Annotated in this window: 47 protein-coding genes and 1 pseudogene; 24 read left to right on the forward strand and 24 right to left on the reverse strand. The window is 56.4% G+C overall.

Annotation, left to right across the window (positions count from 1 at the left end; translation table 11 throughout):
• Nucleotides 1-248 precede the first annotated feature (248 nt).
• The gene (locus tag G9Q73_RS17410) at nt 249-1,010 is read left to right on the forward strand and encodes a nucleotide-binding protein (RefSeq protein ID WP_369408919.1); all 762 of its coding nucleotides are present in this window, start codon (nt 249-251) and stop codon (nt 1,008-1,010) included.
• A gap of 178 nt (nt 1,011-1,188) precedes the next feature.
• Here G9Q73_RS17410 and G9Q73_RS17415 read toward each other — a convergent pair whose 3' ends face one another.
• Complete coding sequence (locus G9Q73_RS17415; protein ID WP_177420906.1) at nt 1,189-1,800, reverse strand: peptidoglycan-binding domain-containing protein; 612 nt, start codon at nt 1,798-1,800, stop codon at nt 1,189-1,191.
• A 497-nt stretch (nt 1,801-2,297) separates the two neighbouring features.
• Complete coding sequence (locus G9Q73_RS17420) at nt 2,298-3,164, reverse strand: SDR family oxidoreductase (protein WP_177420907.1); 867 nt, start codon at nt 3,162-3,164, stop codon at nt 2,298-2,300.
• 114 nt (nt 3,165-3,278) lie between these two features.
• On the opposite strand from G9Q73_RS17420, the gene G9Q73_RS17425 reads away from it, so the two are divergent.
• Nucleotides 3,279-4,307 carry a CDP-6-deoxy-delta-3,4-glucoseen reductase gene (locus G9Q73_RS17425; protein WP_177420908.1) on the forward strand — a complete coding sequence of 343 codons (1,029 nt, stop codon included), beginning with the start codon at nt 3,279-3,281 and terminating at the stop codon, nt 4,305-4,307.
• A 29-nt stretch (nt 4,308-4,336) separates the two neighbouring features.
• On the opposite strand, the gene G9Q73_RS19250 is transcribed toward G9Q73_RS17425, so the two are convergent.
• Nucleotides 4,337-4,501 (reverse strand): hypothetical protein, encoded by a 165-nt coding sequence (locus G9Q73_RS19250; protein ID WP_177420909.1) that lies wholly within the window; start codon nt 4,499-4,501, stop codon nt 4,337-4,339.
• Between the two features lie 97 nt (nt 4,502-4,598).
• Between G9Q73_RS19250 and G9Q73_RS17430 the strand changes: the two genes are divergently transcribed.
• On the forward strand, nt 4,599-4,874 hold the full coding sequence (locus G9Q73_RS17430; protein WP_177420910.1) for a hypothetical protein: 276 nt from the start codon (nt 4,599-4,601) through the stop codon (nt 4,872-4,874).
• A 35-nt stretch (nt 4,875-4,909) separates the two neighbouring features.
• Here the strand turns inward: G9Q73_RS17430 and dbpA are convergent, their stop codons facing one another.
• From dbpA to G9Q73_RS17475, 9 genes are all read right to left on the reverse strand, one after another.
• Entirely contained in the window at nt 4,910-6,298 is a 1,389-nt protein-coding gene (gene dbpA / locus G9Q73_RS17435; protein ID WP_177420911.1) for an ATP-dependent RNA helicase DbpA, read from the reverse strand.
• Between the two features lie 58 nt (nt 6,299-6,356).
• Nucleotides 6,357-6,872 carry a YehS family protein gene (locus tag G9Q73_RS17440; RefSeq protein WP_177420912.1) on the reverse strand — a complete coding sequence of 172 codons (516 nt, stop codon included), beginning with the start codon at nt 6,870-6,872 and terminating at the stop codon, nt 6,357-6,359.
• A 111-nt stretch (nt 6,873-6,983) separates the two neighbouring features.
• A complete protein-coding gene (locus tag G9Q73_RS17445) occupies nt 6,984-8,261 on the reverse strand; it encodes a heme biosynthesis HemY N-terminal domain-containing protein (protein WP_177420913.1) in 1,278 nt (425 codons plus the stop codon).
• Complete coding sequence (locus G9Q73_RS17450; protein WP_177420914.1) at nt 8,258-9,448, reverse strand: uroporphyrinogen-III C-methyltransferase; 1,191 nt, start codon at nt 9,446-9,448, stop codon at nt 8,258-8,260. Before G9Q73_RS17450 ends, G9Q73_RS17445 begins: the two co-directional genes overlap by 4 nt.
• Before the next feature lie 115 nt (nt 9,449-9,563).
• Nucleotides 9,564-10,331 (reverse strand): uroporphyrinogen-III synthase, encoded by a 768-nt coding sequence (locus tag G9Q73_RS17455; RefSeq protein ID WP_369408920.1) that lies wholly within the window; start codon nt 10,329-10,331, stop codon nt 9,564-9,566.
• Between the two features lie 6 nt (nt 10,332-10,337).
• Nucleotides 10,338-11,270, reverse strand: coding sequence for a hydroxymethylbilane synthase (hemC, locus tag G9Q73_RS17460; RefSeq protein WP_177420915.1), 933 nt, complete (start codon nt 11,268-11,270; stop codon nt 10,338-10,340).
• 354 nt (nt 11,271-11,624) lie between these two features.
• Nucleotides 11,625-12,278 (reverse strand): c-type cytochrome, encoded by a 654-nt coding sequence (locus G9Q73_RS17465; protein WP_177420916.1) that lies wholly within the window; start codon nt 12,276-12,278, stop codon nt 11,625-11,627.
• Nucleotides 12,275-13,015, reverse strand: a complete 741-nt coding sequence (locus G9Q73_RS17470) for a LytR/AlgR family response regulator transcription factor (protein ID WP_177420917.1) — start codon at nt 13,013-13,015, stop codon at nt 12,275-12,277. The genes G9Q73_RS17465 and G9Q73_RS17470 overlap by 4 nt, the downstream gene beginning before the upstream one ends.
• Nucleotides 13,012-14,079, reverse strand: coding sequence for a sensor histidine kinase (locus G9Q73_RS17475; RefSeq protein ID WP_177420918.1), 1,068 nt, complete (start codon nt 14,077-14,079; stop codon nt 13,012-13,014). Before G9Q73_RS17475 ends, G9Q73_RS17470 begins: the two co-directional genes overlap by 4 nt.
• Nucleotides 14,080-14,137: 58 nt before the next feature.
• On the opposite strand from G9Q73_RS17475, the gene argH reads away from it, so the two are divergent.
• The 15 genes from argH (at nt 14,138) to G9Q73_RS17550 (ending at nt 28,996) form a co-directional block, all read left to right on the forward strand.
• Nucleotides 14,138-15,532: an argininosuccinate lyase gene (gene argH / locus G9Q73_RS17480; RefSeq protein WP_177420919.1), complete on the forward strand. Its 1,395-nt coding sequence runs from the start codon at nt 14,138-14,140 to the stop codon at nt 15,530-15,532.
• A 108-nt stretch (nt 15,533-15,640) separates the two neighbouring features.
• Nucleotides 15,641-16,003, forward strand: coding sequence for a nucleotide pyrophosphohydrolase (locus G9Q73_RS17485; protein WP_177420920.1), 363 nt, complete (start codon nt 15,641-15,643; stop codon nt 16,001-16,003).
• A gap of 132 nt (nt 16,004-16,135) precedes the next feature.
• The gene (locus G9Q73_RS17490) at nt 16,136-16,957 is read left to right on the forward strand and encodes a GGDEF domain-containing protein (protein WP_177420921.1); all 822 of its coding nucleotides are present in this window, start codon (nt 16,136-16,138) and stop codon (nt 16,955-16,957) included.
• On the forward strand, nt 16,957-19,782 hold the full coding sequence (locus tag G9Q73_RS17495; RefSeq protein WP_177420922.1) for a class I adenylate cyclase domain-containing protein: 2,826 nt from the start codon (nt 16,957-16,959) through the stop codon (nt 19,780-19,782). Before G9Q73_RS17490 ends, G9Q73_RS17495 begins: the two co-directional genes overlap by 1 nt.
• A gap of 148 nt (nt 19,783-19,930) precedes the next feature.
• Nucleotides 19,931-20,080 carry an LPS translocon maturation chaperone LptM gene (lptM, locus tag G9Q73_RS17500; RefSeq protein ID WP_177420923.1) on the forward strand — a complete coding sequence of 50 codons (150 nt, stop codon included), beginning with the start codon at nt 19,931-19,933 and terminating at the stop codon, nt 20,078-20,080.
• 10 nt (nt 20,081-20,090) lie between these two features.
• Nucleotides 20,091-20,921 carry a diaminopimelate epimerase gene (dapF, locus tag G9Q73_RS17505; RefSeq protein ID WP_177420924.1) on the forward strand — a complete coding sequence of 277 codons (831 nt, stop codon included), beginning with the start codon at nt 20,091-20,093 and terminating at the stop codon, nt 20,919-20,921.
• Entirely contained in the window at nt 20,918-21,616 is a 699-nt protein-coding gene (locus G9Q73_RS17510; protein WP_177420925.1) for a DUF484 family protein, read from the forward strand. Before dapF ends, G9Q73_RS17510 begins: the two co-directional genes overlap by 4 nt.
• Before the next feature lie 111 nt (nt 21,617-21,727).
• A complete protein-coding gene (gene xerC / locus G9Q73_RS17515; protein WP_246345365.1) occupies nt 21,728-22,633 on the forward strand; it encodes a tyrosine recombinase XerC in 906 nt (301 codons plus the stop codon).
• 136 nt (nt 22,634-22,769) lie between these two features.
• Nucleotides 22,770-23,309, forward strand: a complete 540-nt coding sequence (hslV, locus tag G9Q73_RS17520) for an ATP-dependent protease subunit HslV (protein WP_177420927.1) — start codon at nt 22,770-22,772, stop codon at nt 23,307-23,309.
• An 8-nt stretch (nt 23,310-23,317) separates the two neighbouring features.
• Nucleotides 23,318-24,658, forward strand: coding sequence for an ATP-dependent protease ATPase subunit HslU (hslU, locus tag G9Q73_RS17525; RefSeq protein ID WP_177420928.1), 1,341 nt, complete (start codon nt 23,318-23,320; stop codon nt 24,656-24,658).
• Nucleotides 24,659-24,885: 227 nt separating this feature from the next.
• On the forward strand, nt 24,886-25,254 hold the full coding sequence (locus tag G9Q73_RS17530; RefSeq protein ID WP_177420929.1) for a gamma-butyrobetaine hydroxylase family protein: 369 nt from the start codon (nt 24,886-24,888) through the stop codon (nt 25,252-25,254).
• Between the two features lie 64 nt (nt 25,255-25,318).
• Nucleotides 25,319-26,068, forward strand: a complete 750-nt coding sequence (ubiE, locus tag G9Q73_RS17535) for a bifunctional demethylmenaquinone methyltransferase/2-methoxy-6-polyprenyl-1,4-benzoquinol methylase UbiE (protein WP_177420930.1) — start codon at nt 25,319-25,321, stop codon at nt 26,066-26,068.
• Nucleotides 26,069-26,074: 6 nt separating this feature from the next.
• Nucleotides 26,075-26,689 (forward strand): ubiquinone biosynthesis accessory factor UbiJ, encoded by a 615-nt coding sequence (locus G9Q73_RS17540; RefSeq protein WP_177420931.1) that lies wholly within the window; start codon nt 26,075-26,077, stop codon nt 26,687-26,689.
• Entirely contained in the window at nt 26,686-28,344 is a 1,659-nt protein-coding gene (ubiB, locus tag G9Q73_RS17545; RefSeq protein ID WP_177420932.1) for a ubiquinone biosynthesis regulatory protein kinase UbiB, read from the forward strand. The genes G9Q73_RS17540 and ubiB overlap by 4 nt, the downstream gene beginning before the upstream one ends.
• Before the next feature lie 154 nt (nt 28,345-28,498).
• Complete coding sequence (locus tag G9Q73_RS17550) at nt 28,499-28,996, forward strand: hypothetical protein (RefSeq protein ID WP_177420933.1); 498 nt, start codon at nt 28,499-28,501, stop codon at nt 28,994-28,996.
• 91 nt (nt 28,997-29,087) lie between these two features.
• Here G9Q73_RS17550 and G9Q73_RS17555 read toward each other — a convergent pair.
• A pseudogene (locus G9Q73_RS17555) lies at nt 29,088-31,498 on the reverse strand (glycogen/starch/alpha-glucan phosphorylase).
• A 294-nt stretch (nt 31,499-31,792) separates the two neighbouring features.
• On the reverse strand, nt 31,793-32,902 hold the full coding sequence (locus tag G9Q73_RS17560) for a PilT/PilU family type 4a pilus ATPase (RefSeq protein WP_177420934.1): 1,110 nt from the start codon (nt 32,900-32,902) through the stop codon (nt 31,793-31,795).
• A 137-nt stretch (nt 32,903-33,039) separates the two neighbouring features.
• Here G9Q73_RS17560 and G9Q73_RS17565 point away from each other — a divergent pair, with 137 nt between their 5' ends.
• Entirely contained in the window at nt 33,040-33,738 is a 699-nt protein-coding gene (locus G9Q73_RS17565) for an MOSC domain-containing protein (protein WP_246345808.1), read from the forward strand.
• A 117-nt stretch (nt 33,739-33,855) separates the two neighbouring features.
• Entirely contained in the window at nt 33,856-34,410 is a 555-nt protein-coding gene (locus G9Q73_RS17570) for a DUF1415 domain-containing protein (protein WP_177420935.1), read from the forward strand.
• A 280-nt stretch (nt 34,411-34,690) separates the two neighbouring features.
• Here the strand turns inward: G9Q73_RS17570 and G9Q73_RS19855 are convergent, their stop codons facing one another.
• The 9 genes from G9Q73_RS19855 to G9Q73_RS17615 form a co-directional block, all read right to left on the reverse strand.
• Nucleotides 34,691-34,978: a hypothetical protein gene (locus G9Q73_RS19855; RefSeq protein ID WP_246345371.1), complete on the reverse strand. Its 288-nt coding sequence runs from the start codon at nt 34,976-34,978 to the stop codon at nt 34,691-34,693.
• A complete protein-coding gene (locus G9Q73_RS17580) occupies nt 34,941-35,591 on the reverse strand; it encodes a type I restriction-modification system subunit M N-terminal domain-containing protein (protein WP_304956621.1) in 651 nt (216 codons plus the stop codon). Before G9Q73_RS17580 ends, G9Q73_RS19855 begins: the two co-directional genes overlap by 38 nt.
• A gap of 238 nt (nt 35,592-35,829) precedes the next feature.
• Nucleotides 35,830-36,300, reverse strand: coding sequence for a DUF2939 domain-containing protein (locus tag G9Q73_RS17585; RefSeq protein WP_177420936.1), 471 nt, complete (start codon nt 36,298-36,300; stop codon nt 35,830-35,832).
• 78 nt (nt 36,301-36,378) lie between these two features.
• On the reverse strand, nt 36,379-38,286 hold the full coding sequence (locus G9Q73_RS17590) for an ATP-binding cassette domain-containing protein (protein ID WP_177420937.1): 1,908 nt from the start codon (nt 38,284-38,286) through the stop codon (nt 36,379-36,381).
• A gap of 136 nt (nt 38,287-38,422) precedes the next feature.
• Nucleotides 38,423-39,949, reverse strand: coding sequence for a YifB family Mg chelatase-like AAA ATPase (locus tag G9Q73_RS17595; protein WP_177420938.1), 1,527 nt, complete (start codon nt 39,947-39,949; stop codon nt 38,423-38,425).
• 321 nt (nt 39,950-40,270) lie between these two features.
• Nucleotides 40,271-40,516 carry a ubiquinone biosynthesis accessory factor UbiK gene (gene ubiK / locus G9Q73_RS17600; RefSeq protein ID WP_177420939.1) on the reverse strand — a complete coding sequence of 82 codons (246 nt, stop codon included), beginning with the start codon at nt 40,514-40,516 and terminating at the stop codon, nt 40,271-40,273.
• An 86-nt stretch (nt 40,517-40,602) separates the two neighbouring features.
• Entirely contained in the window at nt 40,603-43,443 is a 2,841-nt protein-coding gene (locus tag G9Q73_RS17605; protein ID WP_177420940.1) for a response regulator, read from the reverse strand.
• Between the two features lie 15 nt (nt 43,444-43,458).
• Nucleotides 43,459-44,364: an ABC transporter substrate-binding protein gene (locus tag G9Q73_RS17610; protein ID WP_177420941.1), complete on the reverse strand. Its 906-nt coding sequence runs from the start codon at nt 44,362-44,364 to the stop codon at nt 43,459-43,461.
• A gap of 33 nt (nt 44,365-44,397) precedes the next feature.
• The gene (locus G9Q73_RS17615; protein ID WP_177420942.1) at nt 44,398-46,419 is read right to left on the reverse strand and encodes a TonB-dependent receptor plug domain-containing protein; all 2,022 of its coding nucleotides are present in this window, start codon (nt 46,417-46,419) and stop codon (nt 44,398-44,400) included.
• Between the two features lie 449 nt (nt 46,420-46,868).
• Between G9Q73_RS17615 and G9Q73_RS17620 the strand changes: the two genes are divergently transcribed.
• The 4 genes from G9Q73_RS17620 to G9Q73_RS17635 all read left to right on the forward strand — a co-directional run bounded on the left by G9Q73_RS17620 (nt 46,869) and on the right by G9Q73_RS17635 (nt 49,875).
• Nucleotides 46,869-47,573: a TorF family putative porin gene (locus G9Q73_RS17620; protein ID WP_177420943.1), complete on the forward strand. Its 705-nt coding sequence runs from the start codon at nt 46,869-46,871 to the stop codon at nt 47,571-47,573.
• A gap of 67 nt (nt 47,574-47,640) precedes the next feature.
• A complete protein-coding gene (gene glnK / locus G9Q73_RS17625; protein WP_177420944.1) occupies nt 47,641-47,979 on the forward strand; it encodes a P-II family nitrogen regulator in 339 nt (112 codons plus the stop codon).
• Between the two features lie 21 nt (nt 47,980-48,000).
• Complete coding sequence (locus G9Q73_RS17630; RefSeq protein WP_177420945.1) at nt 48,001-49,299, forward strand: ammonium transporter; 1,299 nt, start codon at nt 48,001-48,003, stop codon at nt 49,297-49,299.
• A gap of 114 nt (nt 49,300-49,413) precedes the next feature.
• Nucleotides 49,414-49,875, forward strand: coding sequence for a DUF4124 domain-containing protein (locus tag G9Q73_RS17635; RefSeq protein ID WP_177420946.1), 462 nt, complete (start codon nt 49,414-49,416; stop codon nt 49,873-49,875).
• Between the two features lie 30 nt (nt 49,876-49,905).
• On the opposite strand, the gene G9Q73_RS17640 is transcribed toward G9Q73_RS17635, so the two are convergent.
• On the reverse strand, nt 49,906-50,610 hold a 705-nt coding region (locus G9Q73_RS17640; RefSeq protein WP_177420947.1), incomplete at its 5' end, for a GGDEF domain-containing protein.

The raw sequence follows: 50,610 nt of genomic DNA on the forward strand, positions 1-50,610 counted from the left end.
ACGGTAGCCGCCTGTTCGGTTACGTATTGCTCTTCAGAGCCGGAAGACTTCGGCACTCAGGCGCGTCCTTTTGATGCGCCAATGCACTATATCGAAGAGCGAAAAATCATTTGAAACGACGTTGCTGGACCTGTCGTTAAAAGGCGGCTCTGGTCGTCTGCCCGCCGACTGGAGCAATAGCCAGATCAAGTCCGTTGGTTGGATATCAAGCTTGGTGATTCGGAGACACGAGATCAAGATGCAGGCCAGTGTTGCTCACATTGGGATGGCGCGATCGGTTTCGCTGCAACACCATCAATATGGAGAGCATCACCCATCTTCGACGCGCCTGGTCGGAACTCAACATAATCCGTCCAACGACCAGCAGGAAACTAATCATGCGCTCCGTCATGTTGATGAATGCCAAAGGTGGATGCGGCAAAACCACACTGGCCACCAATCTTGCAACCTGGTATGCAGACGAAGGTCTCAAGGTGGCACTCGCCGATTTCGATCCCCAGAAATCCTCACTGGACTGGCTAGAGGCGCGTCAGGACTACGCCGGCATCCCCGACATCCAGGCGATCGATGCCACCGGCGAACCCATCAAGACAAAGAAGGGAACCGACCTGCTGATCATGGACGCCCCGGCCGGCACCCATGGCAAGGCGATCAACAAGATGTTGAAGCGGGTCGATACCCTGGTCCTCCCGGTACTGCCTTCGCCCATCGACATCCGGGCCTGCAGCCGCTTTCTCGAAGAGTTACTGAGTAGCAACCGGATCTCCCGGCATCAGACCCGCATCGGCATCGTCGCCAACCGGGTACATGAAAAGACCATCATCTACCACGAGTTGGAAAAATTTCTCGGCCACCTCAAGGTGCCGGTGATCACCCATCTGAGAGAGAGCAAAAATTACATCCAGTCGGCAGAGCGGGGTTTGGGCATTTTCGAACTGGCGCCCTCACAGGTCTATCAGGATGTCATACTCTGGGATGCGTTGTTCGACTGGCTCGATATCAAGATCTGAAGCAGAACCGCCCCGGAGATGTAGGATGTGCTGAACGTAGCGATGCGCATCAGTCTTGTTTGATGCGGTTCGCTTTACTCGGTAATTGCTCCTGCATTACTCTACCTCCTGCATCCCTGCAGTCGTCACCGCATCCTACAGGTTTCCTCTGCGTTTTCAGGAGCATTTCCGAACGAGCCTATTTGGCCTTTTCGGCCTGGCTCTGCAGTAAGGCTCTGTGCAACAGCAGTTGATCTGGCACGCCGGTCTCTTCCATCCCCACAGTCTTCTGAAACTTCATGATTGCGTCCCGCATCTTGTTTCCGTAGGCGCCATCAATGGCTCCATCGTAGTATTTGTTCTCTTTCAGCCAGGTCTGCAACCGCTCCAAAACCTCTTTATAAAGATAAGCCTTGTGCTCACCATTCTTGGCCTCCACCACCGGTGACAGGGAGACGATGCGATTACTCTTCATGGCTCTGGCCAGACTGGCTACCGCCACATAGAAACGCTGCTCCGGATTAGCTTTGCAATGCACCGCCAGCATCGTGCCAAGATAGACCGCGTTGCCCCAGGGAACGACATCGTAGGTATCTTTGGCATATTGACTGGTCGCCGTCAGGTATCCCTCCATCCAACCCAAAAACGCAGCGTATTTACCCTCGGCTTTGGCCTTCTCCTCTACATATTGACTGCAGGTGGCCAAACCCATGCTTCTGACAGAAAACTTCCCCTCACTATCAGCCGCCCATGCCTGGGACTGGATCATCCCCATTAGCAACACGCCGGTGGCGATCCACTTGTTTAACATCGCGCTTCTACTCCTAACGATTAATCGGACAAAAAAAAAGCTATACGGTTACCCGTATAGCTGGAGTTTACTACGTAGATCCCGTCCTCCGACGGATTATTATTTTTTCAAGCACAATTCCAATTCAAATTATCTGAAACGGCGAGTCGGCGGCCTAATGCTTCCCGTCACTTCAATTGGCTAATGATTCAGATTGTGTTTCTAGCCTCGGCTATAAGCCTTGTCATAACTAGTAGCAAGCACCGTGCCACTAAATAATTTTCTTTATTATTCAAACTGTTATGAATTTCACCATTTGACTGGCAAGCAAACCTGTAAAAGAATCCGACAGTATATTGGGGGGGGTCAAAAGGGAAGGTTTGAGAACTTTTTACGCTACAAACCTCAAGTCATTGTTTTTTAATGCGTTAGAGCAATGGCATGTAAACTCAAGAGATTTAAACGACTGTAAAATATCCTGACAATGTTTTTTAGCCCTGATTATTGCCACCCTGCGCTTAATCCAGCGAGGCAGGCAACCCCTCTGCCAGAGTGGGGTAGCGCAGAACGACATCCAGCTCATCGACCATTTTGCGGTTACTCAGCCGCCGGGACTCTCCCAGATAGGAGAGCATGCCAGGGGACAACCGCCGCTTCGCCTCTGCCAGAGAGATAACAGGGGGGCGGGCAAGTCCAAGAAAATCCGCCACTTGGTTAAAGTAGGCCGTCATGGTGCCGGGGTGTCCATCACTTACGTTGTAGACCTCATCTGAACACCCCCGCGCCATCGCCGCCAGGCAGATAGCCACCAGATCTTGGGAATGAATGTGGTTGGTTATGGGCGAGTCAGTTTCCGCCACCATCGGTGTCCCCGACTGCAACCGCTTTACCGGTAGTTTGCCCGGACCGTAGATCCCGGCCACACGGAGAATCACCAGCTCACCGCCACCCGACAGACTCCAATCACGCCAGCGCCGTTCAGCATCCAGTCGACGCCAGGCCCGATCAGCCCTGGGAGAGGGTGGACGCTGTTCATCCACCCACTCCCCATTACAGTCACCATATACACCTGTGGTGCTCAGGTAGACCACCCGGTGCGGATGCCCGGTTTCAGCCATCGCTCGAATCAGTGCCGCCACCCGTTTATCTTCAGTACCTTTACCCGGCGGAGGGGCAAAATAGAAGAGTGAATGGCCCTCAACGACAGGAAGGGAAATTGCAGAATCATCCAGATCAACCGCCACGGAATCCAACCCCAACCCTTGAAGATTTCGGGCGCTGGCACGGCTCCGCACCCAGCAGGAGACACTGAATTCCTCCACCGGCAGACGAAGCGCAACCCGGTGACCAATGTCTCCGCAACCAACAATAGTGACTTTCTGCATTACCCAATCAACTCCCCGGTTTAATTCCTGACTAAAATAGGCGAGAATTATTCGTTTACTGTTTTCTTGCCTGAATTCGTAGATTCAGGCTCTTACTCAATACCAAGGAATCCCATGAGTTTCAAAGTTCACGTCGAACCCAGCGGTCACGAATTCAGCGTGGATGCTAACGAAAGCATCCTGGACGCAGCCGTAAGACAGGGGGTCAACCTCGCATACGGCTGCCGCAATGGTTTTTGCGGAGAGTGCAAAAGTACGCTGCTCGAAGGTGACGTGAGCTATACAGACGGCACCCCGCCAGCACTGGAGGAACTGCCGGAAAACAGCTGCCTGACCTGTAAGGCGATACCTTCCACCGATATCCGTCTAGAGTCAAAAGAGATCGTCGAGGCGGCGGATATCGAGATTCGCGAGTTTCCCTGTCGGGTGGATAAGATCGAGCACCTTAACGATGACGTGATCCGCCTCTACCTTAAACTTCCGGAGGGCGAGCGACTGCAGTTTCTGGCCGGACAATATCTCAATTTCATTCTTGAAGATGGTAGCAAACGGGCGTTCTCCATCGCCAATGCACCGCACAACGACGACTTTATCGAACTGCACATCCGCCATGTTGCCGGTGGCTCTTTCACCGATTTCCTCTTCGACGGCATGGAGGAGAAGACCATTCTGCGACTGGAGGCCCCCCTGGGCAGTTACTTTCTGCGCGAAGAGTCATCCCGACCCATCATCTTCATGGGAGGCGGTACCGGCTTTGCGCCGTTGAAAGGCATTATCGAACACGCCTTCGAGATCGGCATCGATCGGCCCATGCACCTCTACTGGGGAGTTCGCGCCAAACAGGATCTCTATCTGCCTGAGATGCCTGAAGCCTGGGCGCGGGAGCATGCCAACTTCAGCTACACACCGGTCCTCTCTGAACCCGATACAGATTGGGAAGGGAAAAACGGCTGGGTACACGACCAGGTAATCAGCGACACCCCGGATCTGAGCGGCCACGAAGTCTACATGAGCGGTCCACCCCCCATGATCCAGGCGGGAAAGGAGACCTTCCTCGCACACGGACTGAGTGAAGAACACCTCTTTTCAGACTCTTTCGAGTATGGCGCCGCAGCAAAACAACGGCGGGCGGAAAACGGATAAGAGGCGTGGTCTTAGGAGGCTGTCGGGTTTCATAGGACCTGATAGCCTGCCTGCTGTAGCGCCTTGCCATGATCACCGATCAACGCCTTCAGTCGATCCAATTGATTGTCCTGCTGCACATCTTCATGCATGCATTCGATAAAAATCGAATTCTTGTCTCGCAAATAATCGAAATAGCGTCCAATACCTGGCAAGTAGATAGTCCATAGCCTCTCACTCTGTTACTCCAGCGCTTCAGAGCGGATAATAGTGGACGGATCCCGGCCTTGCCGGCTATGAAGGAGAAACACCATGCAATCCGATCCGGAAAAACTGCTCAAACAGCACGCAAAGCTCGTTCACTCCGACATGCTCAAGGTGGTCTCTCATGTGCAGCGGGATGAGGGGGAGTGGGTCGTCAACACGCTGATGCTGGAGGGACAAGAGGTTCCCTTCAGCTATAAACGCAAACGAAGATACAAGAACATCGCCGGTCAACGGGTCAACCTGACCTACTATCCGGGAATCAAGATAGTTGCCGGCATAGAGCTTGAAGTGATGAATGTGGTAAGGATCAAGATCGCCTGAGGAGAAGTTTGGTCACTCCGCCAATATCCTGCCTCCTAGCCATGAATCAGTCTGACCCGAAACGAACGTCCCTTCAATTTTCCTTCACCTAATTTTTTCAGTGCCGGTTGAACAACGTCCTGACTGACGGCCACATAAGCCCAGTTATCAAAAATTTGAATCTTTCCGACCTGTTTTCCGGCAATGCCGTTTTTTCCGGTCAAAGCGCCCAGAATATCCCCAGGGCGAACTTTTTGTTTTTTTCCGCCGTCAATTTGCAGCGTTGCCATTGAGGGTTTCATTGTCGGCTTTTCCAACAAGCTGAGCGGCGGCAAAGGCTCGCTATCTAAGATCGGGTCTACATTTGCGTCCAGGGAAGCGACCTTATAACTCTCTTTTTCGCTATACAATGAGTACGCGGTTCCTTTGCTTCCAGCTCGACCTGTGCGACCAATACGGTGAACATGACCTTCAGACTCATGTGCTATGTGGTAATTGATTACAGCATCCAGCGCATCAATATCCAGACCACGGGCAGCGACATCGGTAGCAACAAGAATCGAGACGCTTTTGTTGGCAAACCGCACCAATGTTTGATCACGATCTCTCTGTTCAAGATCGCCATGCAAGGCGAGCGCACTAAAACCAAGATGAAGTAACTCATCTGCCACTTCCTGGGTTTCCCGTTTGGTATTGCAAAATACCAAGGTGGATTCAGGGCGATGTTGCAAAAGCAGCAGACGCAGAGCTGTCAAACGGTGCTCATTATTCTCCACCTTGAAAAAATGCTGCTGGATACTGGCATTATCGTGCGTGGAAGCCACTTGCACCATGACGGGTTTAACCATGATGCGCTTGGCGACAGACTGGATTTGATCTGGAAAGGTTGCACTAAATAACAGGGTTTGGCGCTGATCGGGGGTCTGATCGATGATGGCATCCAGCGCTGCCTGAAATCCCATATCAAGCATGCGATCGGCTTCATCGAGGATGAGCATATTCACATTATTCAGCTTAAGCGTGCCTTTATTCAAATGATCCTCTATGCGACCGGGGGTTCCAACAATAATATGGGCGCCATGTTCCAGTGAGCCAATCTGGGGACCGATCGACACACCGCCGCATAAGGTCAATACCTTGATATTGTGGATAGCCCGGGCCAATCTCCGAATCTCTTTTGCAACCTGATCGGCAAGTTCACGGGTCGGACAAAGCACCAGTGATTGCACGCGAAAACGCTTTACATCAAGCTTTTCCAGCAGGCCAAGACCGAACGCAGCGGTTTTCCCCGAGCCGGTTTTTCCCTGGGCGATAACATCTTTTCCCGCCAGAATATGCGGCAGGCTCTGTGCTTGTATGGGCGTCATCTCCTCATAACCAAGAGAGGATAAGTTTTTAAGCAGAGCGGCATGCAGATTAAGCGTTGAGAATGCTGATTGGCTCAATGTGTTTTTCCTGTGTTGGTGCTGGGGCGACTATGTTGATTGTTAAGTTTTAAACCGCTTAAACCTGTCTCGGCGTTTTGAGTGGTTTCCATACAGACGCGATTTCCTGTTCAACGCCAGGACGGTATTTAAGCTGTAGCCCTTTGAGAAAATTACGCAAGACCTGGTCTTTGCAATCACGGTAGTGTTTATGACCTGGTTTACGAAAAAACGCGCTTAATTCATGTTTACTGATACGCAACCCAGTCAGCCCTAAAATTTCCAATACATCTTCGTTTTTCAGGTTTAAGGCGATTTTTAATTTTCTGAAAATGCCGTTGTTGGTTAAACGCTGCTCCGGTTCAGGTTGTACCCCCTCTTTTTTTCCTCGTTTGTCATTGATCAAACCATTCAGAAAAATTGCCAGTTGAGTGTCGCTACATTGTTGATACGCGGGATCATCCTCTTTTTTTAACCAATCGCTAATCTGCCCCCGGGTGACCTGATAGTCGGCCAAGCCAAATAGAACAATCATTTTCGAATCGTTAAAGTCGAAGGTATAGCGGATACGGCGCAAGATATCGTTATTGGTCACAAGTATGCTCTGATCAAGAAATAATAGAGGGGTAATTGGATCTGGGTAGTCACGGAGTCTGCGTGAGCGGCCCCTCATCAAAAATCGGGGCAGGCAAAGCATCCATCTCGCCTAAGAACTCTCCACTCCCAGCAGTAATTCTGACGACTGTTTGCTGTTTGTCTCTACGGAGGCAGGCAACTGTTTCACCATATCCTGTAACGTCGCCGGACCTGTCGATAAAGATAATCCCGAGCGATAGCAGTCCATCGCGGCCTCTGATTCGTCCATCTGCTCCAGCAACGCCCCGAGTTCCCGGTAGGCCTCAGGTGACGGCGCAAGTCCGATCCTGGCTTCGAGATAACTCCTCGCCTTACCCCAGAGTTTGCAGCGAAGACAGAGGCGGGCGAGGGTCAACAACAGCACAGGATCATCCGCATGCTCCGGCAACCAGCTTTCGGCCAAAGCAAGACGCTGAGCGGGGTCACCCCCCCCGATCGCAGCGAACAGCGTCACAAGCCGGTCACTCCAGGTGTGTCGCAGATAGTCGATGATGATCCTTTCGGCCTGATCGCCCGTACCCCGCTCTGTCTGCAGTTCACAGTAGACCTCCACCAACGCCTGGTTGCCGCGCAGTGAACGGGGCAGTTGATTCCATAACCTCAGCAGCACGAGTTGATCACTCTCCCCGGCGGCCTTGCGCAGCCGCTCCAGATAGACCCGGCTCTCCAACTCAAGCTGCTCATCCTGCGTAATGACCTTGCGGCGGCGCAACTCTGGTAGCAGGCCCTCCAGTTTGTCCCACTCACCCAGGTCTTCGTAGAGCTTCTTCAACAACTTCAGGACATAGGCGTGTTTCGGCGCCAGGGTGCGCACATGCATGAGGGTCGCCAACGCCTGCTCATATTGCTGGTGGGCAAGCTGCAACTCCGCCTGGGTGAGACCGACCGCCACATCTGCCGCCGGCATGCTTTCGTGGGCCAGGTTCAGGTAGTGGTCCCGGCGCTCATGGGCGCCCTGCAACTGCGCCGCCCGGGCTGCGGCCAGGTAGTTGAGCAACGGCGTCTCAGACTGGCTCGCGTAACGCAGCAGGTGCTTCTCTGCCGGTTCCCAGCGTCCTTCTGCTAGCTCCACCAGCCCCTGGGTCAGAGCCTGCTGAGCCTTGCGTGTCCGGCGGTGTCCCCGCCAATCGTGCACCTGCCCCGGAAAGGCCCAGAGACGGGAGAGAGATCTCAGCAACAGGTAGAAGAGCACAAACAACAGCGCTCCCGCCAGGACGAAGAGCGCCAGACTGCCCTCTATCGTCCAGTGTCCATAGCCGATGAGCACATAGCCGTTGTCCTCTTTCACCCACAGGGTCAAAGTGGCGGCGAACAGCAGGGCAACAAAACCGGCGATGAGGGACTTCACTGCCTCTCCCCCTGTTTCTCAAGCACCTTGCGGCGCGCATGCAGGGTGCGCAGGGAACCGGAGATATCCGGCAGATCGGGCAGCAGCACCTCCCGGCCCAAACCTTGCAATTGCGCCATAAATGCCTGCACCTCTCCCGCCTGCATCTCAAAATTGCCCTCGATCCATTCGGCGGCAGTCGTCAGACTGTCGCGGTAGAGTCCCGCATCTCGCGCCAGCAGGGCCACCTTCGCCCCTTCAAGTTTCAACTGCAGATTCTGGAAGAGAAAATAGCGCTGTTCGGGCGGCAGCATGGCAGCAATAGGTCGATCGTGATGCCGCACCACCATCATCGATTTAAACCCCTCCCAGAGGTCGTCGAGAATCTTCCGCAGATTGAAGCCTTCGGCTGTCAGCGGCTCCATGCTCTCTGATGCCTGCGCCGGGCGTGGCGTTATACCGCCCTGATCCCGCAGGGGCAGCTGATCCACCTGCTTGATCAACCCACCAATACGGGCACTCAGGCCAGCCATATCCACAATGGGCGCTATCTTCAATGCAGCTATCTCGCGGGCCACCTGTTCCCGCACGCTGTTCCATGCTGGATCGAGCGTGTCGCGCAAGCGTGAATCGGCTGCCTCCAGCGCGGTGATACTGGTAGCCACATCACCCTCCAGGGTGAGACGGTGGTTCGCCACCCGCATCAGGTATTCCGCCTCTGATATACGCCACTGCCCCTGATCGCTGCCAAGCCTGCGTTGCATATCCGACAGGGAGTCGTCCATCTGGATCCGTTGCGCCTGCATGGCATCTTGAGCCTGCTGCCATTGCTGGTGTTGATCCGCCAGTGCCTGGCGCTGGGATTCGATCTGCTGCTGTTGCAGCTCAAAGACACGGCGGGTCTCTTCCAGACCGGCGGCAAAAGTCGACTGCTCTTGCGCCCTGCGGGTCAGGTCTGTATCGATCCGCTGCAACGACTGCTGCAGCGACTGTTGCATCTCCTGCCAGTAGCCGTGGCCGATGAACAGTCCGATACCGACCGCCAGCAGCGCAATCACTGCCAGCACCACCGCCAGTTTCGAGAGGTTGCCAGACGATGGGCGCGATCCCAAGTCTGTTGGCTGTGCTTCACTATCGGCCCCGACAACCGGCTCGATGGACTCATCGACCCGCTCCCGCTCAGTTGCCGTTTTCCCCTGTTCTGTCATGACTCAGTGATACCGTTTGTTATGCGGCCATAGGCCACTTATCGATGCTGTTTCTCTATCTTTTGCCTGATCCGCTGCGCTTGATCAGGCCTGCGAATCTTACTCTGGATACAGACTAGTTGGTCTCCATCCGCCACTCACAGAGCCGCCGAACGATAGACTCGTCATCGGCGCCATCGGCCAGCACTATCTGTTCAAATCCCATCCGCTGTGCCTCTGCCACCATACGCGGACTGATCACCAGCAGCGGGGTTGCACGTAACCTCTGCCGACCGGCCTCTCCCAGCAGTGCGGCCAGACTGGCGAGAATATCGTTGCTCGTGGCCGTCACCACCTGAACCGTCCGGGACCAGCCGGCCAGCAAGGGAGCTACATCCACCACCCGCCGCTGCCGCCGATAGACCTCGGCATAGCTCACCTCGGCCCCCCGTTGTTTCAGGGTCTCACCCAGCAGCGCCCGGCCACCCACGCCCCGCACAATGACAATCCGCTTGCCAACGACCTGTTGCAGCTCTGGGGTTGCCAGCAGCCCTTCGCTGTCGAAGCGCACCGACGGAACCACATCCGGCGGATAACCTGCCTGCAGCAACACTCGTGCAGTTCCCTTGCCGACCGATGCCAATCGGATGCCATCGGGCAACCGCTCTCCATGCAGCAGCTGCAGCCCGAAGGTGACCGCATTGGGACTAACGAAGATCAGGGTGTCCCCTGTCTCCATACCCAGCAATAACCGGGCGGCGTCCGCATCTTCTGTCGAGTCTATCCTGATCGCCGGGAAAGGAAGCGCCTTTCCGCCACTCGCCTCGATCCGCTCGCACAGCCCCCCCGCCTGATGCTCAGGCCGGGTGACAAGCACCCCGATGCCCCGCAGGTCGCAACTCACATTCAGTCAGTCTGCTTCGTAGAGGGTCGCCAGAATCTCATCGGCGCCCCAATCGAGCAGTTTCTCCGCCAACCCGAATCCCATCTGTTCCGCTTCGGCGGTGGTGCCCTCCACCTCGCCGCGAAGAATACGGCTGCCATCCGGCTCTCCCACCAGACCGCGCAACCAGAGAACCCCATTCTCCAGCATCGCGTACCCCGCAATGGGCACCTGGCAGCCGCCCATCAAGCGATGGTTCATCGCCCTTTCTGCGGTAACACAATAGGCGGTCTCCTGATGGTGCAGGGGCGCAAGCAGCGTGTTGATCCGCTCATCGTCGCTACGGCACTCGATCCCAACCGCCCCTTGACCGATCGCGGGAAGACTCTGCTCCGGGCCGATGGTGGCGGTGATGCGATCCTCGAAACCGAGACGAATCAACCCGGCCGTGGCGAGGATGATGGCATCGTATTCCCCATCGTCGAGTTTTCGCAGGCGGGTGTTGACGTTGCCCCGCAACGGTTTGATCACCAGATCCGGTCGCAGCTCGGCGAGCTGGCACTGACGGCGCAGGCTGGAGGTGCCGATGCAACTGCCTTCCTGCAGTTCATCGAAGCCCTTGAAGTTATTGGAGACGAAGGCATCCCGGGGATCCTCGCGCTGCATGATGACCGGCAGATGCAGCCCTTCCGGCAGCTCCACCGGTACATCTTTCATGGAGTGGACCGCGATATCGGCCCGGCCTTCCAGCATGCCCTGTTCCAACTCCTTGACGAACAGCCCCTTGCCGCCGATCTTGGCCAGGGGGGTGTCCAGTATCTTGTCGCCCTGGGTCTTCATACCCACCAGTTCAATCTTGATGCCGGGGTGCGCTTTTCCAAGTTCAGCGGCCACATGTTCAGCCTGCCACATGGCAAGGGGGGAGACTCGGGTGGCGATACGGATGGTCTTCTGGGGCATGTTAAAGGGGCCTCGATATTAATAATGCCGGTATTATTGTTTTCTGAAGATCTGATCCCGGAAGGGCTTACAGCCAAATCCAGCCCAGACAGGCCTATGCTAAAGCCTGCCTTGCCTGCAAGCAATTTATTATCTGATCAGTTCGCATCATAGCCTCGTAGGTTGGGTTAGGCGCACATCACCGCAATGATCAGTCATTTCCACTAATGCCAAGCGTGCGCCGTAACCCAACAGTTTCCGCGATATTCTTGCTCAGGCGTTGGGTTACGATGCGCTCAGGCAACGCCGACAAGCAGAAAAAGAGGCATTGTTGCGCATCTAACCCAACCTACGCTTTCTTTGTAACGATAGGGTTCAGCGTTGTCTCGCGTAGTAATTGACCAGTGCTTCCAGACTCTCGACACCCTGTATTTGCATCATCGAGGTGAATCTCCGCGACATACCCCGCTCCGCCCGATTGACACCGACCAGGTAGTCTTTCAAGGTCCAGCGCAGGTAGGGTTTCCATTGACCGGCAAGCCGCCCGGCATCGTCTTGCGGATCGCTGCCTGCCTCTCCGTGACACTTTTCACAATAGCGGCGATGCAACTTCTCGCCTCTCTCCACCAAGCGCCAATCAGTTCCCTGTTTTATCGGGCGGTATTCCCGGGAGGAGAAATAGCCGGCCATCCGGCGGACCTCCTCCGGCGTGTATCCGGGCAGGATTCTGCCCATTACCGTGCTGAAACGATCTCCCCGACGATAAGCCTCCATCACTTCGGTGAAATAGTTTTCGGAGAGCCCCGCAATCGACGGAGTGGCCGGACCAAAACTGCGTCCCTCGAAGCCATGGCAGCCAAAGCAGCCTCCGGCGAGGGTTTCGCCATCGGCCCCGTCCATCAGTTCGGGGGCGGTCTCGGTGTGCACTTGCGGTACAGCAGCCACCGGCTTTTGCGCCTCTTTGGGGGGCACACTGCAGGCAGTCAACAGCAACAGTACGACGCCAACGGCCCGCAGACGAAATATCATCCGTCTGGCGCCCCTTTCAACCAGCGCCGCACCTCCGGCAGATGACGGCGACTCACCTCCAGACGCTCCTCACACCCGCTCAAGACCACCTGCATCTTCCCATCCGCCCCCCTCTCCAGCCCTTTCAGATGCCGTCTCACAACCAATGCATTCCGATGGATGCGCAGCAGCCAATCGGCGTAACGCTCCTCCAGAGACTTCAGGGTATCCTCCAACAACGCCTCTCCCGCACCATGCCGCACGGCAATATATTTACTGTCGGCCCGCAGGTAGATCACTTCATCGAGGGAGAGACTCAACACGCCGCCACGATAGCTTACATTTAGCAGTGGTGTCTTCTCCCGCGCCACCTGTCCCAGCGTTTCGCGTTGTGGCCGGGTGATCCGGCGGCATCGCGCCAGCGCCTGGCGTAGACGCTCCCGGCGCACCGGTTTCAGCAGATAGTCCTGCGCCTCCCTTTCGAAGGCCTCCAGCGCATGTTCGTCGTAGGCGGTGGTGAAGATCACTACAGGGGGCGTTTCAAATCCGGCAAGCTGGCCCGCAGCTTCCAGCCCATCCATACCCGGCATGCGAATGTCCATCAATACCAGATCGACACCCTGTTGGGCGCAAAACTTCAGGGAATCCTCTCCATTGACGGCCTCTCCCACCACTTGGTAGGGCGCGCCCAACTCGGCTATGAGCCCAGCCAGTCGTTCCCTGGCCAGCGCCTCGTCATCCACCAGCAGAATCCTCACTCCAGCCTCCAGGGATGGGGAAAAAACAGCCGTACCTGGTGCTCCCCCTCCACCTTGGACTCGCTCAGACCCGCCTCTGTATCGAAAAGCCCGGCCAGTCGTTGGCGGACATTTTCCAACGCCAGGCTATTGCCCTTGCGCGGGGAAGTGGCCGTCGACTGCGGCAGGGTATTGCGGATACTGAGATTGACCCGTCGCCGCCGGTAACGACCGACGATGCGCACCACCCCCCCCTCGGCAGCAGGTTCGATCCCATGGTAGACCGCATTCTCCAGCAGGGGCTGCAGAATCAACGACGGCAGCATTGCACGCTCCGGCAGCGCTTCCAGATCCCACTCCACGCGCAGGCGTTCTCCAAGCCGCTGACGCTCCACGTTCAGGTATTGGCGGGCCAGCTCCAGCTCTCTGCCGAGGGTGGAGAGGCGACGTACGTCCCCCAACGAAGCCCGGAACAGATCGGCCAGATCCTCCACCACCTCCTCTGCCAGTCTGGGATTACTGCGGGTAAGACTGGCGATGGTGTTCATACTGTTGAAAAGGAAATGGGGACGGATGCGGGACTGCAGCGCCTGCAGCCGGGCGGCGTTCTCCGCCTCCACCTGCTGTCGCCAGAGATATTGCAGATAGAGATAACGCAGCACCACCACCCCGACGATGGCGCTGATGCCCAGACCTTTGACCAGCAACGCCAGATGGTGCTCCGGCGACAGCCCGTGGCCGGAAATCAGCTGGCTCAACTCGATCACCACCACCGTGGCGCAGAGCAGCAGCCCCCAGGCCAACAGCCCGGCCCACCGATTACCCAGACCCGGCAACCGGCGCCGCAACAGACAGAGCATCCCCGCCGTACCCAAGGCGATCCACTGTAGCAGCAGGGAGTTGACGCTGAGGGACTGCCAGAACAACGCCAGCGGACGCTCGTCGGCCAGGGTGAGCACCATCGCCAACAGCTCTGTCGTCACCACCACGGCAAAGACCGCACGGATACTGCAAAAGCCGGGGAGAAAGATCTCCTGTCTGCCCCCATCGCCGATCTCCGTCTGTTCCTTTCCCGCCTGATGCATCTCTCAATCGCCTGCTATAATCCGTGTTTTTCCGCTTTCATCTTCAGGATAGCCCTTCATGAGCGAAAACAACGCGTCTGCGAAACTTTCATCCGCCCGCCTGAACGCGCCCACCGACGCCTTTGTTGAGGCCTTTACTGCCTCCGTCGAGTTTGACCAACGACTCTACCAGCATGACATCCAGGGCTCCATTGCCCACGCCACCATGCTGGAGAAACAGGGCATACTCACCGCCACCGAGCGGGACGACATCATCCGCGGGCTGGAGACGATTGGCGAGTCTATCGCCCAGGGCGACTTCGAGTGGTCGATCGCCCAGGAGGATGTCCACATGAACCTGGAGGCCGCCCTCACCGAGGCTATCGGTGATGCCGGCAAGAAGCTGCACACCGGGCGCTCCCGCAACGACCAGGTGGCCACCGACATCCGCCTCTGGCTGCGCGACGAGATCGAAGTGGTCCGTGACGGCATCCAACGCCTGCAGCAGGCCCTGCTCGACCTTGCCGAGCGGGAGGCCGACACCATCCTGCCCGGCTTTACCCACCTGCAGACCGCCCAGCCGATCACCTTCGGCCACCACATGATGGCCTGGTTCGAGATGCTGGTGCGTGACCGGGAGCGTTTCGCCGACTGCAACCGGCGGCTCAACGTAATGCCCCTGGGGGCCGCCGCCCTGGCAGGCACCACCTACCCCATCGATCGTCATTACACGGCTCAACTGCTCGGCTTCGACCGCCCCAGCGAGAACTCACTGGATTCGGTCTCAGACCGGGACTTCGCCATCGAATTCGCCGCCAACGCCAGCATCCTGATGATGCATCTGTCGCGCTTCTCCGAGGAGTTGATCCTCTGGTCCTCCGCGCAGTTCGGATTTATCGAACTCTCCGACAGCTTCTGCACCGGCTCCTCCATCATGCCGCAAAAGAAAAACCCGGACGTTCCGGAACTGATCCGCGGAAAAACGGGACGTATCTTCGGTCACCTGATCGGCCTGCTGACCCTGATGAAGGGGCAACCCCTGGCCTATAACAAGGACAACCAAGAGGACAAGGAGCCTCTGTTCGACACCGTCGACAACCTGCAGGGATCGCTCAGGGTTTTTGCCGAGATGATGCCCGGCGTCACCTGCCGCAAAGAAAATATGCGCGATGCGGCAATGAAGGGCTTCGCTACCGCCACCGACCTGGCTGACTACCTGGTGGGCAGGGGGATGCCCTTCCGGGATGCCCACGACGTGGTGGGACGCGCCGTGGCCTTCGGCGTGGCGGAGGGGCGAGACCTCTCGGCCATGAGCCTGGAAGAGCTGCAGGGCTTCTCCAAAACCATCGAGGCCGACGTCTTCGAGGTGCTGACCCTGGAGGGGTCGGTGGCAGCGCGCGACCACATCGGAGGCACCGCCCCAGCCCAAGTCCGGGCCGCCATCGCCCGAGCCAGGACTGCGCTTGCTCTGTAGGCCTGATCAAGCGCAGCGGATCAGGCATTTGGGCCTCTGGTTGCCGGTTCCGCTACGCTTGAACCGGCCTACGCCTTTAGCCTTTAGCCTTTAGCCTTTAAAACCATCATGCCAAAAGACTCCCTCGACAACCTGAACACCCGCCTCAAGGCCTTTGCCCAGACCCGCAACTGGGAGCAGTTCCACGATCCTAAAAACCTGTCGATGGCGCTGATCGCAGAGTGCGCTGAACTGGTGGAGCATTTTCAGTGGCTGACACCGGAGCAGAGCATGAATCTGCCGCCGGAGAAGCTCGACGAGGTGACACTGGAGATGGCCGATATCCTGATCTACCTGATCCGCTGCGCCGAACGCCTCGACATCAACCTGGTCGATGCGGCTTACCGCAAGATCGAAATCAATGAATCGCGCTACCCCACCGACAAAGTCTACGGCGACGCCCGCCGGGCATCTGAATACGATAAAGATTAAAGATTCTTCTTCCCCTGCCGTTAAGATTTTTGCGGGTTCCTCTCTCCATCGGTCAGAGGAACAAACAGAGGCAAACACAGACCGGTCCGAAGAGAAATGCATTGGGCCGCCTTCATTGAGTGGGGAATCAGAATGACTGATGGAATCAGTTTCAACCAGGCACTGTTCGATGCCTGCCCGACAGGCGTTTTGGCAGTGGACCAGGATATTCGCATCCGCTGGATCAACCCAGCCCTTGAATACATGTTGGACCTGTCCGCCGACGAGCTGGTAGGCAAGGATCAGCAAACACTCCCGGAAGGGTTGCACGCACTGTTCGAAACCACGGAGATCCTCCACCTCTCCATCGATGGTACAGATGAACGCTGGCTGCGGCGGGATGTACGGGAGATCAATGATGGGGCGCAGACACCACTCAAACTCCATTTCTACCAGGATATCAGCGGTCAGGTAGCTGCACAGATGGAACGCGAGGCCCTGCAGAAGCAGGTGGATGAGTTGACCATAACCGACCCCTTGACCGGACTTGCGAACCAACGCGCAACCTTGCAGGCTCTGGCGGCACAGGTGACGCGCAGCCGCCGCTATAACAATCCGCTCACCCTTGCCGTGGTCCGTATCAGCGACCCGGACGATCCAACCGTCCCCCTGGATAGTGACAGGGTTGTCGCAGTCGCCCAGTATCTGCGTGACCGGCTTCGCTGGGCCGATACCATTGGCCATTACGAAGAGGATCTGTTCATGCTGGTGCTGCCCGAGACCAGTGAATCCGATGCCCGCAAGCTTCTGGAAAAGATCCAGCAGGAGTGCCGGGATGGCAGCCTGAACTTACTGGGAGACAAAACCGCACCCCATTTCGGGATCGGTGTTGTCGCCTGGGAAAGAGGTAACGACCCGCATCTGCTGATTCGCCACGCCATGGAGGCATTGGAGTCATCATCCGGGAGTCGTTAGTGCCGGAACCCCAGCAGATCAGTTTTGAGGAGGGCATCAGCCGCAAAGATCTGAAGACCATCCGGCGGCGCTTCATGAAGCTGCACCGGGAGCGGCTGCGGCGCATCCTCGGAGAACTCAGACCCAGCCAGCAGGAGTTCATCACTCTGCTGCCGCTGCTGTTTCATATCAACCATCCGATGCTACCGGGTTTCGTCAACAGCGAATCCCCGGCCGGCATTCCCGATTTTGGCCCCTCGCAGAAGGCCCTTACCATTGCGCGCAAACTCAGCCGCAGTTTCAGCTATAAGAAGCGGGCACACCGTACTTTTTTGCTGGAGGGTCTCTATCTGATGGGCAGTACCGGCACCATCGCCCAGTCCGCCGGCAGTGATTTTGACGTCTGGCTCTGCCACACCCCATCCCTCTCCGACGATCAACGCAGAACCCTGCAGGAGAAGGCTGAACGGATCGAAAAGGCTGCGGACGAACTGGATCTGGAACTTCACATCTTCCTTATCGATCCGGAAGGTTTCAGGGCCGGCAAAAAGGCCGCCCTCTCCCGTGAGAGCAGCGGCAGCACCCAACACAGCCTGCTGCTGGAGGAGTTCTATCGCAGCGCCGTGTTGCTGGCGGGACGCTATCCACTCTGGTGGCTGGTACCCCCTGACCGCGAACTGGACTATAGGAACTACGCTGACAACCTGATCAGTCACCGTTTCGTCAACAACGCAGAACTGCTCGACTTCGGCGGTCTGGATCAGACCCCTGCGGACGAATTCTTCGGCGCGGCGCTGTGGCAGCTCTACAAAGGCATCGACTCGCCCTACAAGTCGATCCTCAAGATCTTTCTCATGGAGGCTTACAGCCGCGACTTCCCCCATCCTCTGTGGCTGGCGCAGCAGGCCAAGGCCGCCATCTATGCCGGAGAAGACGACCTCAACAAACTCGACGCCTATATCCTGCTCTACCGCCGGGTTGAAGAGTATCTCATCCAACTCAAGGATGAAGACCGTCTCGAGTTGGCGCGGCGCTGCTTCTACTTCAAGGTCGGCGAGACCCTGAGCCGGGACAGCAACCTGCAGCACTGGCGCGCCGCCGAGCTGTTCAAGCTGACGCGGGAGTGGGGCTGGAGCCAGACCCAGTTGCAGATACTCGACACCCGCGCAGACTGGAAGATCGATCAGGTGATCAGGGAGCGCAATGTGCTGGTAGGGGTGCTCTCCCGCAGTTACCGGCTGCTCACCGACTTCGCCCGCACTCAGGGAGAGCATAGCCGCATCGATCCCATGGAACTCAATCTGCTGGGGCGCAAGCTCTATGCCGCGCTGGATCACCACCCCGGCAAGGTCGACAGCATCAACCCCGGCATCTCCAAGGATCTCTCCGAGCCCCACCTCTCGCTGCATCACCGGCGTTCACGGGATGGCAGCCTCGCCTGGATGCTCTACCAGGGCACCGTTGATGAAGAGGAGGTTCTGGAGTTCAAACCAATAAAGATCACCCTGAACCTCATTGAGATTCTGCTTTGGAGCCACATCAACCAAGTGTGGAACAAGGACACCATCATCAGCCTCTACCCTGCAGAGGACCGCGTCAGCAGAGATGAACTGCTTGCCCTGCATAAGAGTCTGCGTAATCTTTTCCCCAGCGGGAAAACGGCATCCGCCTCAATGAAAAACCTGTCACGGCCCGCTTATGCGCGCTCCCTGACACTCTTCATCAATCTTGGCACAGACCCACTGCAACACCTCGCGAAAGAGGGCAAACAGCTTACCAGCGACCGCCATGACCCGCTCAGTTTTGGCGCCGCCCGCAACAACCTGGTGCTCAATCTCGAAGAGCTGGTGGAGACCAGCTGGGGTGAACTGCTGATCACCCGCCACGAGGGAGCGGATGGCCTGCTCGATGCCCTTTGTCAAAATCTCAACCTGCAGAGACAGGCCAAAACAACCGCCAGCCGGATATCCAGTTACAGCTTCTCCTCCATTCGTGGCAGCCAGATCGCATCACGGGTCACCGAACTCTTCCAACATATCATCGGCCACTTTCAGCAGTCTGAAAACCACGAGGGGCGTTTCGCATTCCGTCTGGGACACGAGTTTTACATGGTGCAGCAGAACGACAATGACTTTGCGTGGCGCAGCCTGGAGTCCTTCGAGAGCCTGCTGGAGGAGTTGGAACAACCACAACAGACGTTCCGTCCCCTGACGTTCGACCCGAAAATTCTTACCAACACCCCCTATCCGACGCTCTTCCAGCACAGCAGAAGAGACTTTATCCAGATCTTCTACCAGGTTGGCAGGCAGCAGACGCATATCTATCTGCTCGACGAGCAGGGCGCACTCTTTCAACAGACCCTGCCCGCTGACAGCCCCAGATTTCTGATGCGGCAGCAACGGCGTTTTCTCAACAGTCTGCAGCAACTACGCTGCCTGATGCCCGGCGGCGAGATCAATCTCTTCGAAGAGCCCCGGTTTTACGAGCTTAAACAGGCGTCAAACGGCGACTGGCGGGTCGAACCCCGCCGTGTACCCCTGACCCGGCCTGACGACTATATGGAACTCTCCCTGGTCACCGACTCCCTCGATGCCACTGCCCGCCCCCACTCCCTGATCTGTGGTGATCAGGAGTTCAGCCGCCTGGAATATGGTGAAGAGATCTATACTGCCACCGCCATCCATCTACAGGGCCTGCGTGAGGGCAACCAACGCTACCCTATCTATCTCACCTCCCTGCGACTTGCCGGGATGCAGATGATCGAGCAACCCCGCACTGTGGAGCTGCTGCAGCTGAAAAAACGTGTCGAGCAGCGTCTCAACCGCGTCCTCGACCTGGCCCCCTGACCTACCCGATCGGAAACGCTATACTTGCTGTTCTTCCCCATTTTTTTGGGGTCGGAGTCAAATGTGCCGGATTTCACCATACTGTAAGTCGCGGTGCTCCGAACAAATTTGACTCCGACCCCTGCGCAATAATTTATTGAGTACCACTATGACCTGTTGGCCTAGATATCTCCTATGGCTGGTAATCGCCGTGCTTGGCAGCGGCAACCTGCTCAGCGCCTGCGGCCAGAAAGGCCCCCTCTATCTGCCTCCGTCTGATGAGACGGTGGATCAACAGGTCAAAGAGAAGAAGCGATAAGCCCGTTCTCATGCAACTCGCGTTCACCAAAATGCACGGCCTCGGCAACGACTTCGTCGTGATCGACGCCATCAGTCAGCAGGTCGAATTCACACAGCGGCAACTACGCTTCATTGCCGACCGGCGATTTGGCATCGGCTGCGACCAGATTCTGCTGGTGGAATCCCCCCAGGACGAGGCGACCGATTTCCACTATCGTATCTTCAATCCAGACGGATCAGAGGTGGAACAGTGCGGCAATGGCGCCCGCTGTTTCGCCCACTTCGTCCGTGACAAAGGACTCAGTAGCAAGAATGAGATTCCTGTCGGCACCGCAGCAGGAGAGATTCTGCTCAAACATCTGCCCGATGGAATGGTGCAGGTGAACATGGGGCGGCCGCAGCTGAGTCCTGCCAAGATCCCTTTTCAAGCAGAGAGACAGGCCACCACCTACGACCTCGAAGTTGGGGAAGAGAGACTCACCATCGCAGCCGTCTCCATGGGAAACCCCCATGCGGTGGTCCAGGTCGATTCAGTGGCGCAGGCCCAGGTTCAACGGCTGGGTCCCCTGATCGAGCGCCATGCCCGCTTCCCCAACCGTGTCAATGCCGGTTTCATGGAGGTCGTCAACCCGGACCACATCAAGTTGCGGGTTTTTGAGCGCGGCGCCGGCGAAACCCTGGCCTGCGGGACCGGCGCCTGCGCCGCAGTGGTGGCCGGACGCATTCAGGGATTGCTGAATCCGCAGGTGCGGGTCAGCCTCCCCGGCGGCGATCTTGTGGTAGAGTGGTGGAAAGAGAGTGAACCGGTACTGATGAGCGGGCCGGCGGCCACGGTTTTCGAAGGTAGAATCGAACTATGAGTCAACATGCTTCAGAGTCAGACAATACCAGCCTGGAGGAGCGGGAGGCGCAGATCGCCCGGTACCTGAGCGATCATCCCGACTTCTTCGAGCACCATCCAGCGCTGCTGCGCAACCTGCAGATCCCCCACGAAAGCGGCGCGGCAGTCTCTCTCATCGAGCGCCAGGTGGAGAGCCTCCGGGAACAGGTGCATCACTACCAGTCACATCTGGAGGAGCTGGTGGACGTGGCCAGGGAGAACGAGGCGCTGCAGGAGCGCATGCATCGCCTCACTCTGGCGCTCATCGACGCAGCTTCTTTCGATGAGGTCATGAACGCCCTGGAGGATGAACTGCACGACGACTTCAAGGCAGACGCCGTGGAACTGAGGCTCTTCTCCAACAATCACCTCGAAGACCATCTGCTCGACGACAAACCTGAACACATCGCCACCTTCGAGCAGTTTTTCGCCGAAAGCGTACCCGTCTGCGGTCCCCTGCAGCCCGCCCAGCTCAATTTCATCTTCGGCACTGAAGGGGATGAGATCGCCTCCACTGCACTGATCCCACTGAAAAATGATGGGGTACTGGGTCTGCTCGCCATCGGCAGCCGGGATCCCAAGCGGTTTGCAGCCCACCAGGGCACAGAGTTCCTGATGCGGCTTGGAGAGGTCATTGGCCGCACCCTGCAGGCAGTCTCGCTGCCCGGCATCTAGGCAGGCTGTGGTGAAGCATGAACCGCTTCAATCGCGAACGATACGGTTCGCAAGCTCACCGGCATCCTACACAAATCAACTGTCATCGCGACAGGTTACGGAATGTCTCATATGCCACCACCCGACGATCCGCAGGAGTGGGTAGAGCGTTTTCTTGGCCACCTGCGTCTCGAACGCCGCCTCTCCCCCCGCACACTGGAGAGCTACGCCCGGGATCTCAACCAAGCCACCCATTGGCTGGAAACAGAAAAGATCACTGCCTGGCAACAACTTGACCAGCACCAGGTCAGAAGTTATATCGCCCGACGCCACCGTCAGGGGCTGGACCCCAAGAGCCTGCAGCGGGAACTCTCCAGCCTGCGCAGCCTGTTCCGTTACCTGTTACGGGAAGGTGTTGCCGCGGCCAATCCAGCGCTGGGGGTCCGCGCCCCCAAGGTTCGGCGCAAACTGCCGGTCACCCTTGATGCGGACCAGATCAGCCATCTGCTCGATATCCGGGACGACGACCCCGTTGCCATCCGGGATCTGACAATCATGGAACTCTTTTACTCCTCCGGTCTGCGTCTGGCAGAGTTGATCAGCCTCAACCTCGGCGATATCGATATTGACGACGCCATGGTGGAGGTCACCGGCAAGGGCGCCAAGACCCGTCGGGTTCCCGTCGGGCGAAAAGCGCTGGCAGCACTCCACCGCTGGCTCGCGGTGCGGAGCCAACTTTCCGCTGCCGGAGAGAGTGCCCTGTTTGTCGGGGTACGGGGCAAACGCATCAGCCGCTCCACCATCCAGCAACGTCTGCGGCACTGGTCCATCGAACAGGGGGTACCCAGAAACGTCCACCCCCATCTGCTGCGCCACTCCTTCGCCAGCCACCTGCTGGAATCCTCCGGCGACCTGCGGGCGGTGCAGGAGCTGCTGGGTCACGCAGACATCGGCACCACCCAAATCTACACCCATCTCGACTTCCAGCATCTTGCAGAGGTCTATGACAAAGCCCATCCCCGCGCCCGCAAGAAATGATGCCGGCAGGGGGTCGGAGTCAAACCGGGCGCGACAATAATCGATCAGTGCAAGACAGGGCGGTTTGACTCCGACCCCTGCGTGAAAATTCAGGTACAATCTCCCTTTTGTAGTAACAGTGCGGATCTCCGTAACAATGTTTAAAGGCACGACAATCCTCTCAGTGCGCCGTAACGGCAAGGTGGTGATCGGCGGAGACGGCCAGGTCTCCCTCGGCAACACAGTGATGAAAGGCAACGCCCGCAAGGTGCGCCGCCTCTACAAAGGCGGCGTGATTGCCGGCTTTGCTGGCGCCACGGCAGACGCCTTCACCCTCTTTGAGCGCTTCGAGGGCAAGCTGGAAAAACATCATGGAAACCTGACCCGGGCGGCCGTTGAACTGGCAAAAGACTGGCGCACCGAACGCTCCCTGCGACGTCTGGAAGCACTGCTTTGTGTCGCTGACGCCAAGGCATCCCTGATTATCTCCGGCACCGGCGATGTGATCGAGCCGGAAAACAGTCTTATGGCGATCGGCTCCGGCGGCGCTTTTGCCCAGGCGGCTGCCCGCGCCCTGCTGGAGAATACCGAACTAGGCGCTGCGGAGGTGGTAAACAAAGGCCTCTCCATCGCGGCAGATATCTGCATCTATACCAACCACAACATCGTTCTTGAAGAACTCGACTGCGAGCAATAACCGTTATCATGTCGGAAATCACTCCCCAGCAGATCGTCGCTGAACTCGACAAACACATTATCGGCCAGGCGGAAGCCAAACGGGCCGTGGCCATTGCCCTGCGTAACCGCTGGCGGCGATCCCAGGTGCCTGAGGATCTGCGTAACGAGATCACCCCAAAAAACATCCTCATGATCGGCCCCACCGGCGTGGGCAAGACCGAGATCGCCCGCCGTCTGGCAAATCTGGCAAACGCCCCATTCATAAAGGTCGAGGCGACAAAATTTACTGAGGTTGGTTACGTTGGACGCGAAGTTGACTCCATCATTCGCGATCTTGCCGATTCCGCGGTAAAAATGGTACGCGAAACCGAGATGGAAAAAGAGGCGGACGCCGCCCACCACGCCGCAGAAGAGCGCATTCTCGACGCCCTGCTGCCCGCTCCCAAGTCGAGTGACTGGGGTGATGACAACGACTCCGACGGCGGCATCTCCAGCACCACCCGTGAACGATTCCGGCACAAGATCCGTAGCGGCGAAATGGATGATAAGGAGATAGAGATCGAGGTCAACGCCTCGCCCATGGGGGTTGAGATCATGGCGCCACCCGGTATGGAGGAGATGACCAATCAACTGCAGGGCATGTTCTCCAACATGAGTTCCGGCCGCACCCGGCGGCGCAAACTGCGCATCAAGGACGCCTTCAAGATATTGCAGGACGAAGAGGCGCAGAAGCGGATCAACGAAGAGGATCTCAAACTGCGCGCCCTCGACACGGTGGAACAACAGGGCATAGTCTTTATCGACGAACTGGACAAGGTGGCCAGCCGCTCCGACCATGGCGGCGCCGATGTCTCCCGTGAGGGGGTGCAACGCGACCTGCTGCCACTGGTGGAAGGATGCACCGTCTCCACCAAACACGGCATGGTGAAGACCGACCACATCCTCTTTATCGCCTCAGGCGCCTTCCATCTCTCCAAGCCCTCCGACCTGATCCCGGAACTGCAGGGACGTCTGCCGATCCGCGTGGAACTGGGAGCTTTGAGCACCGAAGACTTCACCCGCATACTGACCGAACCGGACGCCTCACTGACCGAGCAATACCAAGCACTGATGGCCACCGAGCAGGTGAAGCTGGAGTTCACCCCGGACGGCATTCAACGCATCGCCGAGACCGCATGGCAGGTCAATGAGCGTACCGAAAATATCGGCGCACGACGCCTGCACACGGTGATGGAACGCCTGCTGGAGACGATCTCCTTCGAAGCGACCGAGCATACCGGTGAGCACTTTACTGTCGACGCGGCCTATGTTGATGCACATCTGGCAGAACTTGCGGCGGACGATGACCTGAGTCAGTACATCCTCTAAAAGCCCATGCTGAATGCCGCTGCGAAACAGAGACCGGGTGCCGGTTCCGCTGCGCTTGAACCGGCCGACTCCAGAACAGACTGCATGAGCATCCAGAACGCAGTAACCCAGCAATTAATTAAGATTGTAGATCAAAGGATGCACCAACCCGCTTTGCTGCCGGGTTTCTGCCGTCAGGCAACGGCATAAAATTGCATCTTTAAATCAAGTTTAGAGAGAGAAGCGAGATGTCCCATCCCAATCCCACCGAGATCCATCTGCACCGTCAGTCCAAGATCCTTGAGATAACCTTCGACGACGGCAACAAATTTGCCCTTCCGGCAGAGTATCTGCGAGTCTTCTCCCCCTCCGCCGAAGTACAGGGTCACGGGCCGGGCCAGGAGGTCTTGCAGACCGGCAAGGAAGAGGTGAACATTCTCCATATCGACCCTGTGGGAAATTATGCCGTCTGCCTCCATTTCGACGACGAACACAACACCGGCATCTACTCCTGGGAAACCCTCTACAAACTGGGGGCCAACCAAAATGCCAACTGGAAGGGTTACCTGGCAAGGCTTGAAGCCGCGGGTTATCAACGTAAATCGCTGGCAAACTGAGAAAAACCACGATGTGGGATGTGGTGAGGTACGAACCGCATCCTACGCAACAGGCATACGCAACATGAGTGACGACAAGACCACACATTTCGGCTATGAAGAGGTGAATGTCGAAGAGAAGGCGGGGCGGGTGCGCGCCGTCTTCGATTCGGTCGCCAACAAGTATGACCTGATGAATGACCTGATGTCCTTCGGGGTCCATCGCCTGTGGAAGCGTCACACTATTGAGCTCTCCGGCGTGCGCAGCGGCAATCGGGTACTCGATCTCGCCGCCGGCACCGGTGACCTCTCCGCCCGCTTCAGCGGACTGGTGGGACCTGCTGGACAGGTGGTCTTTACCGACATCAATGCCGCCATGCTGGAGCAGGGCCGTGAGCGCATGCTGGACGAGGGGCGTGTCGGCAACCTGCATTACGCCCAGGTCGACGCCCAATATCTGCCCTTCCCCGACAACCACTTCGACTGCGTTACCATCGCTTTCGGGCTGCGCAACGTCACCGACAAACAGAAGGCGCTGGACGCCATCTTCAGAGTTATCCGCCCCGGCGGTCGCATGCTGGTGCTGGAGTTCTCCAAGCCGACCATCAAGCCGCTGGAGAAGATCTACGACTTCTACTCCTTCTCCCTGCTGCCCAAGATAGGCAAGCTGGTAACCAACGACGAGGATAGCTACCGCTATCTGGCGGAGTCGATTCGCATGCATCCCGACCAGGAGACCCTGAAGGGGATGATGGAACATGCCGGTTTCGAGCGGTGCGACTACTTCAACGAGACCGGCGGCGTGGTGGCGATCCATCGGGGTTATAAGCTTTGATCGAACATGACTGTTAGCGCCGCTGCCTTCGCCACTCTTGAACAGCTGATCAACCAGGCCATCCGGCTCGACCCGGAGGCGCCGACACGCCTGGAGTCCATGTATGGACAGGTCATCCGGCTCGACCTGCTGGGACTTGGTCTGTCACTCTACCTGATCCCGGAACCCGGCGGCATACAGCTGCTGAGTGACTTCGAAGGAGAACCGGACTGCACCCTGCGTGGCACTCCCCTCGATCTGGCCGCCATGCGCGGTAAGCGTAAAAGCGCCGATCAGCTTTTCAGCGGTGCGGTAGAGATCGAAGGCGATTCTGCCCTGGCCCACCGTTTCGGCGACTTCCTCTCCGCACTCGATATCGACTGGGAGGAGCAGCTCTCACATCTCACCGGCGATCTCATCGCCCATGAAGTGGGCAATGCCGCCCGCAGATTGTTTGGCTGGGGGAAGAGGTTGCGCCGAACCTCCGGGCAGAATCTGCAGGAGTATCTGCAGGAGGAGCTGCGTCTGCTGCCCAACCGCTACGAAATTGAGCCGTTCCTGGCAGGCGTCGACACCCTGCGCGATGATGTGGAACGTCTGGCAGCCAGACTGCAGCGCCTGCGCGACAAGGCGGATTCATGATCCGCCCCTCCCAGGCACTCCGGCTCGCACATATCAATCTGGTGCTGTTGCGTCACGGTCTCGACGAGGTGGTGCTGGCCACCCACCTTTTTCGCCCGCTCCGCTTCCTCATCTATCTATCGCCCTGGTACTGGCTTCGGCGCGATCGAGGCACCTATCCAGAGCGCATCAGACGCGCACTGGAAGATCTCGGCCCCATCTTCATCAAGTTTGGGCAGATACTCTCCACCCGGCGTGACTTGCTGCCGGACGACCTTGCCAATGAGCTGGCAAAATTGCAGGACCGCGTGCCGCCGTTTCCCGGAGACCAGGCCCGGGTCATCATCGAGAAGGCTTACGGCCAGCCCGTTGGCGAACTGCTCGACGCCTTCGACGAGCAACCGCTCGCCTCCGCCTCCGTCGCCCAGGTCCATACTGCACAGCTGAAGGATGGCACGGCAGTGGTGGTGAAGGTACTGCGCCCCGGGATCGAGAAGATCATCCGCCGCGACGTGGATCTGCTCTTCACCATCGCCCGCCTGGCAGAGAAATACTGGAAAGAGGGGCGCCGCCTGCGACCGGTGGAGGTGATCGAGGAGTATGAGAAGACCATCTTCGATGAACTCGACCTGATGCGTGAGGCCGCCAACGCCTCCCAGCTCCGGCGCAACTTTCTCGACAGCAAGGTGCTCTACGTGCCCGAAATCTACTGGGATCTTGCGCGTCAGAATGTACTGGTCATGGAACGCATCCGCGGCACACCCGTGGGTAACGTGGAGGAACTTCGACGTCAGGGCATCAGCATGAAACTGCTGGGAGAACGCGGGGTTGAGATCTTCTTCACCCAGGTTTTCCAGTACAACTTTTTCCATGCCGACATGCATCCCGGCAACATCTTCGTGGAGCCCAACGGCCGCTATATCGCCGTCGATTTCGGCATCATGGGCACCCTCACCGAGGCCGACAAACGCTACCTTGCAGAGAACCTGCTGGCCTTCTTCAACCGCGACTACAAACGCGTTGCCGAACTGCACGTTCAGTCCGGCTGGGTGCCGAAAAGCACCCGGGTTGAAGAGTTCGAGGCGGCAATCCGCACCGTCTGCGAACCGATCTTCGAGAAACCCCTGAGCGAAATCTCTTTCGGCCACTTCCTGCTGCGTCTGTTTCAGACCGCGCGCCGCTTCGACATGGAGGTGCAACCCCAGCTGGTGCTGCTGCAGAAAACCCTGCTCAACATCGAAGGTCTTGGGCGCATGCTCTACCCACAGCTCGACCTGTGGACCACCGCCAAGCCCTTTCTCGAACGCTGGATGAGCGAGCAGATCGGCCACCGTGCGCTGCTGCGCAAGATGAAGGAAAACCTGCCGTTTATCGTTGAGCATCTGCCCGATCTGCCGGTGCAGATCAACAAGATCGTGGAAGATGCCGCCGCCGGCCGCCTGGAAATAAAATGGAAGTCGGACGAACTGGTGCAGATGCAGCGGGTACTGCGACAGAACCATCGCAGCACTGTCTCTGTCATCTCAGGCAGCGCCATGCTGCTCAGCGGCTCACTGCTGCTGGTATTCGGTAGCGGCGCACTCATTCCCGCCGCGGCAACCCTGCTTATCGGCAGCGGCCTGGGCATAGGCGGCGGCCTGGTCATCCTGCGTGGCTGGATAAGCTCTCTCAACTGACGAACCCGACAACCTACACTACCCAATCGCTCCCAGGCTTGCTCATCAATTCCAAAACAGGCAGTCCAGCAAAACTAAGTATCGAACAAATGCGTTACTGTTCCCGGCTCATTGTCGCTCTGCCTAAACCTTGGATCGCTAAGGAATCACACAGATGGAACTAGATACCAATTCACCAAAAAGCGGGGGCATCCTGTTCACAGCATTGATCAAACGAAAAAAGCTATTTGCCATCTCCCTCGTTACGCTGACTTTAGTGGGACTTCCATGGGCTATATCAACGCCTAAACTTCACTTTTACAAGGCTACATTCATGATCGGACAGGCTGGGAGAACCGTCACCCTGAAAAATGAACCATACTATGTGAACATCATTCACGGAAGCCGTCAGGACAGTGCCCAGGCCGTCGTATCGCTACTTGAAGAGGTCATTATTCCAGAGCTAGCGGAGCAATCGCCAGAGGTAAATGGGATTACTATCAGCCTGAGACTAACCAACCACCCCCGACTAATCGCACTAAAAACTCGCATCGCGGAAAGCGAAACAAAAACCACGGCCATACTCTATGAAGTGATACTGGAGAAATTGGTCTCACAGCAATCAGTGAAGTACTTTGCCACCCAGAAAAAGTTGCTGAATCCTCCTCCTTAGATAGAATTGCATCTGCTCGTTACGCGGTACGATAGACAACAGTGTACTTGTTCCGCCACGGTTACCTGAGCAACCGGCGGAGCCTACAGGCTCAAGCCGCCCAGATATCCCGGTTGTACTCTTCCATTGTCCTGTCGGTGGAGAAGTGACCGCTCTTCGCGGTATTGATGATGCTCATGCGCACCCACTCATCCTGATCCTGATAGGCCAGGGCCGCCTCCTCCTGAGCATCGACATAACTGCGAAAATCCTGCAAATTTCGTCCAGGATCATAGGGACCGCGTAATGACTCGATGATAGTGCTCGAAGAAACCGGTCAAACTGATTGTGCTTCAGCTGCTATCCAGCAGCTTCATCACCTTCAGAAATGCAGATCCTTGTCGATGATGGCATTGGGATCGTAGTGGCGCCGCCTCGCCTCCACGTCGATGGTGGTCAGGCCGAAGAGGAAGAAATTTTGATACCCACCTCTTCGAGGATCTCGATATTGGCGCCATCCAGAGTACCGATGGTCACGGCGCCGTTCATCATGAATTTCATGTTACCGGTACCCGAGGCCTCCTTACCTGCCGTCGAGATCTGCTCCGACAGATCGGCAGCTGGCGCTATGACCTCCATCGCCGAGACCCGGTAGTTGGGCAGAAACGCGAGCTTCAGCCGATCACCCACGTCCGGATCGTTATTGACCACCCAGGCCACACTGTTGGCCAGTTTGATGATCAGCTTCGCCATCTGGTAACCGGGCGCCGCCTTGCCGCCGATCAACACACAGCGATTGGTCCAGTTCTCCGTATCGCCCGATTTGATGCGATTGTAGAGGTGGATGACGTGCAGAATATTGAGCAGCTGGCGCTTGTATTCGTGGATGCGTTTGACCTGCACGTCAAACATGGCTTCGGTGTTGAACACCACATCGCAGTCGGCCTTCACCATCTGGGCCAACCGTCCCTTATTCTCCTGCTTGATGTTGTGCCAGAGACGCCGAAAGGTGCGGCTCTCAGCCTTTTCCGCCAACTGCTCCAGGTTTGGCAGGTGAGAGATCCAGCCATTGCCGATGGTTGCATCGATCAGATCACGCAGACCGGGATTACAGGCCGCCAGCCAGCGGCGGGGGGTCACGCCGTTGGTCTTGTTGTTGAAACGCTGCGGCCACATTTCGTAGAAATCCTGAAACAAGCCCTCTTTCAGCAATTGCGTATGGAGTGCGGCCACGCCATTCACTGAAAAACTGCCCACCAGCGCCAGATAGGCCATGCGCACCATCGGCTCATGACCCTCCTCGATGATCGACATACGGCGCAGACGGTCAGTATCTCCGGGCCAGTGCTGGGCCACCTGGGTAAGAAACCGGGCGTTGATCTCGTAGATGATCTCCAGCAGACGGGGCAAAAGCTGGTCGAAGAGCCGCACCGGCCACCGCTCCAGAGCCTCCGGCAACAAAGTGTGGTTGGTATAGGCCATGGTGGACGAGACAATCGTCCAGGCCTCATCCCACAGCATCCCATGTTCGTCCATCAACTGACGCAGCAATTCGGCAACCGAGATACTGGGATGGGTGTCGTTGAGCTGGAAACAGTTCTTCTCGGCAAATCTGGTGAAATCAGCATGGTTCTCCCGCCACTCCCGCATCACGTCCTTGATGCTCGCTGAGGCGAGGAAATACTGTTGTCGCAGGCGCAACTCCTTGCCATTTTCGCTCGCATCGTTGGGGTAGAGCACCATGGTGATGTTTTCGGCGGAGTTCTTCGCCGCCACGGCTTCCGTGTAACCTCCTGCATTGAACTCCTCCAGGTCGAACTCATCGGTGGCTGCCGACTTCCAGAGGCGCAGGGTATTGACCGTACCATTGCGAAAACCGGGTATCGGGATGTCGTAGGGCACCGCCAGCACATCGTGGGTATCGACCCAGCTGACCCGTTCGTGACCATTCGCATCCGTGTGATGCTCAGTACGCCCGCCGAACTGGATCCGTTGAAAATACTCAGGACGTTCCAGCTCCCAGGGATTGCCGTCCCGCAGCCAGTGGTCCGGGTCCTCAACCTGCTGCCCGTTGGAGATATGCTGACGGAACATGCCGTATTCATATCGGAGGCCATAACCACGCACCGGCAGTTGCAGGGTGGCGCAGCTGTCGAGGAAACAGGCCGCCAGGCGACCCAGACCCCCGTTACCGAGACCGGCATCCGGCTCACTCTCCCGAATATCCTCGAGTGTCAGACCCAGGTCGTAGATGGCTGCACTGACTTCATCTTCGATCCCCAGATTGAGCATGGTATTGCCCAGCGCCCGCCCCATAAGAAACTCCAGGGAGAGATAGAAAGTCCGCCTGCAGTCGGTATCCTCATAGACACGACGCGTGTTTTTCCAGCGCTCGATGAGGCGGTCACGCATGGCAAGGGCCAGTGCCTTGTAGGGATAGTGGCTCGATGTGCAGTGATCGTCACGCCCCAGGGTATGAGCGAAATAGCGCCTGAAATCGTCGGAGATCGACCCCTGATCCATCCCCAACGGAGGCAATTCAACCAACTTTCTATTCTCTGGATCGCATTTATTCTTAGTAGCGCGCTGCTCGTTTCTCTTGGCAGTCATGGATCTGGCTCACCCGATTCTAATTGGGAAAAACCCTCATTATGCCGTTGGTGGGCTGGTCAATGCTAGTTAGTGTCCGCTCGGAAACCCATTTCTAATCACAAAGAACACGAAGCACGCGAAGGTAAGAGATTGATTAACCATAAATTTTCTTCGTGTACTTCGTGCGCTTCGTGGTCAAAACAGTGTTTCATTTATTGCCATCAATTAAAAAACATTATCACTCATCCCCATCGTCCCCGGCACATCGACATGACCGGTATCCGCCAAACGGATCTTCAACGAGAGATTATTTCGGGAATCGGCGTGGCTCAACGCCTCTTCCAGGGTGATCTTGCCTTCCTGGTAAAGTTTGTAGAGCGACTGATCGAAGGTCTGCATGCCACGCTCAGTACCCTGTTCCATCACCTCCTTGATGGCATGAATATCCCCTTTCTTGATCAATTCCGAGATATAGGTGGTCAACAGCAGAATCTCCACCGCGGGCAGCCGTTGGCCATTTTTCCCTTTCACCAGGCGCTGTGAAATGACCGCCCTGAGATTGAGGGAGAGATCCATATAGAGTTGTCGCTGCGCAGTATCGGAAAAGAAATTGATGATGCGGTCCAGTGCCTGATTGGCGTTGTTGGCATGTAGCGTGGAAAGGCAGAGATGGCCGGTTTCAGCATAGGCAATGGCATGCTGCATGGTGGACATCTCCCGAATCTCACCGATGAGGATGACATCCGGCGCCTCGCGCATGGCATTCTTCAGAGCATTTTCGTAGGAGAGGGTATCGATCCCCACCTCCCGCTGATCCACCACCGACTTTTTGTGGGTGTAGAGATACTCAATGGGATCTTCGATGGTGAGAATATGGCCGGTCTTGGTCTGATTGCGATACTCTATCATCGACGCCAGCGTGGTGGACTTGCCCGATCCGGTGGACCCCGCCACCAGGATCAGACCCCGAGGTTCCATGATCAGATCCTTCAAAATAGGCGGCAGATTAAGTTTCTCCACCGGCGGGATCACGCCCTTGATGTAGCGAATCACCATCGCCGCATCACCACGCTGCTTGAATACGTTGACGCGAAATCTCCCCAGCTTGCTGATGGAGATTGCCAGATTACATTCGTAGGTTGCCTCAAACTCCTTGATCTGGTCGTCACTCATGATGGCGTAGGCCAGCTTGCGCACCTGCCCCGGTTGAAGCGCCGACGAGCCAACCGGACGAGTCTCACCCTCGGCCTTGAGATTGGGTGGCGCACCAGTGCTGAAAAAAATATCGGATGCATTTTTCTGCACCATCAATTTTAGATAGGGCACGATATCCATGGAGTTTTCCTCATTGCAGCGCACCATTTGGCAATTTGCCGGTACGCCTTGATATAATTGATCTAACCGGTTAGCGGCAGCTGCCACCGGGAATTAAGGGCGACAATGTTAAAAATAGAGGAATTTTCTTCTTCGTGATGAAAACTGTGACCCAAGCAATTCTATCCGGGCTGATGATCTACCCGGTCAAATCACTGGCAGGCATCGAATTGCGCCAGAGCGAGGTCGACCGTTTTGGACTCCGGCACGACCGGCGCTGGATGGTGGTAAACGCTGCCGGAAAATTCCTGAGCCAGCGGGAACTGCCGCAAATGGCCCTGATCCGGCAGACACTAAGTGCTGATGGATTGACGCTCTCCACCAGCGGCAAACCCGACCTGCACCTGCCACTCACTCCCCGAGAGACCCATCGGATCGAGGTGGATGTCTGGCATGACCACTGCCACGCCATCCCCTGCGCCTCAGAGGCCGACACCTGGCTCAGTGAGGCACTGGGACAGCCCTGCCGGTTGGTCTATTTCCCGGACGGGGAGGAGCGCCCGGTCGATCTGGAATACGCTGAATCCCAGGACCGCACCGCCTTCTCCGATGGTTTTCCCCTGCTGTTGATATCAGAGGCATCGCTGGAGGACCTCAATGCACGCCTCGAACAGAAACTGCCGATCTCCCGTTTTCGGCCCAACCTGATCGTCAGTGGCTGCAACGCCTATGCCGAGGACAACTGGCGCCAGATCCGCATCGGCGAACTCGATTGCCGTGTGGTCAAGCCCTGCTCCCGCTGCACCATCACCACGGTGGATCCGAAGACGGCGCAACGAGGTCCGGAGAGCCGCTAAAAACACTGGCAGGTTACCGCAGGCAGGGAAACAAGGTCTTCTTTGGCCAGAACCTGCTGCATAATGGGCCAGGATTCCTGGAGGCAGGCATGCGCGTAGATATTCTGGATAAAACAGATGGATAGCACAGCAGTCATTCGCATCACCGAAAACTGGGTTCGTGACGTAGTGGTGGGACTCAACCTCTGCCCCTTTGCATCTGTGCCGCTACAGGCCGGACTCATCCGCTTCAGCGTCTGCACCGGACAAACCCCCGAGGAGATCTACCGCGCCCTGCTGTCAGAGATGGAGACACTGGCAAATCTGCCTGAGACGGAAGTCGAGACCGGACTCTTCATCGCACCGCAGGGAGTGGGCGCTTTCGACGACTACCTTGAGCTGCTCTATTCGGCTGATGAAGCCATAGTGAAAGCAGGTCTGGGCGGCGTCCTGCAACTGGCCAGCTTTCATCCTGACTACTGCTTCGAGGGGTCCGAAGAGGACGATCCGGCCAACTACACCAATCGCTCACCCTTTCCTATGTTCCACCTGATCCGGGAAGCGCCGATGGCCCGCGCACTGAAGCGCTATCCCAATCCGGAGCAGATTCCAAAACGTAATGTAGAGAAGATGCGTGAACTGGGACTGGATGAGGTGCGGGATCAGTTGCAGCGCTGCCGGGAGAAAACGTAGTGAGGAACGAACGTAGCTTTATTTTGACCCAGGGCAGCGCCTTGTGCTTTACTGACTATCCTCATTCAACCTTGCGTACACTTTTCTCATCATCAACTCTTTCACGAAGCTCCCAAATGATTGGTCTTCCAATATCTTCTCAAATATCTCCTGATTTTGATCCATCCTTTCAATTAATTTATCAATGAACATCTCTTCAAAGGCATATTTAAAGGTGTCCAGTTTATTCACTTTTGCCTGAGTCTGGCAATGTTGTTATCTTCCGGCATCAATTCGAAAACTATCTGTTCAAAAAAGCAATACTGTCGACTTCCTCTGACTCTGTACCGGCTTGCTCATTTAATACATCAATGATTTCAGATAAAGCCGCCTTCTCTTCTTTCGCCCGTTTAATACCTGCTTCAGATAACCCATCTAACTCACCATTTTTACCTGTAACTAAATCAATTGAACCTTCCTTGATTTTTTGCAGGCGGTAATACTCCATTGCCACTTCATCAACCAGCTTCATGCTTTCAGACAAATCACGCTTAGGCAGTTTGGTTTGTAGCAATTTGGCGTAAAGCATGAGATTTCTCAAACTCGCTCGTTCGGTTATCTGCATTGAATAACACATTGACCATCAATTTAATCACTTCTCTGGGGGTAAAATGCTCTCCTGCGGTTTCATTGGATTGCTCTGAAAAACGGCGAATAAGGTCTTCAAACATGTAACCCATTTGCATGGTATCCATATCAGCAAGATCAATCTCGCCAAACTTTTTGACTACCTGAAACAATATATCTGCCCTGGGAACGTCCATGCGTTCGATCTGATCATCAAAACTGAAATATTCGATAATCTCACGAGCTGAAGCAGAATAGCCGTTGATATGATTGCGTAAATTAGCGGCAATATGGTTAGGATCAGCAATCAATTTAGCAAAATCAAATTGACTGCGATTGTGGAAGTTAAACCCTGCTATTTTGTTTAAGGTGAGATCTTTCGCGTGATCAGAGAGTTTTTCTACTTTAGGTAGAGTATCCAGCACTTTTTGTTTGCTCGGTGCCAATACGCAATCCAGACGACGCAAAACTGTTAAGGGCAAGATGACCTTGCCATAGTCCGACTGCCTGTAGTCACCACGAAGCAGATCAGCCACGTCCCAGATTAAATTGGCTTTATCTTTAAAAAGTGTCATTTATTTTCCAATTGTTGATTATTTTTGTGGTACATAACATCGTTGATATCGCGATGGCTGGTGCCTGATCCGCTGCGCTTGATCAGGCCTACGGGCTTTTCTGACTCGAGATTCTGAGTTCAAGCCATCCTGAAAAAATGAAGAGCGATCATGGTGCGCGTAGCGCACCCTGCGTTCGTCTCAATTAGAGAAACCACACCCCATGTCTACCATCACCACGAACTCCGAAACTTGAGTTCTAATTATAGATCGCCGTTACCCGCCAGTTCCAATTCTCCAGGGTGAGACGAGCGTGCACCGGGTCGTCTGCCAAATCGCCGATGCGAAGCAACAGGCTGTCCGGACCATCGAAGAAGGCATAGTCGAGTTGCTGCAGAAAACCGCCTTTACGCTTGTCCGAATTGTGCGCGCGTAATTGCAACAGCGCCCAGTCAAGGTCGACCAGATGTTCCACCGCATTGCTTCCAAGCGTTTGGATACCTTTTTGCAGCCAGTCGACAAATTCATTGGAGACCTCCCCAACGCCACTCTCCAGGTCTTTATTCATCTTGCGTTTTATCTGCTCGCGGATGGAGCGGATATCCACCAGACCGGCAAAGGCCTCACGATCACTCTCCTGCATCGTCCGATCCAACTGATAGACCACCGTATAAGGCCAGACGACATAAGCGACAAGCAGTAGAAAGAGGAAAAACAGCAGACTTTTCATATCGGGGTACCAGAAAACAATAGTTATTAGTGCGATCCGCAGGTCGGGTTACGTCGCACACAAAATACGGTGGCAGATTTAGCCGATTTCGGACTGCGCGGTTTCGAGCGCCTCGCCCGCCTCCAGCCATGCCTCTTCGGTGTCTGATAACAACGCATCGACCTCCGCCTTCTCCGCCAGCCGTCTGCGCATCTCATCCTTGCGATCATCCTGATAGAGTCCCGTATCGGCCAGAATCTCTTCCAAATCCTGTTGTTGTTGCTGACAACGCTCCATCTCCGTTTCGAGTTTTTTCAGCCTGTTGCGCAAGGGCTTTAGCTGCCTGCGCAACTCCGCCTCCTGTCGCTTGCGGTCCCGGCGTGTTTTGGCGGTATGCTCGCCATCCGCCAGCTGTTTTTCACTGCCGTTGGTCTGACGCCGCTGTTCCAACAACCAGGCCGGGTAGTCATCCAGATCACCGGCGAACTCCTCCACCCGTCCACCATGCACCAGCCAGAGCTGGTCGGTGGTGATGCGCAGCAGATGGCGGTCATGCGAGACGATCACCATCGCGCCAACAAACTCCTGCAGCGCCAAGCCCAGTGCATGACGCATCTCCAGATCGAGATGGTTGGTCGGCTCATCGAGCAGCAGCAGGTTGGGGCGCTGATAGACCAGCAATGCCAGCACCAGGCGCGCCTTCTCGCCGCCGGAAAAGGGCGCCACCTTCTCCATGGCGCGATCCCCCCGAAAACCGAAACCGCCAACAAAATCCCGCAGACGCTGCTCAGATGCCAGTGGGTCGAGCCGCTCCAGGTGCAACAGTGGACTCGCCTCAGGGTCTAGCTGTTCGACCTGGTGCTGGGCGAAATAGCCGATACGCAAATCCTGAGCAGGATGCCTGCCCCCCGCCAGCGGTTCGAGTGACCCGGCAAGCAGTTTGATCAGGGTGGATTTACCTGCCCCATTGGGACCCAGCAGGCCAATGCGGTCGCCAGGCTCGATCAACACGGTGGCCTTGCTGAATACCGGCGACGCATCATAACCCCCATCCACCTGCTCCAGCTGCAACAGCGGATGCGGATTCTTCTCCGGCTCAAGGAAGCTGAAATGAAACTGCGAGTCGACGTGGGCCGGCGCAATCAGTTCCATTCGCTCCAGCGCCTTCAGCCGGCTCTGGGCCTGGCGGGCCTTGGTTGCCTTGGCCCGGAACCGATCCACATAACTGCGAATATGGGCCACCTCCCGCTGCTGCTTTTCGTACTCCACCTGCTGGTTTGCCAGCCGGGCGGCCCGGGTCTGCTCAAAGGTGGCGTAGTTGCCGGTATAGAGCGCTGCCTGTTGTTGTTCGATGTGGACGATGTGGTCCGCCACCCGGTCGAGAAAATCCCGATCATGGGAGATCAGCAGCAAGGTGCCGGGATAGCTGCGCAGCCACTCCTCCAACCAGATCACCGCATCCAGATCCAGATGGTTGGTCGGCTCGTCCAACAGCAGCAGATCCGAGCGGCACATCAACGCCTGCGCCAGATTGAGACGCATCCGCCAGCCACCGGAGAAGCTGTTGACGGGGCGCTCCTCCTCGGCTGCGGTGAAACCGAGTCCGTGCATCAACTGTCCGGCCCGGCTGCGGGCGGTATATCCGCCTATCGCATGCAGCAGCTCATGCAGCCGCGCCTGGGCGCCACCATCGGCGGCTGATTCGGCCTCTGCCAATGCCTGCTCACATTTGCGCAGCTCACTGTCTCCGTCGATGACATACTCGATGGCAGGCCGGGCCAAAGAGGGTGTCTCCTGGGCAACATGGGCGATCTCCAGCTTGGGAGGCAGATGCAATTCACCCCCATCCGCCTGCAGTTGACCCAGGACCAGGCTGAACAGGCTCGATTTACCCGTGCCGTTACCACCCGTGATACCGGTTTTCCATCCAGTGTGAAGCGTAAACGAAGCATTCTCAAACAACAGTTTGATGCCACGACGCAGACTCAGTTTTTCAAAGCGCAACATGGATCCGGAGTTTACCAGAGAATCTTAGCCCCAGGGGTCGGAGTCGAGAGTGAGCATGCTGGGGAGTGGCATGAAGAGAGATAGCCGCGATGCGGGCAGGGTTGCTGCCTAGCCTAGCAGGGTCGCCCCCTCCCCCCTACTTTGGGGTAGCGCCAGGCAGCGCGCGGTCAAAACGCCGTAATCCAATCGCTTCACTCAGGTGAACCAACTGGATCTGCGCCTCCCCCTCCAGATCAGCGATGGTGCGGGCCACTTTCAAAATCCGGTGGTAGGCTCGCATGGAGAGTCCCAATCGCTCCATGGCGCGTTGTAACAGCTGCCGACCCGCCTCGTCCAGTGGAGCAAAACGATCCACCGCCACACCCTCCAGCGCCCGATTGGGTTTGCCTTGGCGCGCCTGTTGCAACTGCCGCGCCGCCACCACTCTGCGCCGTACCTGGGCACTCGATTCCGCCGCAGACGCCTGCGGTCGGGTGATCAGTTGAATATCCTGCCGGGGCACCTCCACATGCATATCGATGCGGTCGAGCAGGGGACCGGAGATACGCCCACGATAGCGGGCGATCTGTTCACTGCTGCAGCGGCAGCGGCTGGTGCCATCGCCAAGATGGCCGCAGGGACAGGGGTTCATCGCCGCAACCAGTTGGAAATGGGCAGGATACTCCGCTTGGCAACTGGCCCGCGAGATGGTGATCTGTCCCGTCTCCATCGGCTCCCGCAGCACCTCCAGCACCCGCCGCTCAAATTCCGGCAGCTCATCCAGAAAGAGTACACCGTGATGTGCCAGGGAGATCTCCCCCGGCTTGGGATTGCCTCCACCCCCCACCAGAGCCACCGCAGATGCAGTGTGGTGAGGTGCGCGAAACGGGCGCTGCCGCCACCGGGCCACCTCCAGCGTCCGGCCTGCCACGGATCGAATGGCCGCACTCTCCAGTGCCTCGCTCTCGGTCATCTCCGGCAGGATGCCAGGCAGACGGGTCGCCAACATCGATTTGCCGGTTCCCGGCGGGCCGAGATAGAGCAGCGAATGGGCGCCAGCCGCTGCGATCTCCAGGGCACGGCGGGCCTGGTGCTGTCCCTTGACATCCGCAAGGTCAGGCAGAGTGTCCACTATTGGCGTTTCATTGCCGGCCTCCCAGTGCGGAATCTTCTCCCGCCCATCCAGATGGGCGCAGACCTCCAGCAGGTGGGTCGCAGGGAGTGCCTGCCCACCCTGCACCAATGCCGCCTCAGCGATATTCTCCTGGGGCAGGATCAGACCGCGTCCGGCATCTCTGGCGGCCAGCGCCACCGGCAACACCCCTTTTATCGGCCTTAGCGCCCCGGAAAGTGCCAATTCACCGACAAACTCGTAATGATCGAGCCCTTCCAGCGACAACTGGCCCGAGGCGGCCAGGATCCCCAGCGCAATGGGCAGGTCGAAACGACCGCCCTCTTTGGACAGATCAGCAGGGGCCAGATTGATAATGATACGCCGGGCCGGAAACTCGAAATGGCTGTTGAGCAGCGCCCCGCGCACGCGGTCCTTGCTCTCCCGAACCGCCAGTTCAGGCAGGCCTACGATGGAGAGGCTGGGTAGACCGTTGGCGAGATGCACCTCGACGGTGACGAGCGGCGCCTTGATGCCCTCACGGGCGCGGCAATAGAGGATTGCGAGTGACATGGATGCCTTCCCTGGTATGCCGGTTAATTATTGAAGGGTAATCGATCCTGAAGCACCTAACTAGTGTCCAGCCGGAAACCCACATCTAACCACAAAGGACACGAAGAGCGCGAAGGTAAAAGATTGATTAACGATGAACTTTCTTCGTGTTCTTCGTGCGCTTCGTGGTGAAAACAGTGTCTCCGGACGGGCACTAACTAATAGTAGGCCGGTTCAAGCGTAGCGGAACCGGCAACCACGCATGGCCAGCCAGCCAAAACCGCCCAATCCGCTACGCTTGATCGTGCCTACGCTTTGGTGGGTTAACGGGCAGGGACTATTTCAGGCGTCCTTTGCTTCCAGCTCCCGGACGATTGTCTCCAGCCGATCGAGTTTCTCTCTGGTACGGATCAGCACAGCGCTCTGCACATCAAACTCCTCCCTTGTCACCAGATCGAGTTTGGCAAGTCCGGCTTCCAGGCTGGCACGCAGATTCTTCTTCAGATCATCCTGCAGGATCTGGATACTGCCCGGCACACTTCCGGCAAGCCGGTCGGCCAGATCATCAATGAATTTCGGGTCAAGCATAAAAGCACCTTAACGGGCAGTCAGGCGCTTGTCCAGCTTGGTTCAGCATATTGAAAAGTGAGTCATTATGGAAATGTAGCGTCTTGTCAGGCACCGACCAGCTCCAGCAACTCGCTGCTCAATGCTGAACAGACGGCCTCAAATTCTGTATCGAGCCGTTTCAATAAAAAGCTGGCGGTTTCCGTGCGTCCCTCTCTACCCAGAGTTTCCAGTTCCCGGCAGACCTTGGCCAATTGCGCTGCGCCCAGGTTGGCGCTACTCGACTTCAGGCTGTGGGCGGCCTCCAGCAAGGCAGTGGCATCACCTTGAGTAACCGCCTTGTGGACAGATTCCAGCAGGCCAGGCGAACTTTCGAGGTAAATATTGATCACCTTGCCCAGGATGCTGGGTAGCCCGGGTCGTTGCAGCGCACGGAGATTATCCAATGGTCTCCTCTGCAATACAGCTTCAACCTCATCGGGCGCACCCGTGTTACTGGGAACTGATTTGGTTTCCGCTACAGGGTTTTCCGGGTCGATATCCAGCCAGCGTGTCAGGATGGCCCGCAACTGTTGCTGCTCGAAGGGTTTACTCATGTACTCGTCCATCCCGGCAGCTTGGCACTGATCCTGTATCCCTTTCTGCACATTGGCTGTCAGCGCAACAATGGGCAGATGCCTCTTCTCTGTATCTGCTTTTCCCTGTTGACGTATCTCGGATGCTGCACTAAAACCATCCTTGACCGGCATATGACAGTCCAGCAGGATCAGGTCAAAGTCCGTGTTCAGCGTGGCATCTACAGCCTCCTGTCCATTCGATGCCACAGTTACCTGGCAGCCCATCAGCTCCAGCATCCCTTTGGCCACCTCCTGATTAACCGTATTGTCTTCGGCCAACAGGATTCGGGCGTTAAACAGGGCTGCATCCGTCTGTTTGGTGTTGCCGGACTCCGCATCATCGGCTGGGCGCGCAGGTGCGTTCATGACAGCAGTCAGACAGTTGAACAGCGCTTCCTGTCTGACGGGTTTGTTCAGATAGCGGTGGATGCCTACATCCACTGCCCTGGCGGCCTCTTCATCAAAAGCGGCCGAGCTGAGCATAACCATGTGAAGTGCCGGAATCGTCGGATCCGCCTGTATGCGGCGCGCCAATTCGATGCCATCCATATTCGGCATATGCCAGTCCAGCAGAATCATGTCGTAGCTTTCCTCTCTTTCTGCCGCCTGCTGCAGCATCTCCAGAGCCTTTATCCCGTTATCCGCACTGCCGTTGAGCATCCCCCAGTTGATGATCTGATTGTGCAGGATCTCCCGGTTGGTGGCATTGTCGTCCACGATCAACACCCGTTTACCTCTCAGTTCCCGGGTAAATTGCGGGCTCTCTTCCACCACTTCAGAACGTATCAGGGGCAGGGTAAACCGGAAGGTTGAGCCTCTACCCAGTTCACTCTCCACCTCCAGAGCGCCACCCAACAGTGTGACCAACCGGTGGGAGATGGCCAGACCAAGGCCAGTGCCACCAAAGTGCCGGGTGGTGGAACTATCCGCCTGGGAGAACGCATCAAATATCCCTGCCTGTTGCTCCCTGGTCATGCCGATGCCGGTGTCCGACACCTCAAAACGAAACCCCACCTTGTCATCTGTTTCATAGGTAATGTTCGTGCGCACCACCACTTCACCCACCTCAGTGAATTTGATGGCATTGCCGATCAGGTTCACCAACACCTGACGCAACCGATTCTCATCGCTTTTCACCATGAGCACCGGTTCGAGGGGCATCACCGGGGTCAGGTCGAGCCCTTTGTTGTGGGCACGTTCCGCCAGCAGCTCGGCAGTATCTTCCAGCAGGTTACGCAGATTGAAATCGTGGCTCTCCAGTTCCAGCTTGCCGGCTTCGATCTTGGAGAAGTCGAGGATGTCGTTAATGATCACCAGCAGCGAATCGCCTGATCGCCGAATGGTCTCAGCGAAGTGGCGCTGGCGGTCGTTCAGCTCACCTCCCAGCAGCAGTTCGGTCATGCCCAGCACGCCGTTCATCGGGGTGCGGATCTCGTGACTCATGGTGGCGAGGAACTCGCTCTTGGCCTGGCTGGCGGCCTCGGCCCCCTCTTTTGCTATCAATAGCGCTTTAGTGCGCTCCTCCACCCGCTGTTCAAGTGTCTGCTGGTACGCTTCAACCTCTTTTCGGGAGCGAGTCAGCTGTTTAACCATGCGGTTGAAGTTGTCCGCCAAGTGGTTCAATTCACCACCTGCCGTTACTGCCACCTGTTCATTCAGATATCCATCGGCTATCTCCTGAGTGGCTTGCACCAACTGAGCGACAGGACGGGTAATTCTTCGGGTGAGCAGCAGTGTCAGGAGGATTGCCACACCGACAATCAGCATAGTCACCCATATCGCTGACCAGAGAGCCTCTGTTGCCTGTTGCCGCATCAGATCAGTATTGACTACCAAGCGTACATAGCCCAGGAGTTCCCGCTTGGGGGACTTGGCTTCATCCTCCGTTAGAAATGCATCCAGTTCTGTGTTCTGTGTACTCATCACCGGTAAAAGGATCTTGATATACCTTCCATCAGTACTGGATACGCCCGTATCTTTGCCGTTTTGGCCGTCAACCTGCCAATCAGGGAATACCTCATGGGACGGATCCAACCACTTTTCTGCCAGTACCGTTTTATTCGGGCGCAACAGCCCCAGGTAGGTTGTCTCTTCATCACTTACGCTGGTGAGGATGGTTTTGAGGGTCTCTTCATCTTCAGCAAACAGGGCGTATTCGCTGAATTTGGCGATCAGTTCCACCGTCTCCATACCATGCGCCACCAGTGCTTCGAGACGGCTATGCTGCCCTCGCTCGACCTCATAGATTGTGACTGCCATAGCGGTAAGAAGCACCAGCAGGATCGAGAGCAGGTTGAATTTCGTTGTCAGACCAAAGCCTTTAGACTGCATCGCCGATTCCCTCCATTATTTGTAAACCTTGGAAGCCCCATCAATCAATGCCTGACTGATTTCCAGTTTCATATGCTTTGCCGTCTTCAGGTTGAGCAGGTAGAGTCGCTTGTCCGGCAACTGTGGTTTGATCATTTCGGCCTTTGTCCCATCGAGAATCTTCAACGCGATAGCGGCACACTGCCGACCCAGTTCCAGATAGTCCCAATCGAGCGCGTAGAGTGCTCCAGCTTTGACCCAGGCACCCGAAAGCCCAATAAAAGGGATACGGTTGCGAAACGAGAAGAGCAGTACTGCTTTAGCTGTTTTGCCGGAATAGACCGTTTTATCCGCAATCCCCAGGATGCTATCGGCATTGCGGCCCAACAACTTTAATGCCGATGGCAGCGCTTTGGCCGACTTTACCGGAACCGCAATGATCTCAAGACCCAATTTGGCCGCAGCAATCTTAGCTGCATCCACCCAGTCCTGATTGCGCTGGGGGTCATAGAGAATCCCGACTCGCCTGGCATTTGGCAGAAATCGGCGATGCCATTCCAGCTGCTTCAGGGGTGAGGTCTTGAGCAGTACAGCAGTGGCATGGGATGAATCATTCAGCGATCTGTTGCTGAGAATCATGGTGGCCACTAACTCCCGGCCACCCAGTTTCGCAAGTGACTCACGCACCGCCTTGGTGCCGAGGGCAAAGACCAGTGCCGGTGGTTGCAGCACATTTTTACTGCCCCCTGAATCAGGCCGGACGAACGCAACTCCCGGACGGGACTGCTTGAGCGATGCTTTAAAACTCTCCACCGTCTGCAGGTAGGGTTTTGCCGTCTGGCCACTCATGATGGCGATAACCGGCGCCTCCGTTCCCGAGGCGGGAACTGCCGTTATCATCAACAGCAGCAATAATGCCTTGAGTATACGTAGACGTCCCATGCCGGATGGTTGCACCAGATAGTCTGGAATCAATTAAAGTGCATAATCGAACTTGAGGCGGAAGGTGCGGCCATCCTGCTCGATCTGATCCTGTGCATGCTCTTCGAAACCCGGATTGGCATAGTTCTCGTCAAACAGGTTATAGACACTGGCAGAGATCTTCAGCCCTTGAATCCAGTTCCTGCTGAAGAGTGTCAGGTTGGTGATAACGCGCCCGTCGGTCTCATCGCCGCTGAGGGTTTTTCGCCCGCTCTCATACTGCAACTCCAGACCGGCGCTGAAATCATCACCCGCCAGCGGGGCGATGAGATTGAGTTTCGCCATATTACTTGGGGAGTTGACCAGCCGCTCACCCGTGGCGTCTTCCGCCTGCTGATAAGAGTAACTGACCGATCCTGACCAGCCACTTTCCCACTGCCCCTGCAACTCCAGTTCCGCACCCGTAGCCGTGGCATCCCCTCTGTTTTCGAATACCAGAAGATCGTCCGCCGGGTCGGTGGTCAGAGCGAGCAAATCTTCAATATTATTCCGATAGACCGAGCCCACCAGGTTCAGATTCGCATTCAGCTGCTGCTCCAGGATCAGCTCATAGGTCTCGATGGTCTCAGGATCGAGTCCGTCTGGGGCTTTCTGTGAGATTCCACCATCATGGAAATGGAGCTCATAGGGGTTAGGCGCGCGGAAAGCTGTGCCATAGAGCAGCTTCAGGGTAGTCGGCTCATAGGGTGTCCAGATGACTGCGGCACGGGGATTGACGGTGCTGCCAACGGTGGAGAAATAGTCGTAACGCAGACCCAGATTGAGGATCAGGTCGTCCCGGACCCGGAACTCATCCTGCAGGTAGACGGCCCAAGTGTAGCTGTCCGTATCAAGATCCAGAGAGACATCGTAACTATCATAACTATACTGTTTCTCCTGCAGGTTGTTGCGGTACTCGGTACCCAGGGTCAGGCGATGGCTTTCGAACAGCGCCTGGGATATCTGGGCTTCGGCGCCCCACCAATCACCGTCGGATTCCTCTTTGTATACCACCTCATCCGGTGGATCACCTGGATCAGCATAGTCATAGGCCCAGTCACCAGCATACCAATAGTCGTCATAAAACAGCCGGGCCGTGACGTCGGCCCCGTTCTCCATCAGGTGCTGGTATTTCAGATTGAGATAGGCATGACCTTCCCAGGTTCGCGTGCGTGAATCATTGAAAAGTGTCTCGTAGGAAGCGGTGGGAACTCCCTTCTCGTACTCTTCATACACACCAGAGAGGGTGAAATCGCCGTAGGACAGCTTGGCAAAAAGGTTCCGGTTGGTTGCATCGTCCGCATTTTCGGCGATGCCGTTGTTGCTGGCAGGATCGTCAAATTCAGCATAGTAGAGCCGATCATCACCATCACTATCGTAGCCACTTGCCGAGAGCAACAGCTCGAAGCCATTGTCAAATCGCTCCCCGTAGCTGATACGTCCCTGGTAACTGTTCTGACTGCCCGCAGCGGCAGAGATCTCTGCCCCCTGGAGATCGCGTCCCCGTTTTGTGATCACATTGATCACACCAAAGAAGGCGCTGCTGCCGTAGAGTGAGGAGGCGGGACCCCGCACCACCTCCACCCGGTCAATGAGATCGATATTCACGGAAAATCCCCGGTCTGCGAACATTCCGTCGTAGATGTTTTCGTTAATGCGATGGCCATCCACCAGCAGAAGGATGCGAGTATTGAAGTCACCGGGTACGCCAAAGCCACGAGTCCCTACATATGTGTAGCTGCGGTCGTAGGTGGTTTGGAACCCGGGCAGGGTGTTCAGAACATCCATCAGCGTGCGATGACCATAACGCTGGATCTCATCAGCAGTCACGATGCTGATCCTGGCCGGCGCCTCGGTCACCTTCTGTTCATATTTCGAGGCACTGAAGACCGAGGGGATATCTCCAAACAGCAGTTCCTCGTCATCCAGCAACGAATCCAGCTCCGCTAATTCCGTCTCTGCAATCACTTGGCCAGTGAAAGAAGCCCCTAAAACCAGTATGGCAATAAGGTAATACAAGGGCTGACACTTATTCATCCCGACTCTCCAGCAACAAAAAATTCACCGCAAACCTGAAAATGCGCTCAGGGATCGGGGTGCTTGGAACAGTTGATCGGCCTGGCGGGGTGGAACTGTAGAAAAATATACCTAATAGGTCAGACGTAAGTGGCTGATTCGAGTGTTGAATCATATTGATGTAGCGCCTGGTCTATTACGCCAAAACTCTCCCGTGTTACCAGACCGCGCACCAAAACAGCGCACCACGGTCGTGCCCCACATCAAATCGCACTTCATCTTGGTGCAAGGCAGATTTTTCACAGGACTCAACTAATCCTATAAAAACTCATAACACACTGAAAAGAATTATAAATAATAGATTGGCACGACTCATGCTTAACCAGACCTGAGATCCATTGTTGCAGCGCATAAGTCACTGCACTGAATTGATTTAATTTTATAAACCTTTAGGTAGTGAGGAAACGAATATGAAAATGAATAAAATCGCTTTGGCCTGCGGCGCAGTTATGCTGAGTATGTCCGGCCTGTCCGTTGCGGACGATGCGTTCAGCATGAACATTGGCGTCACAAGTAACTATATCTGGCGCGGCGTGACTCAGACAGATGACGGCGCAGCTGTTTCCGGTGGCGTGGACTACGCTCACGGCAGCGGTTTCTACGTTGGCGCGTGGGCTTCCAACGTTGACTGGAGCACGGTTGACGGTGCCGGCGCAACAACTCCCAGTCCTGTCAGTTATGAACTCGACCTCTATGGCGGTTATGCCGGTGAGATCGGTGACTTCGGTTACGACGCAGGCCTGATCTACTACACCTACGATGACTCTGCAGACTCCAATTTCCTCGAACTCGGTTTGAGCGGTAGCTGGAAATTCCTCTCCGCAGGTCTGAACTACACCCTCAGCGGCCAAGCCGATAATGACACCGGCCTCTACGTCAGTGGCGACATCTACTACTACGCCGGCGTGAGTTTCGACCTGCCCCAAGATTTCAGCATCGGCGGTACTGTCGGCAAGTATGACTTCACCAACAGCAGCGATGATGACTACACCCACTATCAGGTCGACCTGAGCAAAAGCGCCGGTGACTACGGTGATGTCAGCCTGAGCCTTGCGGATACAGACATGGATGGCTCCGACATTAAATTCTTTGTCTCCTGGAGCAAGTCCTTCTAATTCAGGCCTGCATTATAAACCCACGGCCCGCCCACTGGCGGGCCGAGCGAATTAAGGTGAAACACCCATGAAAATGATTACCGCAATCATCAAGCCCTTCAAACTCGATGACGTTCGAGAGGCACTCTCTGAGATCGGCATCGCCGGCATCACGGTAACCGAAGTCAAAGGTTTTGGGCGTCAGAAAGGTCACACAGAACTCTACCGCGGCGCTGAGTACGTGGTGGATTTTCTGCCCAAGATCAAGATCGATATCGCCGTTGATGATTCTACAGTTGATCAGGTAGTCGATGCAGTCACCAAAGCGGCCAAAACCGGCAAGATCGGCGATGGCAAGATCTTTGTCATGCCCGTCGAGCAGGTGGTCCGTGTACGCACTGGCGAAACCGGCCCCGACGCACTCTAGGTCAATAGAGAGGTTAAGCAGATGGAAAATCAGATTTTTGAACTACAGTACGCCCTCGATACCTTCTACTTTCTGGTAATGGGTGCGTTGGTAATGTGGATGGCGGCAGGCTTTGCCATGCTTGAAGCGGGCCTGGTTCGGGCCAAGAACACCACCGAGATTTTGACCAAAAATGTGGCGCTTTTCGCCATCGCATGTACCGCCTACATGGTTGTGGGTTACGACATCATGTATGACGGCGGTCTTTTCCTGAACTCTATTGCGCTGGATGGGGCGGAGAGTGCGGATGCGTTGACTGCAACTGTGCTTAAAGAGTCAGCCGAAGCCGGTTTTGCTGGTGATTCGGTCTACTCCAATGCCTCCGACTTCTTCTTCCAGGTGGTGTTTGTGGCGACGGCGATGTCTATCGTCTCTGGCGCTGTGGCTGAGCGTATGAAGCTGTGGGCCTTCCTGCTCTTCGCTGTCGTGATGACCTCAGTCATCTACCCGCTGGAAGGCGCATGGACCTGGGGCGGCCAGTCTGTCTTCGGCCTCTTCAGCCTGGGTGATGACTTCGGCTTCTCTGACTTTGCCGGCTCCGGCATCGTGCACTTGGCCGGCGCCTCTGCAGCCCTGGCGGGTGTACTGTTGTTGGGCGCTCGAAAGGGAAAATACTCTGCTGATGGCAAGGTGAATCCGATCCCTGGCGCCAACATGCCGATGGCAACCCTGGGCACCTTCATCCTCTGGATGGGCTGGTTCGGCTTCAACGGTGGCTCTGTGCTCAAGCTGGGCGATGTTGCCAGCGCCAACTCAGTTGCGATGGTCTTCCTCAATACCAATGCGGCGGCTGCCGGTGGTGTTGTGGCAGCGATGCTCGTGGCGCGCATGCTGTTTGGCAAGGCGGATCTCTCGATGATTCTGAATGGCGCCTTGGCGGGACTGGTTGCGATTACCGCAGAGCCCTCCACCCCGACTCCGTTGGTGGCAACACTGATTGGTGCCGCGGGTGGCGTCCTGGTGGTCTTCTCCATCATTACCCTGGACAAGCTGAAGATCGATGACCCGGTGGGTGCCATCTCAGTCCACGGTGCAGTGGGCATGTGGGGCCTGCTGGCGGTGCCGCTGACCAATGATGGCGCAACCTTTTTGGGACAGTTCGTCGGCCTGCTGACGATCTTTGTCTGGGTATTCGGTGCGAGCTTTGCGGTTTGGATGATCATCAAGATCGTGACGGGTATCCGGGTCAGCGAGGAAGAGGAGTATGAAGGTGTGGATATCGGCGAGTGCGGCATGGAAGCCTATCCCGAATTCACCGGCTCCCGCGGCTCAGGTATGTAACGAATAATAACGATTATCCCTCTATTTCAGGGCGCCTCTGGCGCCCTTTTTTTGTGCCCCGAAAAAATATAGGCGTGCTAATCTTGGATATCAGGCAGATAGGGAAAGTGGCAAATGAGACATCTCTCTCGATGGAAAGTCGGTTTTTTTGCCGGCCTGCTGATCATCCCCTGTACCCAGGCTGGCATCTATAAATGGGTGGATGAGGCGGGGCGAACGCATTATAGCGACCGTCCCGTGGCCGAAAACAGGCAGGAGATAGAGTTGCGCACTTCACCCCGTAACGACACCCCTCCTCCAATCCGCAACGACCGAAAGGCGACCCGGCAGCGCATGCTCGACATCTATCGTGAAGAGCGGGCGGCACGCAAAGAGGCGAAGAAGAAAGCACAGCAGAAAAAAGCCGAACGCAAGGCTCGCTGCAAAGAGGCCCGTTCACGGCTGGAGAGCTACTCAACCGCCGGCAGCATTTACGATTACAGCGAAGAGCATGGACGGCGCTATTTCAATTATAAGGAGAGAGACCGATTCATTGAGCAGTTAAAGGCTGATGTGGCGCAGTGGTGCAGGAAGTAACCACCATCCGCTCCACCCCCTCAAACAGGCTCAATGAACCAGGGTTTTGGTCTCGCTGACAATGCGATTTCGGCCATTCTCCTTGGCGTGATAGAGAGCCTGATCGGCCCGCTCAATAAGTGACTCACGCGAATCACCCGGATGTAGACAGGAGGCACCCATCGAGACCGTAATGCCGGGTAACTTCTCCTTCGTACTACGTCTGACCAACACCAATTTACTGATCGCCTCATGGAGCTTTTGCGCCACCTCCATCGCCTCATCCAGACTAGTCCCCGGCAGCACTACGGTAAACTCCTCTCCGCCAAAACGCGCTGCGACATCCACGTCCCGCACGCCCTGTTGCAGTGCCATGCTCACCCGCCGGATAACCTCATCACCGATCAAATGGCCGAAGTTGTCGTTAAACCGTTTAAAATGGTCGATATCCACCATCAACAGGCTGAGTGGGGCATCCTCGCTGGCACCTCGTTCGATCATAGAGTCGAGCTGCTGCGACAACGCGGTACGATTGTAAAGCCCGGTCAGCGAATCCCTGCTCGCCTGATCCTGCAACTGTTTAACCTGGTTCTTGAGTTCAGAGGTATCCTTCTCGACAGACTCGAGCTGATTACGCATCGATTGATTGGACGATATGGCCTCGGTCGTGGCCGTCAACAAAGTATCAGCGATCCGTTTCAGGTCAACCAGGTTTGGATCGCCTTTCAACTCTTGCGTTTGGGTCTCCAGCACCTT

The sequence above is a fragment of the endosymbiont of Lamellibrachia barhami genome (assembly GCF_011947365.2).
Lineage (GTDB): Bacteria > Pseudomonadota > Gammaproteobacteria > Chromatiales > Chromatiaceae > QGON01.

Bases quoted from the DNA above. Each gene is read 5' to 3' on its own strand.
- G9Q73_RS17615 (WP_177420942.1), bottom strand. From the start codon at position 46,419: ATGAATAAGTGTCAGCCCTTGTATTACCTTATTGCCATACTGGTTTTA.
- G9Q73_RS17485 (WP_177420920.1), top strand. From the start codon at position 15,641: ATGCCAAAAGACTCCCTCGACAACCTGAACACCCGCCTCAAGGCCTTT.
- lptM (WP_177420923.1), top strand. From the start codon at position 19,931: ATGACCTGTTGGCCTAGATATCTCCTATGGCTGGTAATCGCCGTGCTT.
- G9Q73_RS17585 (WP_177420936.1), bottom strand. From the start codon at position 36,300: ATGAAAAGTCTGCTGTTTTTCCTCTTTCTACTGCTTGTCGCTTATGTC.
- G9Q73_RS17630 (WP_177420945.1), top strand. From the start codon at position 48,001: ATGGAAAATCAGATTTTTGAACTACAGTACGCCCTCGATACCTTCTAC.
- argH (WP_177420919.1), top strand. From the start codon at position 14,138: ATGAGCGAAAACAACGCGTCTGCGAAACTTTCATCCGCCCGCCTGAAC.
- G9Q73_RS17590 (WP_177420937.1), bottom strand. From the start codon at position 38,286: ATGTTGCGCTTTGAAAAACTGAGTCTGCGTCGTGGCATCAAACTGTTG.
- G9Q73_RS17605 (WP_177420940.1), bottom strand. From the start codon at position 43,443: ATGCAGTCTAAAGGCTTTGGTCTGACAACGAAATTCAACCTGCTCTCG.
- ubiK (WP_177420939.1), bottom strand. From the start codon at position 40,516: ATGCTTGACCCGAAATTCATTGATGATCTGGCCGACCGGCTTGCCGGA.
- hslU (WP_177420928.1), top strand. From the start codon at position 23,318: ATGTCGGAAATCACTCCCCAGCAGATCGTCGCTGAACTCGACAAACAC.
- G9Q73_RS17450 (WP_177420914.1), bottom strand. From the start codon at position 9,448: ATGACAGAACAGGGGAAAACGGCAACTGAGCGGGAGCGGGTCGATGAG.
- G9Q73_RS17510 (WP_177420925.1), top strand. From the start codon at position 20,918: ATGAGTCAACATGCTTCAGAGTCAGACAATACCAGCCTGGAGGAGCGG.
- G9Q73_RS17465 (WP_177420916.1), bottom strand. From the start codon at position 12,278: ATGATATTTCGTCTGCGGGCCGTTGGCGTCGTACTGTTGCTGTTGACT.
- ubiE (WP_177420930.1), top strand. From the start codon at position 25,319: ATGAGTGACGACAAGACCACACATTTCGGCTATGAAGAGGTGAATGTC.
- G9Q73_RS17580 (WP_304956621.1), bottom strand. From the start codon at position 35,591: ATGACACTTTTTAAAGATAAAGCCAATTTAATCTGGGACGTGGCTGAT.
- G9Q73_RS17425 (WP_177420908.1), top strand. From the start codon at position 3,279: ATGAGTTTCAAAGTTCACGTCGAACCCAGCGGTCACGAATTCAGCGTG.
- G9Q73_RS17570 (WP_177420935.1), top strand. From the start codon at position 33,856: ATGGATAGCACAGCAGTCATTCGCATCACCGAAAACTGGGTTCGTGAC.
- hemC (WP_177420915.1), bottom strand. From the start codon at position 11,270: ATGCCCCAGAAGACCATCCGTATCGCCACCCGAGTCTCCCCCCTTGCC.
- G9Q73_RS17595 (WP_177420938.1), bottom strand. From the start codon at position 39,949: ATGTCACTCGCAATCCTCTATTGCCGCGCCCGTGAGGGCATCAAGGCG.
- G9Q73_RS17550 (WP_177420933.1), top strand. From the start codon at position 28,499: ATGGAACTAGATACCAATTCACCAAAAAGCGGGGGCATCCTGTTCACA.
- G9Q73_RS17415 (WP_177420906.1), bottom strand. From the start codon at position 1,800: ATGTTAAACAAGTGGATCGCCACCGGCGTGTTGCTAATGGGGATGATC.
- G9Q73_RS17620 (WP_177420943.1), top strand. From the start codon at position 46,869: ATGAAAATGAATAAAATCGCTTTGGCCTGCGGCGCAGTTATGCTGAGT.
- G9Q73_RS17530 (WP_177420929.1), top strand. From the start codon at position 24,886: ATGTCCCATCCCAATCCCACCGAGATCCATCTGCACCGTCAGTCCAAG.
- glnK (WP_177420944.1), top strand. From the start codon at position 47,641: ATGAAAATGATTACCGCAATCATCAAGCCCTTCAAACTCGATGACGTT.
- xerC (WP_246345365.1), top strand. From the start codon at position 21,728: ATGCCACCACCCGACGATCCGCAGGAGTGGGTAGAGCGTTTTCTTGGC.
- G9Q73_RS17475 (WP_177420918.1), bottom strand. From the start codon at position 14,079: ATGCATCAGGCGGGAAAGGAACAGACGGAGATCGGCGATGGGGGCAGA.
- G9Q73_RS17540 (WP_177420931.1), top strand. From the start codon at position 26,075: ATGACTGTTAGCGCCGCTGCCTTCGCCACTCTTGAACAGCTGATCAAC.
- G9Q73_RS19855 (WP_246345371.1), bottom strand. From the start codon at position 34,978: ATGCTTTACGCCAAATTGCTACAAACCAAACTGCCTAAGCGTGATTTG.
- hslV (WP_177420927.1), top strand. From the start codon at position 22,770: ATGTTTAAAGGCACGACAATCCTCTCAGTGCGCCGTAACGGCAAGGTG.
- G9Q73_RS17420 (WP_177420907.1), bottom strand. From the start codon at position 3,164: ATGCAGAAAGTCACTATTGTTGGTTGCGGAGACATTGGTCACCGGGTT.
- G9Q73_RS17565 (WP_246345808.1), top strand. From the start codon at position 33,040: ATGAAAACTGTGACCCAAGCAATTCTATCCGGGCTGATGATCTACCCG.
- ubiB (WP_177420932.1), top strand. From the start codon at position 26,686: ATGATCCGCCCCTCCCAGGCACTCCGGCTCGCACATATCAATCTGGTG.
- G9Q73_RS17490 (WP_177420921.1), top strand. From the start codon at position 16,136: ATGACTGATGGAATCAGTTTCAACCAGGCACTGTTCGATGCCTGCCCG.
- G9Q73_RS17560 (WP_177420934.1), bottom strand. From the start codon at position 32,902: ATGGATATCGTGCCCTATCTAAAATTGATGGTGCAGAAAAATGCATCC.
- G9Q73_RS17610 (WP_177420941.1), bottom strand. From the start codon at position 44,364: ATGGGACGTCTACGTATACTCAAGGCATTATTGCTGCTGTTGATGATA.
- G9Q73_RS17635 (WP_177420946.1), top strand. From the start codon at position 49,414: ATGAGACATCTCTCTCGATGGAAAGTCGGTTTTTTTGCCGGCCTGCTG.
- dapF (WP_177420924.1), top strand. From the start codon at position 20,091: ATGCAACTCGCGTTCACCAAAATGCACGGCCTCGGCAACGACTTCGTC.
- G9Q73_RS17430 (WP_177420910.1), top strand. From the start codon at position 4,599: ATGCAATCCGATCCGGAAAAACTGCTCAAACAGCACGCAAAGCTCGTT.